Below are 55718 nucleotides of genomic sequence, written 5' to 3' on the forward strand. Positions count from 1 at the left end.
TCGGCCGCGACCTTGTTGAAGATTTCGAGCTGGTGGGCGATGCCGTCCGCGCCGAGGCGCTCGGAATCGGCGTCGGAGAAGTGCGTCATCAGCGAGATCTCGTCCACCTGCGGCAGCGCGTTGAGCCGCGTCCAGGCGGCGCGGAAGGCCTGCGGCGTGAAGCCCAGCCGGTTCATGCCGCTGTTCAGCTTCAGGAACACGCGGTGCGGCTCGTGCGTCTTGTGCATGGCCAGCCAGTCGATCTGCTGTTCGCAGTGGACCGCGTGCCACAGCTTCAGGCGCGAGCAGAGTTCCAGGTCGCGGGTCTCGAAGCAGCCTTCCAGCAGCAGGATCGGGCCGCGCCAGCCGAGCGCGCGGATGCGCTGCGCCTCGTCGAGGTCGATCAGCGCGAAGCCGTCGGCCCCGCGCAGGCCCTCGTAGACGTTCTCGATGCCGTGGCCGTAGGCGTTGGCCTTGACGACGGCCCAGGCCTTCGCATCGGGGGCGCGGCGGCGTGCGACGCCGAGGTTATGGGTCAGAGCGGCGACGTGGATCAGGGCTTCGATGGGACGTGGCATGGGTCAGGATTGTGGCACTGCACCAATCGCCATCGGGACTCTCACGGGTCGGGCGGCCGAGTCTCGCCAAAGGGGTGCATGCTATAAACCCGCCGCAGTGCCGGCCCCTTGGCGCGGTTGTTCCTTGCGCCACAGTTCGAATCGGGTTCATGAAAAAAGGCTTCTTTACCATCATGTCGGCGCAGTTCTTCAGCTCGCTGGCTGATCAGGCGCTGTTGGTTGGAGCCATCGAACTGCTGAAGAGCACGCATGCGCCCGCCTGGCAGGTGCCGGCGCTGGGGCCGATGTTCGCGCTGTTCTATGTGATGCTCGCGCCCTTCGTCGGCGCCTTTGCCGACGCGGTGCCCAAGGGCAAGGTCATGTTCTATTCGAACCTGATCAAGATCGTGGGCTGTCTGATGATGCTGTTCGGTGCGCATCCGCTGATGTCCTACGCGATCGTGGGCCTGGGCGCGGCGGCCTATTCGCCGGCCAAGTACGGCATCCTCACCGAGCTGCTGCCGCCCTCGCAGCTGGTCAAGGCCAATGGCTGGATCGAGGGCCTGACGATCGCCTCCATCATCCTCGGCATCCTGCTGGGCGGCCAGCTGGTCGGCCCGCACATCGCGCCGGTGCTGCTGGGCTTCGACTTCCCGTTCATCGACACCGGCATCGACACGCCGCCCGAGGCCGCGATCGCGAGCCTGGTGGTGCTGTACGTGGTGGCCGCCATCTTCAGTCTCTACATCCCGCGCACCGAGACGCCGCTGCAGCCGCTGCTGCACAGCCCGGCTGCGCTGGTGCGCGACTTCGCCGCCTGCAACTCGCGCCTGTGGAAGGACAAGCTGGGGCAGATCTCGCTGTCGACGACGACGCTGTTCTGGGGCGTTTCCGGCAATATGCGCATCATCGTGTTCCCGTGGGCGCTGGCCGCGCTGGGCTACACGACGACGCAGGCCTCCAACCTGGCCGGCGTGGTGGCCCTGGGCACGGCGATCGGCGCGGTGATGGCCTCGTCCTACATGCGGCTGGACCGCGCCACCAAGGTGATCCCGCTGGGCATCGTGATGGGCGTGCTGATCGTCGGCCTGAACGTGATGCACAACGTCTGGATCGCCGCGCCCTTCTTGGTGCTGCTGGGCCTGGTCGGCGGCTACCTGGTGGTGCCGATGAATGCGCTGCTGCAGCACCGCGGCCACAACCTGATGGGCGCCGGCCGCTCGATCGCCGTGCAGAACTTCAATGAGCAGGCCTGCATCCTCGGCCTGGGTGCGCTCTACACGGTGATGACGCGGGCGGGCCTGTCGGCCTACATCTGCATCGCCGTCTTCGGCTCCGTCGTGGCCGTCACGATGTGGCTGATCCGCCAGTGGCACCTCAGCAACTGCGTGAAGCACAAGGACGAGGTCGACCGTCTTCTCGCGCTGGCCGGCAGCGACGTGCTGCAGCACTGACGAGCCCCTCGCCCAGCCGAACCACGCTGAACGCGGGCTCGGCTGGTCGGTCCCCCGAGGGGACGGCGATGCTTGGGGCGTCGAGCCCCAAGCACATCGCCAGGTGGGCCGGCTTGGGAGCGGCCCGGCGCTCGGCCCGAAATGCAGATCAGTCGCGGTCGTTGAAGGCCGTGATGTTCGCCACCTGAAAAACGCCCGCGAGCGATTGCAGCTCGCTGCGGTGCAGGGCCGCCAGCCGCTGCAGCGCCTGCTCGCCGGCCTTCGTGAGACTCACGAACACCTGCCGCCGGTCCTGCTCGTTCGGCGTGCGCGTCACCAGGCCCGCCGCCTCGCAGCGCGTCACCAGCGCGACGACGCCGTGCTGCTGCGTCTGCAGCCGCGCGGCCAGCTCGCCGATGGTGGCCTGTTCGCGTCCCGGATAGCCCTTCAGGTGCAGCAGCAGCTGGTACTGCTGCGGCGTCAGCCCCTCGGCCTGGGCGGCGTCCTCGCTGAAGCGCAGGAAGCGGCGCAGCTGGTGGCGGAACTCCGACAGCGCCTCGAAATCGGCCTTGCTCAGCGGGGCTTGCTTGCTCTTCGTCATGGCGCCATTGTCGCCAGCTGAAAATACATCACGTCATGATGTAATCGAGGCCATGCCTCTCCAGATCCAAGCCAATCGTGACTACGCCGTCGACCGACGCCTGCTGCTGACCGCGGGCCTGGCGGTGCCCATCGGCTTGCTGGGCACCGCCGCGGCCTGGCTGCTGCTGACCCTGATCCACTTCTTCACCAACCTGTTCTTCTTCCAGACCCTGTCGGTCGTGGACCGCTCGCCGGCCCTGAACACGCTGGGTGCCTGGGTCATCGCCGTGCCGGTGCTGGGCGGGCTGATCGTGGGCCTCATCGCGCGTTTCGGCTCCGAGAAGATCCGCGGCCACGGCATTCCGGAGGCGATCGAGGCGATCCTGTTCGGCCAGAGCCGCATGTCGGCCAAGGTGGCGGTGCTGAAGCCGCTGTCCTCGGGCCTGGTGATCGGCTCCGGCGGGCCCTTCGGTGCCGAGGGCCCGATCATCATGACCGGCGGCGCGCTCGGCTCGTTGCTGGCGCAGCGCTTCCATCTGTCCGCCTCGGAGCGCAAGACGCTGCTGGTGGCCGGTGCCACTGCGGGCATGACGGCCGTGTTCGGCACGCCGGTGGCGGCCGTGCTGCTGGCGGTGGAGCTGCTGCTGTTCGAGTTGCGGCCGCGCAGCCTGCTGCCGGTGGCCGTGGCCTGCGCAGTGGCCGGCTTCACGCGGCCTCTGCTGCTGGATGCGGGGCGGCTCTTCCCGCTGCACACGATGGACCTCGGCTGGCAGGCGCTGCCCGGCTGCGTGCTGGCCGGTGCGCTGGCGGGCTTGCTGTCGGCCGGGCTGTCGCGGGCGCTCTACGCGGTGGAGGACCTGTTCCACGAACTGCCGCTGCACTGGATGTGGTGGCCGGCGCTGGGCGGGCTGGTCGTTGGCATCGGCGGCTGGCTGCAGCCGCGCGCCCTGGGCGTCGGCTACGACGTCATCGGCGACCTGCTGAACCAGCGCCTGCTCGTCGAGGCGGCGCTGGCGCTGCTGGCCGTGAAGGCGCTGATCTGGGTCGTCGCGCTCGGTTCCGGCACCTCGGGCGGCGTGCTGGCGCCGCTGCTGATGATGGGCGCGGGCCTGGGCACCGTGCTGGCCGGCCTGCTGCCGGGTCAGGGCGTGTGGCCGCTGGTCTGCATGGCCGCCACCCTGGCCGGCGTGCTCGGCGCGCCGCTGACGGCCACCGTCTTCGCCTACGGCCTCACCGGCGACGGCGCCGCGCTGCTGCCGCTCCTGCTGGCCTGCACCGTCGCGCACGGCCTGTCGGCGCTGGTGATGCCGCGCTCGATCATGACCGAGCGCATCGCCCGCCGCGGTCGCCACGTGCACCGCGAGTACGGCGTCGATCCGCAGGAGCGGCTGCGTGTCGGCGAGGTGATGACGGCCGCGCCGCAGACCATCCCCGCCGACCGGCCGCTGGCCGAGGTGGCCGAACGCTGGTTCGGCGCCACGCAAAAGCACCGCGCCTACCCGGTCGTCGACGAGCGGGGCGGCTTCCTCGGCATGCTGGACCGCGAACGCCTGCTCACCGCTGCCGGCGCCGTGATCCCGCCGGACGCGGGCGAACTGGTACGCGAAGGCGAAACCGGCCTGACCTTGGCCTCCGAGACCTGCCGCGCCGCCGCCCGCCGCATGGCCGCCACCGGCCTGGAACGGCTACCGGTGGTCGAAGACCTGCAAACCCGCCGCCTCGTCGGCATCCTCAGCCGCAGCGACCTGCTGAAGGCGGTGCAGGCTCAGCATGCGGAGGAGAGCCTCTCGCCCTGACCGACCTTAGCGATGCCGCCCCACCGGCACCGGCGGATTGAGCACCTTCTGGATGTGCTCCGACCAGGCGCGGGCGATCTTGAAGCTGCCGCTGTGGTTCAGGTGGATCTCGTTGTGCCAGTCGCCGCTGCTGCCGCTGGAGCCGGGGGCGGCGGGGGCCAGCGGGACGGAGGTCGAGTCGAACACGTGCAGGCCGGGGAACTGCTGGGTGTCGGCGGCCATGCTCTTTAGCAGCTGCGCCAGGTGGAAGACCATCAGCCGGCTGATCGCGGCCCAGTCGGCGCCGGGCAGGGCGTAGGCCTTCAGCGCCGGGTACAGCCAGGGGCCGCGGGCGCCGAGCTCCAGGTCCTCGGAGCCGGCCGGGCGCGGCATCGGCACGGCGTAGCAGTGCATGAAGACCGGCTTGCCGGCGGAGGGGCCCTGGTCGCGCAAGGTCAGCAGGTGGCGGACGTTGGTGCGCAGATATTCGGCATAGGTGGCCCAGCCCGGCTCGGAGAAGTAGCGGGCGACGCCGGCCGAGGGCGGGCCCCACTCGGTCTGGCGGCGCAGCAGGCGCAGGTGCAGCGGCACCTCGTTGCCGGCGCCGTCGTGGGCTGGCGTCTTGGCGGCGTCGATCAGGTCGTTGCCGCCGACCGACAGCAAGATGCCGCTCCAGACGGGGGAGTCCGGCGCGCTCAGCAGGCGCACGAAATCGGGGGCGGACTCGAGGTCCACCATGTGGGCCAGTGCATCGCCGGTGCCGGCGCAGTTGACCGCGCAGGCGGGGTCGGGGAAGACCAGCTCCTGCAGCAGGTTGGCATGGGCGTCCAGCTTGGACTTGGCGTTCGAGAACCAGGAATCGCCCTGTGCCAGCAGGCGCCAGCGGTAGGCGCCCAGGTCGGGCGCGCGGCTGGAGGAGCCCAGGTCTCCCGGGGTGAAGCAGGCCAAGTGATCCAAGAGAGACGCTCCCATTCAGTTGACGAACGAACGACCGGCTGCGTTGGCCTGCGTGCTATAACCCCGCGGCCCGCGCCCTGCCTTATAGCCGAAAGCGGCCTCTGCAGTGTGCGTGCTTCCGGTTTATGCCCGACATGTTGCGGACGGCCAACCCGGGCCGGCAATCCTTCTCAGCCATCCTTCTGTCACTGCCGCCGCAGGCAGGCCGCGTGCCTGCCCGGCTCTTCGCCCGATGCCCGTTCTCGCCCTGATGTTCAACGCCCTGGTCTGGGGCCTGTCGTGGTGGCCGTTCCGCCAGTTCCAGGCCGCCGGCCTGCATCCGTTGTGGACCACGGTGGCGCTGTACCTGCTGTCGCTGGCGGTCATCGTCTTCAGCAATCCGAAGGCCTGGGGCGAGTTCCTGCGCACGCCCTCGCTGTGGGTCATCATGGCCGCGGCCGGCTGCACCAACACCGCGTTCAACTGGGGCGTGGCCGTCGGCGACGTGGTGCGCGTCGTGCTGCTGTTCTACGTGGCGCCGCTGTGGACGGTGCTGCTCGCGCGCCTGGTGCTCAAGGAGCGCATGACGCCGCTGGCCGCGCTGCGGATGGTGCTGGCGCTGGGCGGCGCGGCCTGCGTGCTGATGCCGGAGGAGGGCGGTTTCCCGCTGCCGTCCAGCCTGCCGGACTGGCTGGGCCTGGCGGGAGGCTTCTGCTTCGCGCTGAACAACGTGATGCTGCGCCGCGAGGCGGCCCGCGGCGCCCATGCGCGGGCGCTGGCGATGTTCCTGGGCGGTGTCGTCGTGGCCGGTGCCGCGGCCTGCGGCATGGCCAGTGAGGCGGCCGGCGCGTTGATCGGCTGGCCCACGCTGCCGGGCGCCGTGTGGCTCCTGCCGCTGGGCGCCATGGCGCTGCTGTTCCTGGCCTCCAACCTGTGCCTGCAGTACGGCGCGGCGCGTTTGCCGGCCAACGTCTCGTCCATCGTGATGCTGACCGAGGTGCCGGCGGCGGCGCTGTCGGCCGTCTGGCTGGGCGGGGGCGTGCTCGATACCAAGACCGCCGTCGGCGGTGCCTGCATCCTCGCCGCGGCCCTGCTCGCCGCAGCGGAGCGCAGGACAACGGCTACCATCGCCGCACCCGAACAACAGGAGGCAAGGGCATGACCAGCAGCGTGTACGACTTCCAGGCCCTCTCGATCACCGGCCAGCCGGCCGACCTGGCCAGCCAGCGCGGCAAGGTGATGCTGATCGTCAACACCGCCAGCGCCTGCGGCTTCACCCCGCAATTCGCCGGGCTGGAGGAACTGTGGAAGGACTACGCCGACAAGGGCCTGGTCGTGATCGGCTTCCCCAGCAACGAGTTCGGCGGCCAGGATCCGGGCAGCAACGACGAGATCGCCTCCTTCTGCCAGCTGAACTACGGCGTCAGCTTCCCGATGATGGAGAAGATCAAGGTCAACGGCGCCAACGCCCATCCGCTCTACAAGTGGCTCAAGGGCGAGAAGCCCGGCATCCTCGGCACCGAGGCGATCAAGTGGAACTTCACCAAGTTCCTGGTCGGCCGCGACGGCCAGGTGCTCAAGCGCTACGCCCCGAACGACGCGCCGAAGAACATCCGCGCGGACATCGAAAAGGCGCTCAGCGCCGCGGCGCCGGCCTGATCCACAGCCGCCCGTAGCTGCTGCGCAGCCGGCCCTCGGCCACCGCCTGGCGCAGCAGCTGGTTGACCGTCTGCCGCGACAGGTTCGCCAGCGCCGCCAGCTCGGCCTGGGTCGCGGCCACCGGCTGCCAGCCCTCGGCATCGGGGTCGCCGGCCGCACGGCGATGGGCCAACTGCCCCAGCGCCAGGCTGAATCGCTCCGCCGCGCTGCGATGGCGAGCCGCTTCCAGCAGCCGCATCGTGCTGTCAAAGCGCAGCGCGAACTCGCGCATCAGCGCGCGGGCGAAGCCGGGCAGCTCGTCCATCAGCAGGCGATAGGCCGGCTCGCCGATCGCCAGCACCTGGCTGGGCGCCCTCGCCAGCGCTTCGTAGCTCGAAGGCTGGCCGGTGACGAAGGCCGCCAAGCCGAAGATGCGCGGCGGGGACACGTGGTCGAGCGAAGAAACCTGGCCGTCGTGCCCGATGAAACGGGTCTCGATTTCGCCGGCCACCACCGCGTAGACGGCCGCCGTCGGCTGCCCCTGCGCGAACAGCGTGCGGCCGCGCGCCAGGCGCCGCAGAGGCACCAGCGATGCGGCGCGTTGCAACAGCGCATCGCTCGGCTGCAGCTCGGGAAAGTTCGCGGCCAGCATCGCCCGCAGCGGCTCGGTCATCGGTGGTCCTCAAATGTCGGATGCTCGACATTCTGGCGGTACGAAGCGGCTTAGGCTTGCAGCCATGAACGACATCGCCTCCGCCTTCCGCCGCTTCGCCGACATCGACGGTACCCAGGATCCGCTCTACGTCGCGATTTGCCGCACGGTAGCGGACTCGCCGGCGCTGTTGGCGCTGATGGACGAGGCGCCGCCGACGCAGCGCAAGCCCAATCTGCTGCTGGCCGCACTGCACGATCGGGTGCTGGCCGGCGCCGACCATCCGCTGCGCGACTACTACCCGAGCGCCGGCGGCACGCGGATGCCCGATGCGGAGCTGCCCGCGCTGCTGGCCGATTTCGCCGCCGTGGAGAGCGCGGTGCTCGTCGAACACCTGCGCCACGGCAGCACGCAGACCAACGAGACCGGCCGCTGCGCCGTGCTGTGGCTGGCGCTGCAGCAGATTGCTCGCATCGGCGGTAGGCAAGACCTGGCCCTGCTGGACTTCGGTTGCAGTGCGGGGCTGAACCTGGCCGTCGACCAGTACCGTTATGACTACGGCAGCTTCCAGTGCGGCGCGGCCGGCGCGCCGGTGGCGATCGCCTGCCGCTGGCTCGGCGATGCGCCGCCGCCGGCCGAAGGGGACTGGCGCCTCGCGGCGCGGCGCGGCATCGATCCCGCGCCGATCGATGTGAACGATGAGGCCGCCGTCCGCTGGCTGCGCGCCTGCCTGTGGCCGCACGACCGCGAACGCGCCGCCCGGCTGGATGCCGCCGTGGCGCTGGCCCGCCGCGGGCATTTCGACGTCCGCCGCGCCGACGACTGCATCGCGCAGATCGAACCCTGGCTCGACAGCCTGCCGCCGGGCGTGCAGCCGGTACTGTTCAACAGCTGGGTGCTGTACTACTTCGACGCCGCATCGCTGGTACGGCTGCGCGCCGTTGTCGGGCGGCTGGCGCGGGAGCGGGGCCTGGTTTGGCTCGGCGCCGAAGGGCCCGGCGTGCGTCCGTCAGGCCTCGCGTTGCCGCCGCTGGCACCTGGGGCCGAGGCGTCGACACTGTGGACGCTGGAGATGCAGGACCGCGAACCGACGGCGCTGGCCTGGTCGCACCCGCACGGGCGCTGGGTGCAGTGGGTGGCGTGAGGCCTCAGTTGGCGGACGGCGGCCGCACCGTCAGCTGATTCACCACCGCTTCCACGTCGTCCAGCCCCTTCACCAGCCGCTCCAGCTCTACCGCCTCGGTAGCCGTCGACACACAACCCCGCAGCGTCACCCAGCGCCGCTGGCCCAGTGCCCAGAAGCGCGTTGTCTTCGCGAAGCGGCCATCCGCGTCGACGGCGATCTTCACGCGCGGAATGATCTCGCGGTCGTACAGATAGGCGTTGGGCAGGCGGCAACGGCCGTCGCGGTAGCAGCTGCCGCCGCGCTCGCTGCGGCCGTGCGCCTCGGCGCGCATCTCGGCCTCGGTGATCTCGGGGCCGGGTGGGGTGGGGCAGGCGGGCAGGCCATCGGTGATCTGCTGGAAGGGGTCGTTGAAGTAGTTCTGCCGGGCCGGTGGATCTTCTGCCAGGGCCAGGACCGGCGCCGCCAGCAGCGCCGCGACGGTGAACTCAAGCAGACGCATCGCCGCGCGTCCCGAAGCGCTCGGCCGAGCGGGCGCGTGCCTTCGCTGCCTCGATCTCCCGATCGCGCGGCTCCGCCGTGGTCACCAATTCAGCGATCAGCGTGCGCGCCGAAGCCGCGATCTCGGCCACCGCGCGGTCGAAAGCGGCCTCGTTGGCCTTGGACGGCAGGTTGAACCCGCTCAGCTTGCGCACGAACTGCAGCGCGGCGTCGCGGATCTCCAGCTCGGTGGCCGGCGGCTCGAAGTTGAAGAGCGTCCGAATGTTCCTGCACATAATTGCGATTCCCCGTTTGGAGTTCCCGCCATGTTTGCACACGTCGACGCCTACGCAGGCGACCCCATCCTGAGCCTCAACGAAGCCTTCGGCAAGGATCCGCGGCCGGGCAAGATCAATCTGTCGATCGGCATCTATTTCGACAACGAGGGCCGCATCCCGATGCTGGACTCGGTGCGCAAGGCGGAGCTGGCGGTGGTGGCCGACGCGGGTGCGCGGCCCTACCTGCCGATGGAGGGCGCGGCCAACTTTCGCAGCGCCGTGCAGGCCCTGCTGTTCGGCAAGGACCACGCGGCGCAGGACCGCACGGTGACGATCCAGAGCGTGGGTTCCAGCGGCGGGCTGAAGGTCGGCGCGGACTTCATCAAGCGCTACTTCCCCGACAGCGCGATCTACGTCAGCGATCCGACCTGGGACAACCACAAGGCCGTCTTCGAGGGCTCCGGCATCGAGGTGCGGACCTACCCGTACTACGACCCGGCCACCGGCGGCGTGCGCTTCGCCGAGATGCTGGATGCCATCGCCAAGCTGCCGGCCAAGAGCGTCGTGCTGCTGCACGCCTGCTGCCACAACCCGACAGGCGTCGACCTGACCCGCGCGCAGTGGGAGCAGCTGATTCCGGTGCTGAAGGCCAAGGAACTGATTCCCTTCCTGGACCTGGCCTATCAGGGCTACGGCGACGGCATCGAGGAAGACGCCTTCGCCGTCCGTGCGATGGCCGCGTCCGGCCTGTCCTTCTTTGTCGCCAACAGCTTCTCCAAGAGCATGAGCCTGTACGGCGAACGCTGCGGTGCGCTGAGCGTCGTCTGCCCGGATGCCGCGCAGGCCGCCAACGTGTTGGGCCAGCTGAAGTTCACGATCCGCCGCAACTACTCGAACCCGCCGCTGCACGGCGGCCAGCTGGTCGCCAAGGTGCTGAGCGACCCGGCGCTGCGCGCCCAGTGGGAAGGCGAAGTGACGGCGATGCGCAGCCGCATCCAGCAGATGCGCAAGAGCCTGCACGAGGTGCTGGCGGCCAAGCTGCCCGGCCGCAACTTCGACTATTTCCTGACCCAGCGCGGCATGTTCAGCTACACCGGCCTCAGCGCCGCGCAGGTGGACCGCCTGAAGGACGAGTTCGCCGTCTACCTGGTGCGCTCGGGCCGCATGTGCGTGGCCGGGCTGAACACCCACAACGTCGAGGCCACCGCCAAGGCAATGGCGGCCGTCCTCAACGCCTGACCCCCGGGGTCTCCGGGCTGCCGAATCGGGTCCCTCGGGAGAGGGACACACATTCGGCAGGGTTATGGCCTCCGCCGCCGCTTTCATTGGCTCCTCCCTGGGCTTCCCTCGTACCCTCGCGGGCAACAAGGAAGGTAGAGCCCGGGATCGATGAAGCATTGTGTGGTGATTGGCGGCGGCGTCGTCGGGCTGACGACGGCCTGGGCCCTGGCCGAACGCGGCATGCAGGTCACGGTGGTCGAGCGGGAACCCGCCGTGGCCACCGGTGCCAGCCGTGCGAATGGCGGCCAGCTGAGCTACCGCTACGTCTCGCCGCTGGCTGACGAAGGCGTGCCGCTGAAGGCGCTGCGCTGGCTGCTCGATCCGGACGGCCCGCTGCGCTTCAAGCCCGAAGCCAGCGCCCACCAGTGGCAGTGGATGTGGGCCTTCCTGCGCGCCTGCCGCAGTTCGATCAATCGTCGCACCACCGCGCGGTTGCTGGAGCTGGGTGCCTACAGCCAGCAGAGCTTCGGCGCGCTGGCCGAGGCGGCGCGCCTCGCTCCCGAGGAGATCGAGCTGCGCAGCCCCGGCAAGCTGGTCGTCTACCGCAAGCCGGCCGAGTTCGAGCGCACCGCTGCCCGGCTGAGGAAGGTCGCCCAGGGCGGCCCGGAGCGCGCGCTGTCGCACGACGAGTGCGTGGCCCTGGAGCCGGCGCTGGAGTCCACCGAGGCGACGCTCGCCGGCGGCATCTTCACCGAGGGTGAGGCGGTGGCCGACTGCTACAAGCTCTGCGTGCAGCTCGCCGACCGACTCACGGCGCACGGCAATTTCCGCGGCTTCGTGCAGGCCGACGTGCTGGGTTTCGTCGAGCGCGGCGGTGCCGCGGTGGCGCTGAAGACCCATACCGGCGACGAGATCCCCGCCGACGAATTCATCGTGGCCGCCGGGCTGCAGAGCCGCGCGCTGATGCGCACGGCCGGCCTGTCGCTGCCGCTTTATCCGCTCAAGGGCTACAGCCTGACGGCGCCGATCGACGCCGGCCACAAGCCGCCCGTCGTCAGCGTCACCGATTTCGAGAAGAAGATCCTCTACGCCCGCATCGGCGGCGACCTGCGCGTGGCCGCGATCGTCGACCTGGTCGGCGAGGACATGAGCCTGAACCCCGAGCGCATCGCCTCGCTGCAGCGCGCCTGCCGCGCCACCTTCCCGCAGGCCGCCGACTACGACCGTGCCGCGGTCTGGACCGGCCTGCGCCCGGCCACGCCCACCGGCGCGCCGATCCTGGGTGCCGCCAACACGCTGCGCAATCTGTGGCTCAACGTCGGCCACGGCGCCTTGGGCTTCACCTTCTCGTTCGGCTGCGCCAACATCGTGGCCGAGCTGGTCGCCGGGCGCAGCAGCCCGGTGGCGCTGGACGGTCTTCAACTGGCCTAGCGCCTCACCCGTGAACGCCATGCACCGCAACGCCCGGCTGGCCGAAGCGCTGCTTGCAGCGGTGCGCGAGCAGCGCTTCGAGCTGACGCCGGACGGCCTGCTCGGCGGCGCGCCGGTGGGCCAGCATCCGAGCATCGACCTGGCCGTTGCTGCCTTTCCGGCCGATGGTGCGGCGCCGCTGTTCGCCAACGTGCTGTTCTCGCGCGAGCATCCGCAGGGCCTGGTCGCCGCGATCGGCGTGCGCGCCGGTGCCGTCGAGAACGTCCGCTATCTGGCCGACCGGCAGGACGCGGACGGCAACTCGCTCGCCTGGCGCCCCGGCACCAACTGGCAGCAGGTCGACTGGCAACCGCTGGCCGGCAGCGGGCCGGACCGCTTCGTCGCGCCTTATCCGGCCTCCTTGCTGAAGCTGATGGTGCTGGTCGCCGTCGCGCGGCTGGTGGACCAGGGCCGCAGCGCCTGGGAAGCGCCGCTGGCCTTCGAGGGCCGCACGCGATCGGTCGGCGACTGGGCGATGGACATGATCGCCATCAGCTGCAACGACGCGACCTCGGCCTTGGTGACGCTGCTGCATGCCAGCGGTGCCGTGGCTGCCGACGAGGTCCACCGCCTGTTCGAATCGCGGGGCCTGACGACGCTGCGCTTCGCGAACACCCGACCCGACGGCGGCTGGCGCAATGCCGACGGCGCCGGCGTCGGCAACATCCAGATGACTGCCTGGGACACCGTGCGCCTGCTCTGGCTGCTGGACCCGGACGCACCGCCCGCGCCCTGGCTGCAGGCCGGCATGCCGCCGCTGCTGGGCGCGAGCCGGGCCCACGTGCTCGCCTGCCTGCGCGGCCAGAAGCTGCACCACGTGCTGTCCAGCCGCTCGCTGCTCGACGCGCCGGGCTGGGTCGAAGGCATCCCGGGCGAACTCGAGTTCGCGCACAAGACCGGCAGCACCGAGAACTACGCGTCGGACGCCGGCATCGTGCGCGGCGTCACGCCGGGCACGCGCCGCCACTACCTGATCGCGGTGACCAGCAACCTCGGCAGCCGCTATGCGCCGCCGGCCGAAGGCTGCGTCACGACCTGGCGGATGCCCGCGCTGGGCGCCGCGGTCGACGCATTGATGGCTGCCATGTTGGAATGACGACGATGACTTCTCTTGCTGCCCTGAAGCCCGGCGCCACCTTGGGCGTGATCGCCCCCGCCGGCCCGCCCAAGCCCGGCCAGCTGGAACTGGTGCCCGCACTGCTGGCCGCGCACGGCTTCGTCGCCAAGATCTTCCCCGGCTGCGCCGGCCCGGCGCAGTTCGACTATCTGGCGGCCAGCGACGCCCAGCGCCTGGCCGACCTGCACGCCGCCTTCGCCGACCCTGAGGTCGACGCGGTGCTGTGCCTGCGCGGCGGCTACGGCTGCGGCCGCCTGCTGGCGGGCATCGACACCGCGCTGCTGCGCGCGCATCCGAAGCTGCTGATCGGCTACAGCGACATCACGGCGCTGCACGGCCTGCTCGACACCCTGGGCCTGCCGGGCCTGCACGCGCCGATGCCCACCTCCGACCTGCTCCATCCCGAGGCCGGGCCGGACGCCGAGCGCCTGTTCGGCCTGCTGCGCAGCGGCCTGCGCGCCGGTGACGCGATCGCGGCACCGCCGCTGGAACCGCATCCGCTGAGCCGTGGCGATGCCGCGGAAGGCCGGCTGATCGGTGGCAACCTGGCCGTCTTCGCCTCGCTGGTCGGCACGCCCTGGCTGCCCGACGCCCGCGGCGCGATCCTGTTCCTGGAAGACATCAGCGAGGAGCCCTACCGTGTCGACCGCATGCTGGGCCAGCTGCGCCACGCGGGCGTGCTGGACGCGGCGGCCGGCTTCCTGATCGGCAGCTTCAGCGACGCCGCCGCGCCCGACGCCCAGCTGATCGACTACCTGGGCGGGCTCGGCAAGCCGATCCTGGCCGGCTGGCCCAGCGGCCACTGCCGGCCCAACGTGCCGCTGCCGATGGGGCTGCGGGTGCGGATGGACGTGACGGGCCGCAGCCTGAGCGTTCTCTAGACCGACAGCTCGTAGACCTCGGCCGCCGCCCGGTCGGCGCGGCTGTGGCCGCCCAGCGCCTTGTCCCATTCGGTGCCGAGCGCCGCGCCGCGCTGGGGCGTCAGGCCGCCGATCAGCGAGCTGGTTTCCTCGGTGCTGGCATCGAACTCGGCGATCTGCTCGCGGCTCTCGTTGAACAGGCGGGCGAGCTGCCCGCCGCCGCCTGCGTCGATCAGCACCAGCCAGCGTGCCGGCTTCTGCCGGTTCGCCGAGTGATGCTTGCCGGGCGACTCGATGCCGAAACCTTCGCTCATGGTGCTGCTCCTTGCGTGGCTTGGCAGCAGCCTATCACCCGTTCATGAGGCGGGCCAGGGATCGGCCCAGGCGGGCAGGCGCTCCAGGCTGTCGAGCCAGCGGACGATGTTGGCGTAGGGCGCCATCGGCATCTCCGATTCGCGCCAGTAGCGGGCCATCGAGGCGAGCTGGAAGTCGGCGATCGTCAGCCGGCCGCAGGCGGGGTGGCTGCGGTCCTGCAGGTGCGCATCCAGCACGCGGGCGAACTTGTCGAAGTCCGCGACGCTGTCCTTCAGCGGCGCGCGATCGGGCGTGCCGAAGCCGAAGGTCGACTTGACCACGTGCTCGAAGTAGAACGGCGCGACCGCCGGCGACCAGTGGTGATCGGCCCAGGAGATCCAGCGCAGCACCTCGACCTGTTCGCGCGGATGCAGCGCCGGCCACATGTCGGAGCCGACCTTCAGGCACAGGTGGGCCATGATCGCCGCCGATTCCCAGATCACCTGCCCACCATCGACCAGCGTCGGCGCCTTGCAGTTCGGGTTCAGCGCCGCGTAGTCCGCCGTGCGCAGCCCGCCGCCCATCAGGTCCAGCTCGACGAAGTCTGCGTCGATCGCCAGGTGCCGGGCCAGCGCCAACACGCGGCGTGGCGCCTGCGCGCGGATCCAGTAGATCGTTGGTTTGTTCTCGCTCATGGTGTTCCTCGGTTTGCCTGGAACGACGAGCGGCAAGCCACTGTTTCGACATCTCTGCCCCGGAGAATCACGCAGATGAAATAACTCGTTACCTCATTACACTTTTTGGTTCTGATGGACAGCCCGCGCCGCAACCCGATGGACGATGACGACGACCCGGACCGGACCGTCGTCAGTACGTCCTTGCCGACGCGGATCATCCCGGCGCGCCGGCCGCCGCCCGAGCCGGCGTACCGGGACGAAGGTCCGGACACCGAGATGCTGCCGCCGGCCACGCCGGCTTTCCTGCACCGGCCCGCGCCGGAGGTCGTTACCGCGCCGCCCGCGCGCCGCCCGGCACTGCCGGCGGGTGCGGCCTCGCTGGCGCTGCGGCCCGGCTTCCTGCTGCACGAGTACCGCATCGACTCGGTGCTGGGCAAGGGCGGTTTCGGCATCACCTACCTGGCGACCGACATCAACCTGAACACGCGCGTCGCGATCAAGGAGTACCTGCCGGAGGAGATCGCGTTCCGCAAGTCGGGCCAGACGGTGTCGGCCCACTCGACACGCCACCAGGACCGCTACAAGGCGGGCCTGGACAGCTTCCTGGTCGAGGGACGCACGCTGGCCAGCTTCCGGCATCCGAACATCGTCCGCGTGGCGCGCTTCTTCGAGGCGCACCAGACCGCCTACATGGTGCTGGAGTACGAGCGCGGCCTGCCGCTGAAGACCTGGTGGCCCAAGCACCAGCTGCCCGAGAAGGAGCTGGTGCTGCTGCTGCAGCCGCTGCTGGATGGGCTGTCGGTCGTCCACGCCACGGGCTTCCTGCACCGCGACATCAAGCCCGACAACATCCAGGTGCGCCGCGGCGATGGCAGCCTCGTGCTGCTGGACTTCGGCTCGGCGCGCCAGGCGGTGGGCAGCGGCGCGGCCAGCGACGACGTGGCCGTCACGCCCGGCTACGCGCCGATCGAGCAGTACCAGGACGGCGACCAGGGCGCCTGGACCGACGTCTATGCGATGGGCGCCACGCTGTACTGGATGCTCACCGCCAAGAAGCCGCCCGACGCGATGGACCGGCTGGTGGACGACACGCTGCTCCCGATACGCGAGGCGGCCGTGGAGCCCGGCCGCTGGTCTGCCACCTTCCTGGACGCGATCGACTGGGCGCTCAAGCTGGAGCCGGCCGAGCGCCCGCAGAGCGTGGACCAATGGCGCGAGAAGCTGTTCGCCGCGCACGCGGCCAGCCTGGGCGTGCAGGAGGCGCTGCGCGCCGGCGATGCGGGCGAGCGCCGCACGCTGCGGCAGGCCCTGCAGCGCATCGTCTCGCCCGGCAGCTGGCCGCTGGCGCTGAAGCTGAGCCTGGCGGGCGTGGCGGCGGCGCTGCTGCCGATGATCAGCACCGGCTACTACAACCTGCAGAACAGCCTGGACATGGTCTCCGGCGGCGAGTTGCGCAACCTGGAGCTGCTGGCCCACAGCACGGCCGGCCGCATGGCCCAGCTGATCGGCGACAGCCAGCACCTGGCCAGCGCGCTGGGCGCGGACGGCGACTTCGTCGCCTTCCTCGAAGGCCGGCCGGGCCACGACGTGGACGAGATCCGCGGCAAGATGCAGACGCTGGTGAGCTCGAACCCCGACATCCACCTGATGATGCTGATGGACCGCACGGGCACCGCCGTGGTGTCCAGCGATCCGGAGGTGATGGGCAAGAACTTCGCGTTCCGCGAGTACTTCAAGACCGCGATGACGGGCAAGCCCTACACCAGCGGCATCATCGTCGGCTCGGTGGCCGGGGCCAGCGGCATGTTCTACGCCAACCCGGTGCTCGACGACAAGCAGCAGGCGATCGGCGCCGTGGTGCTGCGCATCCGTGGCTCCTCCTTCGACAAGATCCTGAAGGACGTGCAGGGCAACTCCAGCCTGCAGCCCTTCCTGGTCGACGGCGATGGCGTCGTCATCGGCCACGCCGACCCGAAGGCCCTGTACGCCAGCCTCGTGCCGCTGGCGCCGGCCAAGCTGGCCGAGATCAAGGCCGACCAACGCTTCCGCCGCGACACGATCGCCAGCCTCGACATGCCACCGCTCGCCACGGCGCTGGTCGGCGCCACCGCGCCGGGCAACCTGGCCTACCACTCCACGCTCACGAAGGCCGACGAGGTGGCCGGCTATGCCCCGGTGCGCAGCGACACGCGCAACCGCTGGGTCGTCGCCGTCAGCGAGCCGCGCAGCAGCTTCGAGGCGCCGCTGAACGCGCTGTTCTGGCGCCAGTTGCTGAGCGTCGGGTTGGTGGGCCTGCTGTTCCTGGGCCTGGCCCTGCTGTTCGCCCGGAACATCGTGCGGCCGGTGAAGGCGCTCACCCGGGCCGTCGACGCGTTGAAGGCCGGCGACTACAAGAACGCCACCGTGAAGGTCGAGAGCCGCGACGAGATCGGCCAGCTCAGCCGAACCTTCAACGTGCTGATCGACGTCTTGCGGCAGCGCGAACGCGAACGCAAGAAATCACCATGAGCCGGTCCACGCCCGTGTGGGCCGCTTTCGATGCCCAGGCGGAGCGGCTGGACCAGCGCTTCGCCGGCAGCTTCACGCGCCACAGCTTCGACTACCTGCAGCCGGTGCGGCTGCAGAAGCAGGTGCCCGCGCGGCTGCGCCGGCCCTATGCGACGGCGGTGTCGTACACGGCCTGGGGTGCGGCGGACGCGCCGCTGCTCGTCTGCCTGGGCGGCGTCGCCAACACGGCGATGCGCTTCAGCTTCCTGGCGGCCGACCTCAGCGCGGACTTCCGCGTCGTGTGCATGGACTGGCTCGGGCGCGGGCAGTCCGGCTGGCTGGCCGACGAGAGCGAGTACACCGGCGCCACCTATCTCGAACAGCTGCGGCAACTGCTGGCGCACCTGCAGCCGCGCGGCCCGGTGCACCTGCTCGGCTCGTCGATGGGCGGCTCGATCGCGATGGCGCTGGCGGCGCGTTCGCCCTCGATCGTCGCGCGGCTGGTGCTCAACGACGTCGGGCCGGCCATGCCCGCGGCGCGCCGCCGCCGCCGCGCCGACACGCTGGCGCGGCACTACGTGTTCCGCTCGCCCGAGGACATCCACCGCCGCGTCGGCGCCTCGCAGAAGAACGACGGGCCGGTCAGCGACGAGATCCGCCACTTCCTCGCCTGGCACCAGACCCGCTGGTCGGAGGAGAACGCCGGCCGCGTCTACCGCCACGATCCGCGCGCGATGACCGCCTATCGCAGCCAGGTCATCGCCCAGGCCCGCCATGACCAATGGAAGGACTGGACCGGCGTGCGCTGCCCGGTGCTGCTGGTGCACGGCCTGCAGTCCGACGCGCTGCTGGCGCCCACGATTGCCCGCATGCGCCGGGCGCTGCACCCGCGCGCGGCGCTGGCCGTCGCGCACGTGCCCGAGACCGGCCACACGCCGCTGCTGTCGGACCGCAACCAGACCCACTGCATCGGCGGCTGGCTGCGGGGTCAGGTCTTGTGCGAGGAACTCTCCGTCCCGCTCGCCTACCCGCGGGAAGCCTGGCGCTGATCCAGCGCTGATCGAGCACTCAACGGGCGTGGCGTTCCGCGCCGTCCATTGGGGAATTCCTGATCCGTCGTGTTTCCGGCAGGTTTCCCAGGCATTTCTGCTTTGCATAACTTGACGTTATGCAACAGAACTAACAAGTTACTTCATCGGTATATGACCGGTCGATGACGATGCGCTCCCACGTCCATTTGTCGGAAACCGTTGATGATTTTCAAGCGCACTCCTGTCGCGACCGCCGTATCGGTCAGCCTCTTGTTGTCGATCAGCCTGCAGGCCCGCGCCCAGGAAGAGAAGCCCTCCGCGGCTCTGGAAACAGTGACCGTCACCGGCATCCGCGCTTCGACCGAGAAGGCGCTGAGCATGAAGCGCGAAGCCTCCGCCAACGTGGACGTGATCACCGCGGTGGACGTGGGCAAGATGCCCGACAAGAACCTGGCCGACTCGCTGCAGCGCGTCGTCGGCGTGGCGGTACGCACCGACTACGACGAGGCCGAGAAGGTCTCGATGCGCGGCACCAACCCCGACATGACGCTGATCCTGTTCAATGGCCACTCGGTCAGCGGCGGCGACTGGTACCTGGCCGACCAGGCGTCCAGCAGCCGCTCGACCAGCCTGAGCCTGATGCCCTCGTCGGTGCTGAACGCGGCCACCGTCTACAAGACCTCGCAGGCCGACATCGTCGACGGCGGCCTGGCCGGCACCGTCAACGTGACGACGCGTCGCCCGCTGAAGGAGGCGAAGAAGTTCGGCGGCCTGCTGAGCGTCGGCGGCGTCTATGCCGACCTGCCGGCCAAGACCAGCCCGCAGCTCAACGGCAGCGTGAACTGGAAGAACGAGAGCAACACCTTCGGCGTGATCGGCCAGCTGTTCGCCGAGAAGCGCTACGTGCGCCGCGACTCGGTCTCGCGCGCGGCCTACTCGTCCAGCTCCGGCTGGGACGTGATCGACACCGCCGCGATGAAGGGCATCACCGACGCGTCGCTGGCCGGCACGGGCTACAAGGCCTCCGACCTGCAGGGCGTGCGCCTGCCCGGCAGCATGGCGCTGGAGTACGTGGAAGGCGTGCGTGACCGCAAGGGCGGCATGCTGGCGCTGGAGGCCCAGCCGACCGACCGGCTGAACCTCGGCCTGACCGGCTTCTACTCGCGCATGAACGCCAACAACTTCGGCCGCGCCACCTATTCGGCGATCCAGCAGATGCTGCGCGGCCAGAGCTATTCGGTGCAGCAGGGCACGCTGACCAACACGAACGTCTACGCGCAGATCAAGAACCCGGTGATCGTCGACGAGACGACGATCTACGGCGACCACCTGAAGGTGCTCAAGAGCGCGGACATCGTCTTCCCGGACGGCTCCGCGCCCCAGTACCTCGGCAACTCCGAGGGCTACTACCGCAGCGGCGCCCGTTCCAGCAGCGGCTTCCTGGACCTGGACGCCACGATGGAGTTCAGCGACCGCCTGAAGGTCAAGGGCCTGATCAGCACGACGCGCGGCGTGGGCCATACCGAGGCCGACCGCGGCCTCACCTACGACCGCTACGGCCAGGGCGTCTCGTACGCGCTCAATGGCGTGAACGTGGCGCCCGACTTCCACTACATCAACGCCGGCAACCCGAGCTCGCCCACGCTGGATGCCAACGGCGCCGGCTACAAGCTCGATGCGCGCAGTGGCGTGAACTCGTACAACACGGTGGACGCCGAGCACAGCGTTGCGCTCGACGGCGAATTCCGCCAGGACAGCGGCCCGTTCAGCACCTTGCAGTTCGGCCTGCGCCAGGCCGATCACAGCCGCGAGTTCCGCCGCGCGATCAAGGCCTTCAAGTCGGGCACCTTCAGCGGCCCGGATCCTTCGCTGGCCGTGGCCTACCCGGGCAACTTCGGTCAGGCCCTGGGCGGCAACTTCGAGAGCGCGGGCTTCTACTTCCCGAAGGAAGTACTGACCGATTACTTCAACAGCCAGGTGAAGGATGTGGGCTCGGCCTACGAGCGCTTCGTCAGCTCCGAGATCGACGTGCGCGAGCGCCAGCGCGCCGTCTACATGATGCAGAACTTCGAGACGGCCGATAACCGCATCAGCGGCAACATCGGCTTCCGCCTCGTGCGCACCGAGGTCGATTCGCTGATCCCCACACCGGTCTCCACCAAGATCTGCCCGCGCATCGAGCCGGGCCAGCCGGCCACCGCCTGCCCGGGCTACCCCGGCGTGATCAACACCGCCGGCGACGCCCAGCCCTACTACGACGGCGTGCCCTTCAATCCCGCCACCGGCAGCGTCTACTACAAGAAGGCCACGCACAAGAACTTCGACAACATCCTGCCGAGCTTCAACCTGCGCATGGAAGTGGCCAAGGACGTGATCGGCCGCGTCGGCCTCTCCGAGACCATCGGCCGGCAGAACTACAACCTCTACGGCGCCACCTTCGGCACGCCGACCTGCGACGGCTCCGGCAACTGCTCGGTCACCGGCCCGAACCCCGACCTGAAGCCCCTGACCGCGCGCAACCTCGACCTGTCAGTGGCCTGGTTCTTCGCGCGCCGCTCGATGGTGTCGGTGAGCCTGTTCGATTCGCTGATCGACGGCTATGCCAAGACCGGTGCGATCAAGCAGGGCGTCACCGTCGACCTGATCGACCCGACCACCGGCGCGACCAAGACCTACTTCGTCAACACATCCACCCAGCAGAAGGCGCGCATCCGCGGCGTCGAGCTGGCCTATGAGCAGCCGATCGGCGGTGGCTTCGGCTTCCAGTCGAACGCGAGCGTCGCCGAAACCCGCGTGGCCGACGGCCGGCCGATGACCGGCGCCTCGAAGTTCTCCGCCAACCTGGGCGGCTACTTCGAGAACGACATCTTCAGCGTGCGCTTGGTCTACAACTACCGCGGCAAGTACGTGTCCAGCACGACGGCCCCGTCGCCGACGACCAACAGCCAGGGCAACACGACGATCAACGGCGTCGTGATGCCGGTCGCGCCGACGATGGCCGCCCCGGTCTCCAACGTCGCGCTCTCGGCCAACTACAACATCACGCCTGACCTGCAGATCGCCTTCAGCGCCACCAACCTGACCAACCCGACCCGCGCGCAGTACCGTTACAGCGAGGAAGAGCAGCAGAAGCTCGACGCCAGCGGCCGCCAGTACTACCTGGAGGCGCGCTACAAGTTCTGACCCGCTGTGGAAGGAGCGAGCCCCGCGGCGCCCGGCGCCGGCGGGGCTTTTTCATGTGCGGCCGGCATGCGGATTGCCACGGGGCTCTCGGTCGTCATCACCCCGGGATCTCCGCAATGCGCCACATCGCTCTCGTGCTTCTCGCCGGTCTTGCCTGCAGCGCCAGCCAGGCGCAGATGGCGCCGCCGGGCGTCAAGGACATGATCGTCACCGGCGGACTCAACGCCGGCAAGACGCACCGCGTGGCCGAGCACTGCGGCGCCTCCGCCGACACGCTGAAGGCCTACAAGGCCCGCTTCGATGCCGATACCAAGGGCGGCGCGGAGCTCTACGCGAGCCTGGACGTCGACATCGAAAAGGTGTTCCTGCAGGGCCGCAAGGACGGCGATGCGTTCTACGACACGGTCAAGTCCAGCCCCAATCGCGACACCATCTGCTCGCAGACCTTGGCGCTGGTGAAGAGCCAGGCGGGGAAGTAAAAAGCCCGCCGGCTGTGACACCGGCGGGTCGGAAGGCTTGAAGCCGTGAGGCTCTGGGCCGAATAAGAGCGTTCAGGTCATCAGAAGCTGTAGCGCGCGGACACCTGCAGCGTGCGGCCGCGCGGGTCGGCCACCCGAGGGTCGTAGCCGGCGCCGATCACGTAGTCGGGGTCGTGCCAGGTGAACGGCGGCTGGCGGTCGAGCATGTTGACCAAGCCACCAGTCAGGGTCACGTTTTTGATGCCGGTGTAGGTCGTGAACAGATTGAAGGTCGTGTAGCTGGCGATGCGGCGATGGACCGGCGTGCCGGCCGGGTTGGTGCCAACGTAGGGCGTGCGATCTTCGTCGTTGTAGCCGGACGAGTAGTTCACCGACAGCGTCGTCGACCAGTCGTTCAGCGAGAAGGTGGACGAGATGTTCGTCCTCCACTTCTGGTACAGCGTGTCGGTCTTCCATTGGTCCACGTACTGGACCATCGGCTGGCCGTTGATCAGCGCCTCCTTGTCGCTGATCATCTTGGTCGCCGTGCCGGTCGTGACCAGCTTTCCGCCGAGCAGCTTGGCGTTGTGCGTCAGCGTGAAGTCGATGCCCTTGGTGTCCGAACTGCCCGCGTTGATCCAGCCGGCCTGGATGGACGTCAGGTTGCCCTGGTCGTCGCGGATGAAGTTGCTGGCGAAGACGTCGTAGTTCTGCAGTTCCTGCGTGTAGGTCAGCAGGTGGATACGGTCCTTCATGTGGATCTCCCAGTAGTCCGCCGAGGCTGTCAGCGAATCAAGCGGGGAGAACACGACGCCCAGCGAGGCCTGGTGCGATTTCTCGGGTTTCAGGTTCGGATTGCCACCGCTGTTCACGACCAGGTTCGTGATCTGGCAAGCCGGGTTGGTGGGGTCGGCCGCGGGGTTCGGACACTTGAGCGGGTCGGCGAAGGAACTGGTGCCCGAGGACGCCAGTTCGACCGAGGCCAGGTGCAGCTGCTGCGGCGTCGGTGCTCGGAAGCCGGTGCTGGCCGAGCCGCGGAACAGCAGGTCCTTCATCGGGGTGAACTTGAAGGCGAGCTTCGGATTGGTGGTGCCGCCGATTTCCTGGTAGTGGTCATAGCGCAGCGCCAGCTGCAGCTCCAGCATCTTGGTCACCGGCAGGATCAGCTCGCCATAGACGGCGCCGATTTTGCGCGAGGAATTCGGCGCGGAGCCGTTGCCGGTACAGCCCATCACCGAATTGGCGAGCTCCAGGTTGGCCAGCGAGAAGCTGGAAACGCAGTTGTAGCCCTGCGTGCCGGAGAAGTCGTAGGACTCCTTGCGGGCCTCGACGCCGACCGCGAAATCCGCTTCGCCGGCTGGCAGCGTGAAGGCCTTGCCGGAGATGGAGGCCAGGCCAGTGTCCACCGTGGTCTTGCCGCTCTGCAGGCGGCCGTGCACTTGGCTGTCGGCGATGGCGGCCTGGGCCTCGGGGCTCTGGCTCTGGCCAGGCATCAGGAAGGGGTTGTAGATGCCGCTGGCCAGTAGCGCGATCAGCTTGTTGGTGTCGGCAAAGCCGTTCAGCATGTCGGTGTGGCCGCCGGCCTCGCCATGGCTGATCGAAGCCTTGTAGTCGTAGTCGTTCCAGGTGCCGTCCACACCCAGCGTGAGGCGCTGGTTGGTAGAAACGTTGTCGACCGTGCGATAGCCCCAGTCATTCATGCGCAGCCGGTAGGCGATCGGCTTGGTCGGGTCGAACTGCGCCGCACCGTACTGGGCCAGCAGGTTCTGGTAGTACGGGCCGCTGACCGGATAGTTGCCGAGCGACGTGCCGTTCGTGTTCGGAATGCCGCCGTACTTGGCGAAGGCCGCTTGTGCGGCAGCGGCAGCCGAGCCAGCAGCCGTGAGGGCTGCGGAGGTCGGGCCCGAGGTGGTGGAGAACTGGTAGGGCGTGTACTCGCCGTGGTTGGAGACGCGCGAGCCCACATACTCGACGAAGCCGGTGGCATCCTTGCCCAGGGCCACGGTGCCGCGCAGCACGGCGCTGAGGTCCTTCTGCGGCGCCTGCATCATGTACTGGCGGGCGTAGTCCGTGCCGCAGCGGTAAGTGCTATTGGCGGCGCTGTAGCCCAGGCCCGGGATGATCGTGATGTTGGGCACCTGGCCGACGCCGAAGGGCACCGAGTTGCAGCCAGCACCACTGAGCGCCATGCCGTTCAGCACGGTGTACTGGGTCGCGCCACCGCCGGCGATGGTGGTGCCGGTGGTGGACAGGGCGGTGCCGGTGGCGCCGATGATGTTGGCGTAGCCGGGCGAGCTGGTCGTGTCGGGCACGGCGAAGGCGCTCGGGTTGTAGCCGGTGGCCCAGCTGCGATCGATGCCGCGCAGCGCGGCATTGTTGTCGCCGCTGATGCTGCCCATGATGTTGAAGCCTTCCTTGTCCAGGCTGCCGAAGCCGCCGGCCACGCTGAGCTTGCGCTGGATGCCGGCGCTGTTGATCGTCGGCACGGACGAGGTGCCGGAGATCGAGAAGCCCTGGTAGTCCTTCTTCAGGATGAAGTTGATGACGCCGCCGATCGCGTCGGTGCCGTAGATCGCCGAGGCGCCGTCCTTCAGGATTTCAACGCGCTCGATCATCTCGAACGGGATCGCGTTCAGGTCGACCGAGCCGCCGGAGAGACCCTGGTTCGACAGGCGCCGGCCGTCCAGCAGGATCAATGTGCCGGTCGCGCCAAGGCCGCGCAGGTTGGCGTAGTTCCCGCCACCACCCAGGCGGTCACCCTCGGTGCTGAACACCGTGTTGCTGGAGACCGTGCTGCCGGCCGATGCCGCGTTGGCGCCGATCTGGCGCAGCAAGGCATCGGTGGAGGTGATGCCCATGTTGCGCATCTGCGTGGCGGTGACGACCTCCAGCGGCAGCGCGCCTTCGTCCTTCACCCGCTTGATCGAGGAGCCGGTCACTTCGACGCGCTCGATCTTCTCGGCGGACGCGTTGGTGTTGTTGTTATCACCCTGCTGCGCGAGGGCAGCCACGGCGAGTTGCGAGCATAGGCCGACCAGCGCGAGGCTTCGCGCGAGCTTGTTCAATTTCACGGGTCACTCCTTCAACGACGTCCTTCCCGTCAGCCAGCCGGACGGCTGGGTTTCGCGGGCTTTTTCTGAATCACTGAGATTCATGATCGGACAGGAGCCGCGGACGGCGCCAGAGGGAAGGGACGTATTTGTGGCGCGTATCGCAATGAATCCTTATTGCGCGCCCATAGCTCGGAGTAATGACAAGGCTAAAAAAGCCTTGTTTATTGCTATCAAGTAAACGAGTGTTGAGTTAATGAAAAAACCCGCCGGGCCGAAGCCGGGCGGGTCGCTTGAAACGGCGACGATTACCAGAACTTGTAATCGGCTCCGATGACGTAGGAACGGCCGCGCGGATCGGCCACGCGCGGTTCCCAGCTGCTGCCGGAGCCGGTGTTGGTGTCGTAGCTGTTGGCGAACGGCGGGTCCTTGTCGAACAGGTTCTTGATCGCGAAGTTCAGCGTCAGGTCCTTGATGCCGGCGTAGGAAACGCCCAGCGTGTGCAGGATGTAAGGCTTGACCTTGGGGTTCCAGGCCGGCACCGAAGCGTTGCCGTTGGCCACGCCCGGCGGCACGTAGCCGACATAGCCGCCGACGTACTGCTGGCGCAGCGAGGTCACCCAGTCGCCGTAGGCGTAGTTGATGAAGGCCACGTGCTTCCAGCGGATGCCGAGGTCGCTGGAGCGGGTGAACTGCCCGACCTCACTGGGGCCGAAGGGCGAGTTCGTCGTCAGCCGCGACTTCTTCTCCAGCAGGTAGGAGCCGTCGAGGCCGGCGCTCAGCGTGCCGCCGCCGACCTTGCCCGAGCCGCGCAGCGTCAGCTCGAGGCCGCGGGTGCGGGTCTCGCCGGCGTTGATCCAGCTCAGGTCGACGGACTTCAGCGAATCGTCCGGGTTGCGGATGAAGCGATCGCTGAACAGCGCGTAGTTGGCGAAGAAGGTCGACTGGGTGAAGGCCTGGATGGTGCCGTCACGCCGGATGTCCCACAGGTCTAGGCTGGCGCTGTAGCCGGGCATCGGCTCGAAGACGAAGCCGATGTTGGCCATCTTCGACTTCTCGGGCCCGAGGTTCGGCACGCCGCCGAACAGCGTCGTGAAAGTGATGGCCTGGCAGCCCGGCGCACTGCTCACGACGAGCGAGGGGCAGGTCTTGGGATCGGCCACGCCGGCGCCGGTGGCGGGGGATTCGGTTACGCCGTTGAACAGCTGGTTGAAGGTCGGCACGCGGAAGCCGGTGCTGTAGGAGCCGCGGAAGATCAGCGACTCCAGCGGGGCGAAGCGCAGCGACACCTTCGGGTTGGTCGTGCTGCCGAAGCCGGTGTAGTCGTCGTAGCGCACCGACAGGTTCAGCTCCAGGCTCTTCGTGACCGGCAGGATCACTTCGCCGAACACCGCCTTCACGTTGCGCTTCACGCCGCTCAGCGCATTGATGTTGTCGAAGGCGGCGTTGAAGATCCAGGTGTTGATGTCGTTGGTGTTGACGGTGCTGTTGCCGTCGAACTTGTACTTCTCCTGGCGGAAGTCGACGCCCAAAGCGCCCAGCGCGTCGCCGGCCGGCATCTTGAACAGCGGGCCGCTGAAGGTCGCGTCGGCCTCGGTCGTCGTGTACTTGCCGCCGTAGAGCTTGGTGCCTTCGGCCGAGATGTCCTTCAGGCCCTGGATCGCCGCGGCGGATTGCTGCTCGCCGGCCAGCAGGAAGGGGTTCAGGGTGCCGCTGTTGATCAGGTTCGCCAGGCCGACATAGTTCTGGTAGCCGGAGCCCAGCGTCGAGTTGGACTTGCTCCAGGCCTGCGAGACGCCGACCTTGTAGTCCCAGTCCTTGATGAAGTTCATCGGCCCGTCCATGCCGACCAGCAGGCGGCCGGTGTCGGTGATGGTGTTGTATTCGCGGTTGCCGCATTCCATGCAGCGCCAGCGGAAGGTCATCGGCAGGCCGCGGTTGGCTTCCAGCTCGGGGAAAGCGCCCACCAGCGCGTTGAACACGCGGTCGTAGCCGGCGCCCGTGCTCGGGTAGGCGAGGTTGCGGAAGGGGCTCGCCACCGTGCTGCCGTTGGGCAGCGTGACCGTCGAGGTGGCGGAGCCGCTGCTGATCTGGTTGGGCGAGAAGATCTTGTGCGAGTCCGAGCGACCCAGCAGCACCTCGGCGCTCAGCATGTGCTCGCCCAGCTTCAGCATGCCGCGCGTGACCAGGTTGGTGTTCTTGACCGGCTGCTGGATCACCGCGGCCTTGCCGGTGTCCCAGGCGCAGCCGAACTGGTTGGCCGGCGAGGCGGCGGCCGAGTTCCACAGCTTCTCGGCGTAGGGGCCCATGCCGGGTTGCGAATCGCAGCCGGCGGCGCCGGGCAGGTCCAGCGTGTTCACGCTGTTCAGCGTGGCGCCCTGGTACAGCGGGCCGACGTAGTTGTTGGCCTGGCCGGGGCGGGTCAGCACGTTCTTGATCGTGCCGCCGGAGGCGGTCGTCGAGGCCAGGAACAGCGTCGCGAAGGGCGTGCCGCGCGTGTCGGGCGAGAGTCCGCGGTCCGGCTGGAAGCTGTTGACGAAGTCGCGCTGCGAGCCGTCCAGGCGCTTGTTGTCGGTGACGGACAGGGTGGCCAGCAGGTTGAAGCCGTTGGTGTCCAGGTCGCCGACGCCGCCGGTGACCGAGGCGCGGTAGATGTTGCCGCCGCCGTGCTCGGTGGCGTCCGCGGTGGCGCTGACCTGCAGGCCCTTGTAGTTCTTGCGCAGGATGAAGTTGATGACGCCGCCGACGGCGTCGGTGCCGTAGGTGGACGAGGCGCCGTCCTTCAGCACCTCGATGCGCTCGACGGCGGCCATCGGGATCTGGTTCAGGTCGACCACGCCGCCGTTCAGGCCGTGGGCCGCGACGCGGCGGCCGTTCAGCAGGATCAAGGTGGCGTTGGCGCCCTGGCCGCGCAGGTTGGCCGAGGTCGAGCCATTGTTGCCGCGCGACTGGCCGGACACCACGTCGGCATTGCTGGCCAGGTTGTCCAGGCCGTTGCCGTTGCTGGTCAGGGTGGCGATCAGTTGCTCGGCCGAGACGATGCCTTGCCGATCGAGGTCCTTGCGCGAGATGACCTGCACCGGCAGCGCGCCCTCGCTCTGGATGCGCTTGATGCTCGAGCCGGTGATCTCCACGCGCTCCAGCTTCTGCGAGACATCGTCCTGGGCCGCGGCGAGGCCCGATGTGACCAGGCCCAGCAGGGCCAGGGTGCGTGCGAGCGTCTTCAGTTCCATCATGTTCCCCTTCAACGTCAATGCAGACATCAAGCGCGCTTCTTGTGAAACACGTCTTTGCGTAGCTTTGCATGATGAACAAGAGGAGACATGAAGCGCCAGAGGGGCAGTCCCCGAGTGTTGCTTCCGGCGCCATGAATGATTCTCTGGGCTGCATAACTTCCCGGAATGCGCGCATTCCGCGCTAGGCGTCCGCACGAACATTTCGTTATGTCCGGGGTCGGCGCGGCCCGATAAAGTCGGTCGCTTTGTCCACACGCTTCTTGAGCCCGCCCGACACATGCAATTGATCACCGAAGCCCAGGTCCGTGCCACCCTCAAGCTGCCCGAGGCCGTGGCCGCGCTGCACGAGGCCTTTCTCCAGCACGGCCGTGGCCAGGGCGCGATGCTGGCGCGCGGGCGGGCCGCCGTGCAGCATGAGGACAAGGCGCTGATCGTCAGTGCGATGGGCGCGGCGCTGCCGGGCAGCGACGTGCTGGGCACCAAGGTCTACTCCAGCATCAACGGCCAGTTCCAGTTCGTCATCACGCTGTTCTCGGCCACCACCGGGCTGCCGCTGGCCACGCTGGAAGCCAATGAGCTGACCCGGCTGCGCACGGCCGCTGCCACCGCCGTGGCCACCGACGCGCTGGCCGGGGCGGACGCCAAGGTACTGGCCATCTTCGGTGCCGGCACCCAGGCCAAGGCGCATGCCGAGGCGCTGCTGCCGCTGCGCGGCTTCGAGCGCGTGCTGGTCTGCGCGCGCAGCGGCGGCGCCGCCCTGGCCGCCGAGCTGAGCACGGCGCACGGCATCCCGGCCGAAGCCGTCGACGCCGCCACGGCCGCCGCGGCGGGCGACGTCATCGTCACCTGCACCCGTGCGATGGAGCCCTTGTTCGACGGCAAGCTCGTCAAGCCCGGCGCCTTCGTCGCCGCGGTCGGCTCCAGCAAGCCGGTGGCGCGCGAGCTGGACGATGCGCTGCTGTCGCGCGCGGCGCTGATCGCCGTCGAATGGCTGCCCGCCGCCGAGGGCGAGGCCGGCGAATTCAAGCGCGCCGCGCCCGGCGTGATCCAGCCCGAGCGCGTGGCCGAGCTGGGCGCGCTGCTGAACAAGCCGCGGTTGCGCGCCGCGAGCGACATCACCGTCTACAAGAGCGTGGGCATCGGCCTGGAAGACGTGGCGCTGGCCCAGCTCGTGTTCCAGCGCCTGCAGGAGGCCGCATGAAAGCCGCGGTCACCGTTGCGCTGGCCTTGTCGCTGAGTGCCTGTGCCTCCTGGCAGCCGGCGCCGGCCGTGCCGGACGAGGTCAAGCAGGCGATGACTCAGGCCGGCCTGCCGCTGAGCGCGCTGGGCGTCGTCGCCTATCCGATCGGCGACGCGGCCCATGCGCTGCGGCTCAACGAGCAGCAGCCGATGCGCCCGGCCTCGACGATGAAGCTGGTGACCGGCGCCGTCGCGCTGGACAAGCTCGGCACCAACTGGCGCGGCCGCACCGATCTGCTCGTCGATGCCGCGGCCTTCGCGGCCCTGTCGCCGAAGGACGGCGTGCTGGCCGGCCCGCTGTACCTGCGCGGTGGTGCCGACACCGACCTCGACTGGGGCGAACTCGTGCAACTGCTGCGCGACCTGCGCGAGCGCGGCGTGCGTGAGATCCAGGGCGGCCTGGTCGTGGACCGCACGCTGTTCCGCCCGGCGCGGCTGGACCTGGGCGTGCCGCCCTTCGACGACACGCCCGAGTCCTACTACAACGCCATCCCCGACGCGCTGAACCTCAACGGCAACCTGCTTACCTACGCGCTGAAGTCCGATGCGAAGACCGGCGCCGTCGAGGCCTGGACCTCGCCCGCCTGGCCCGGCATCACCGTCGACGCCAGCGCGATGACGCCCAGCGACGCCGCCTGCAAGGACTGGGAGCGCGGCTGGCAGAGCCCGCTGGTGCTGCCGCTGCCGCCCGCGCAGGCCGCGGCGCAGACGCAGCACGTCGTGCTGCAGGGCAGCTTCCCGCGGGGTTGCGAGCGGCAGGAAGAGTTCACCAACCTGGTCGACCGCCAGTGGCTGGCTGCGCAGGCGGTGCGCCAGATCTGGGGCGAACTGGGCGGCAAGCTGGGCGGCAGCCCCGCGACCGACCGCGAAGGCGCCACGCCGGCCGACGCCAAGCTGCTCGCCACGCACCAGGGCCACCCGCTGGCCGAAGTGATGCGCGGCATGATGAAGCGCAGCGACAACGCGCTGACCCGACTGACCTACCTGCGCTTTGGCGCTGACGCCGCCGCAGCCGACGAGCCGACGCTGGCCGCGTCCGAACGCGTCGTGCGCGACTGGTTCGCCGCGCATGGCATCGATGCCACGGGCCTGGTGCTGGAGAACGGCTCCGGCCTGTCGCGGCTGGAGCGCATCAAGCCCGCGCAGCTGGCCGCGCTGCTGCAGGCCGCGCACGACGGCCCCCAAGGCCCCGAGCTGCTGGCCATGCTGCCGGTGGCCGGCGTCGACGGCACCTTGCGTCGCCGCATGAAGGGCACGCCCGCCGAGGGCCGCGCGCGGATGAAGACCGGCACGCTGCACGACACCTTCGCCCTGGCCGGCTACGTGCCCGACGCGCACGGCCGGCTGTGGATCGTCGTCGGCATGATCAACGACGAGAACGGCGACAAGGGCAAGCCGGCACTGGATGCTCTGGCAGCCTGGGTGGCGCGCCAGTAAGTAGCTAGTAACTGCTGGGTTACTCCAGCGGGAGCAGTGCCCAAGTCAGGCCTGCCAGCGCGGCCAGCCACAGCGCGATGATGGCGGCCGCGCCGGTGCGGCTGCGCGGCTTGCCGTGGCCGGCCTGCAGCCAGGCGTCAGCCTTGGCGCGGCATTCCTGCATCAAGGCCGGCGGTATCAGGCGGATCGCCAGCCAGATCAGCGCGGGCAGCAGCAGCGCGTCGTCGACGAAGCCGAGTATTGGGATGAAGTCGGGGATCAGGTCGATCGGGCTCAGCGCGTAGGCGACGACTGTGGCGCAGAGCAGGCGTGGGAGCCATGGCGTGCGGGGGTCGCGGGCGGCGAACCACAGGGCGATGCCTTCGCGTTTGAGCTTGCGGGCCCAGTCGATGACGCGTGTCTTGAGCTGCATGCTTGCAGGTGTAAGCGATGTGGGTGTGACTGCCAAGACATGGTCGTTGCCGCTGCGGCTGTTGATGTCTTTTGCCACGGTGCCGGGACTCGCCCCGGCGGGCGACTCACTTTCTTGGGCGCCCAAGAAAGTAAGCAAAGAAACCGCCCCTACTGTCTTCGCCCTCCGCTGCGCTGCGGGTGCCCTGCGGTGCTCGCGACTTGGGCCCCGCGCCGAACTCACTTCGCTACGCTCCGTTCAGACATGCGGCGCGAGTCAGTTCACGATGTTCGCTTCGCTCACGGTCCCAAGCCGCTGTGCTCCTCGGCGAAGCCACAAGGGGCCAGCCTGATCGGCTCGCTGCGCATCGCCTCCAAGGGCGCCGCAAGCGGCGCTCATCAAGGCGATGCGTAGCGAGCCGTATCGAGTTCCCCTTCTGCGCCGCCGAGAAGCGCAGAAGTCCGGGGCGCGCGCGCAGCGCGCTTCATAGACATGCTTCGCGCCGTCTGTTTGAGCGGAGCGTAGCGCAGCGAGTTTGGCGCGGCCCCGGGTTTCGAGCATCGCAGGGAACCCGACCGAAGAGAGGGCGGCGCAGTAGGGGCGGTTTCTTTGGTTCCTTTCTTGGGCGCCCAAGAAAGGGACTCGCCCGCCGGGGCGAGTCCCGGCATCGTGGCGCAAGACAACCCTAGCCACAACGGCAAAACCTCAGCGCTCCAGCGAGCCCTTCAGCCCCTGCTTCTCAAGAAACGCCCGCATCGCCTCGATCGACCGGATCATCTGCTCACGATTGAACCCGTGCCCCGCCCCGGGAATCAGCAGCAACTCATTCGGCACACCAGCACGGGTCAGGGCCTCATGCAGACGAATCGACTGCTCGACCGGCACCGTCGCATCCGCCTCGCCATGAAAGCTGATCACCGGCGGCGTGTCCGCTCGCACGTTGTCGATCGGCGAGATCTCGTGCGCCAGCGCCTCGCGTTCAGCATCCGGCATTGAACCGAACCATTCGACGGCATAAGGCTTCTCGTGCGACCCGTGCAGCAGGTCCGCCACGTCGCTGATACCGAACCAGTTGACGATGGCGGCCACCTTGGGCACGGCCACGGCGCCGCGGGTCCAGCGCTGTGATTCGTCGGCTGGGCAGCCGCGGTCGAAGCGGTTGCCGGCGGGCAGCATGCCGGCGATCAGGGCCAGGTGGCCGCCGGCGGAACCGCCGGCCAGCACGATGCGGCGCGGGTCGATGTGCAGTTCCTCGGCGCGGCGGCCGAGATAGGCCAGCGCGCAGCGCACGTCTTCCACCGCGGCCGGTGCGGGCGCCGTCGGGCCCATGCGGTACTCGACGTTGGCGGCCGCCCAGCCCATCTGCAGGAAGGGCATCAGGCGCAGGTTCGCCACTTCGCGCGCGCCGCTGACCCAGCCGCCGCCGTGGAGGTAGACGACCAGCGGCACCGGGTGCTTCACGCGGTCGAAGGGCAGGTAGAGGTCGAGCTTCAGCTCCTGCCCGCTGGCGCGCTGGTAGGTGAGGCCGGGCCACATCGAGATGTCGGTGCCGCTGGCATCGACGAAGGAGTCGGTGGCATGGCTCGCCATCGCGGCCAGGCCGAAAAGCAGGGCCGCAGCAAGCTTCTTCATGCCAGCGTGGCAGGCTGCAGCAGGCGGATCGTGCGGGCGTCGGCGTCCACTTCCGCCGGCGCGCCGACGGGCACGGTCAGCTTCAGCTTGACGTGGCCGAACATCGCGCCGCGGTAGACCGGCACGTTCAGCGGCAGGAAATAGTCGTTCAGGATTTCTTCGAGCGTCAGGTTGCCGTAGCCGTCGCCCGGCTCGCACTTGGTGAACTGGCCGATGACGACGCCGGCGAGCTGGTCGAAGGCGCCGGCCAGACGCAAGGTGGAGAGCATGCGCTCCACGCGGTAGAGGTACTCGTTGATTTCCTCGATGAAGAGGATCGCGCCGCGGCAGTCGGGGAAATAGTCGCTGCCGGCCAGCGAGCTCAGCACGCTGAGGTTGCCGCCGACCAGCACGCCGCGGGCCTTGCCGCCGCGCAGCGTGACCGTGCGCTCGCCGCGGGCTACCAGGTTGTCGCCTCGCGAGGGCTCGGGGTTGCGCAAGGTGGCGGCCTCGCCGCGCATCACGACGGCCTGGAAGTTCTCGACCGAGTAGCCGTTCCACTCGCTCTCGCCCACCGGGGCGTGGAAGGTGACGAGGCCGGTCTGGCGCTGGATCGCGTTGAGCAGGCAGGTGATGTCGGAGAAGCCGCCGAAGTATTTCGGGTTGCGGCGGATCGTCGCGTAGTCGAGCTTGTCGACGATGCGGTTGCAGCCGGAGCCGCCGGTCATCGCGAAGATGCCGGCGATGGCGGGGTCGGCGAACATCGCGTTCAGGTCGCCGGCGCGCTCGGCATCGGCGCCGCCGAACTTGCCCCAGCGCGAGCGCAGGTGACGGCCCTCGCGCACCTGGAAGCCCAGCGCCTTCAAGGTGTCGATCGCGTAGTCGAAGTCGTCGCTCATCCAGCTGGCATTGGCCGGGCTGACCAGGCCCACGGTATCGCCGGGCTTCAGCGCGCGGGGCAGCAACGTGGGCATGCGCTGGGTTTGGGCGTTAGCGTTGGCGGCGGAGGCGACCGAGCTTGCGGCGGCCAGGCCACTGAATGCGAGCGATTGGGCGAGCGATTGGGCGAATTGGCGACGGGGCAGGGTCATGCGCTGAAGCGGAAAGTTAGAGGACGCGCGGCAGGTCTCGACGAACCGCTACGCGGTCGCCGAAATCGAAATGCCACCACTCGGTGCTGATGCCGTGGAAGCCGGCCTGCCGCATCGCGGCGCGCAGCCAGCCGCGCTCGGCGAGGTGTGAGGCCTGCAGCTGGCCCTGGGCCAGCAGCTCGACCTCGTACTCCGGGTGCGAGCCCAGGGCCATCTCGTCGAAGCCGGTGCCCATGTCGACCTCGCGGCCCTCGGGGTCGATCACGGTGAGGTCCACGGCCATGCCGAACGAGTGGATCGAGCCGCGCTCGGGGTTGGCGAGGTACATCGTCAATGGCGTGCCGGCCAGTTCGTTCCACAGCATCTCCTGGACGCGCTGCGGGCGCAGCGCGTCGAGCACGCGCAGCGTGAAGCCGGGCCGGTGCGCGGCCAGCCAGGCGGCGGCGTTTTCCAGCGCATCAGCGGCCTCGCGGCGCAGCCAGGCGCAGTCCAGGCCGCCGTAGACGTCGCGGCCGACGAAGTTGTCGGGCGTGGCGTAGCGCAGGTCCACGCTGACGCCGGGAATGCTCAGCAGGGAGCGGAAATCGGCATGCCGCGGCACGTCCTCGCAACTGATCATCGGGGTCGTCATTGCTTCGTCAGGCGGCTTCTTGTTCTTCGAGGCTGACGAGCTTGTCGCGTGCCGCCTCGCCCAGGTACTTCACGAGGCGCCGCGCGGTCTGCGCCAGCGGCGCGCTGGCGGCGGTCAGCAGGTAGAGCTGCACCGGAACCTGCGGCGCCAGCGGACGCAGCTTCACGCGCGTGCGGTCGGCCGAGGCGGCGGTGAACGGGTCGACGACCGTCATGCCCACGCCGGCCTCGACCAGCGCGCGGGCGAGCTGGTAGGTCTGCACGGTGATGCGGCATTGCAGCGGCGTGCCCTGGGCCTCGCTGGCGTTGTGCACGACGTTGGCCAGCGGATCGTCGCCGGCCAGGCCCACGAGCTCGGTCGAGATCTCGCTGATCGTCAGCGGGCCGCTGCCCTGCGCCTCGGGGCCGCCGATCGGGCAGACGGCCATCATCTGGCCGGTGGCCAGCGTCTCCGCCTTGATGCCGGGGTGGCGCGGATCCTGCAGCGAGAGTGCCATGTCCGCCTCGCCGAGCAGCAGCGCGGCGACGATCTCGCGCGTGTGATTGGTCGCCAGCGAGCAGCGGCTCAAGGGGAAGGCGCGGCACCACTGCGTCATCGCGGCCGGCACGACGCCAGCGGCCAGCGTCGGCGTGGCGACGAGCCGCACCTCTTCCGATTCGCCGCTGCGCAGGCTGGCGGCCAGGCGCCGGATGCCGACCAGGTCGCGGTTCAGCTTGTCGATCTCGACGAACAGGCGCTGCGCCTCCGGCGTCGGATAGAGCTTGCCGCGCACGCGGTCGAACAGCGGCATGCCCAGCTGCAGCTCGCAGTGCTGCAGCACCTTGGTCACGGCCGGCTGCGAGATGTGCAGCAGCTGCGCGGCACCGCTGATGGTGCCGGCCTGCATGATGGCGTGGAAGACTTCGATGTGGCGTAAGCGCATGACGGCCTTAGCTACCTTCTATAGACGTTTTCAAAATCGACGGAACCGTTCGGGGCCATGATGAAGCCCATAACGTCGTCCCTCAGCGGAATGTAGACGGTCGAGTGGGCCATCGTGATCCAGGGGCGTTCGCGCTTGAAGATCTCCTGCGCCTGCACGTAGAGCGCCAGGCGGCGGGGCACGTCGGTGGTGGCGCGGGCCTCGTCGATCAGCTTCTCGAAGTCCTTGTTGCAGAACTTCACGCCCGTGACGTTGGCGGCGCAGCTCAGGTTGGGCGTGAGGAATTCGTCCGCATCGCCGGTCTCGCCCGACCAGCCGCTCATGTAGACGCTGTGCTCGCCGCGGTTGGCCCGCTTCAGGTACTCGCCCCACTCGTAGGTCTTGATGTTGGCCTTGACGCCGATCTTGGCCCAGTCCTGCTGGATCAGCTGCGCCATCAGCTGGCCGTTCGGGTTGGTGGGCCGTGCCACCGGCAGCGCCCAGAGGTCGATCTCCATGCCGTTCGGGAAGCCGGCCTTGGCCAGCAGTTCCCTGGCGCGGGCCGGGTTGTACTCGTTCTTCAGCGCCGTGTCGTAGCCGGGGATGGCAGGCGGGAAGGCGCTGACGGCCTGGGTCGCGTCGCCGCGCGGGAACAACGCCTTGAAGATCGCGTTGCGGTCGATCGCGATGTCCAGCGCCACGCGCACGTCCCGGTTGTCCGTCGGCGGCTTGCGCATGTTGAAGGACAGGTAGGAGATGTTCAGCGCCTGGATCTTCTCGATCCGGATGCCCTTGCGGCCGTCCAGCGAGGCGACGTCGACGTCGCGCAGCGCGGACGTGACCTGGCATTCGCCGGCCATCAGCTTCTGCACGCGCACATTGGGCTCGCGGCTGATGCTGAAGATCAGGTTCTGTGTGCGCTGCGGCTCGCCCCAGTAGTCGGGGTTGGCCGTCATGCGGATCACGTCGTCCTTGGCGTAGGACTTGAAGCGGTAGGGCCCGGTGCCGACCGGCTTGTTGTTGATCTCGCTGGCCTTGCCGTCGCGCAGCAGCTGGGCGGCGTACTCGGCCGACTGGATGCCGGTCCAGGCCATCGCGAAGTTGGCGATGAAGGGCACGTTGGCCTCCTTCAACCGGAAGCGCACCGTGTAGTCATCCACCCGGTCGATGCCGGCGAGCAGCTTGGCCAGGCCGATGTTCTGCGGGAACACGAAGGTGGCCGGGAAGGCCTTGTTGAACGCCGTGTTCGGATCGATGAAGCGCTGGAACGTGAACAACACGTCGTCGGCGTTGAACTCGCGCGTCGGTGTGAAGTAGGGCGTCGTGTGGAACTTCACCCCATTGCGCAGCGTGAAGGTGATCGTCTTCGCATCGGGCGAGACGGTCCACGACGTGGCCAGCTTGGGCACCAGCTCGGTCGAGCCGCGCTTGAAGTCCAGCAGGCCCTGGAACATCTGGTGCGAGACGGTGTTGGTGCTGGCGCTGTCCCACATGCCGGGGTCGAAGCCCTCCGGGCTGGCGTCGGCGCAGTAGACGAGGGCCTTGGGCTTGGCGGCCTGGGCTTCTCCCGTGAACCCCAGCAGCGAGGCCGCGGCCAGCACGAGCAGGGAGAGCGAGGTCGACAAGGGCAATTTCATCGGACGGCAACGACTGGGCAGGAAGCCCGGATTTTCAAGGGCCGCCCCGCTGCGGCAACTGAGAACACCGGCACGGCCTATAACTTTTGATTATGTCCGTCGGGAAGCCTCTTGCGGCCTCTTTACCGAAAGGCCGGGCTTGCCGCCGGGTATCCTTGCGCCACCTTTTGACTCCGCTCGCTTGGAGCGTTATTGCCATGAACCGTTCGTTCCATCTGGGTCTCGTCCTGGCCGGTGCTGCGGCGCTCGCGACAGGCAGCCTGCCGGCGCTCGCGGCCAGTTCCGCCGCCTCGTCGGCCTCCGACAGCGCTTCGGACTCGGTCGGCGCCAGCTCCAAGTCGATCACGCAGTCGAGCAACAGTTCCTCCGGCGACCGCAAGACGGCGGCGGGCGACTACAAGGTCATCGAGATGGCCGAGGCCGAGGGCCAGCCGGGCATGCTGAGGCTCCGGCTGCAGGCCGCCGCGGACGAGACCAACGAGTTCTTCCTGACCTTGCCGCGCCAGGCGGCGCTGAACGGCCACGTGGCCACCGGCGACATCGTGCGCGCGAACGAGCGTCCGTATGGGCTGGAGTTCGCGGCGGCGGCTGACAACAAGGCCTTCTTCCTGGTCGTCGACGACGACTGGCACAAGGAACTGCAGAGCCGGCCCGTGACGCTGTGACACCGGCGCGCACTGCCGCATTGACTGCGGCGGTGCTGGCCCTGCTGCTGGCTGCCGGCGGCGCGCGGGCCGATTCCCTGCGTTTCTGCGATGTGCAGAAGGAGCCGAACGCCACCGAGCAGGACGCGCTGCTGCGCTTCAGCGCCCTCGTCAAGGACGAACTGGCGGCCTCGGGGCAAGACCTGGCCCTGGTGTCGCGCTCCGGCTTGAACCTGCAGCGCATCGGCCAGCGCTATTCGCACGCCGGCATCAGCCTGAAGGCGAGCGCCAACGGCCCCTGGTCGGTGCGCCAGCTGTACTACGCCTGCGACGAGAAGAAGCCGCGCATCTTCGACCAGGGCATGGCCGGCTTCGTGCTGGGCACCAGCGACGTGGCGCAGGCCTACGTCTCGCTGGTGTTCCTGCCGGCCGAGGCGGGCGCTGAGCTGGAAGCCGCCGCCCTTGATGACCGCCGCGCGCTGGCCCTGCTCGGCGCGAACTACAGCGCCAATGCCTATCCGTTCAGCCTCGCGTTCCAGAACTGCAACCAGTGGGTCGCGGAGATGCTGGCCATGGCCTGGGGCGCCGCGGGCGACCGTGCCGATGCACAACAGTGGCTGCAGGCCCAGCACTACGAGCCGACGAACATCCAGCTCGGCCCGCTGATGCTGCTGGGCCTGTTCGTTCCCTGGGTGCACAGCGGCGACCATCCGCCGGCCGATACCGGCGCCGGCCGCTACCGCGTCAGCATGCCGGCCTCGCTGGAGGCCTTCGCGCGCGAACGGGTGCCGGGGGCGACGCGGGTCGAGCTGTGCCGCAGCGGCGCGCGCATCGTCATTCACCGCGGCTGGACGCCGATCGCCGAGGGCTGCGTCGCCGCCGAGGGCGACACCGAGCTGGCGCTCTGACCGGCGCCGCGCCGCCCCGGTGACTCAGTAGATCCCGGTCAGGTAGTACACCGCGATCACGAAGAAGACGGCCAGCGTCTTGATGCAGGTGACGGTGAAGATGTCGCGGTAGGACGTGCGGTGCGTCAGGCCGGTGACTGTCAGCAGCGTGATCACGGCGCCGTTGTGCGGCAGCGTGTCCATGCCGCCGCTGGCCATCGCGGCGACGCGGTGCAGCACATCCATCGGGATGCCGGCGGCATTGGCCGCGGTGATGAACTGCTCGGACATCGCGGCCAGCGCGATGCTCATGCCGCCTGAGGCCGATCCGGTGATGCCGGCCAGCGCGGTGACGCTGACGGCCTCGTTGACCAGCGGGTTGGGGATCGCCTGCAGGCCCTTCTGGATCACCAGGAAGCCCGGCAGCGCGGCGATCACCGCGCCGAAGCCGTACTCGGAGGCGGTGTTCATCGCGGCCAGCAGCGAGCCGGCGACGGCGGCCTTGGAACCCTCGGCGAACCTGCGTGCCACCGGCCGGAAGGCGAACACCAGCACTGCCAGGATGCCCAGCAGCAGCGCGCCCTCCACGGCCCAGATCGCCTGGATCGACGCCACCGGCGTGACCAGCGGCTTGGCCATCGCCAGCTGCACCTCGTAGCTGGTGCCGTAGTAGGCCGGGACCAGCGTCAGCAGCAGCTTGTTCATCACGCCGACCAGCACCAGCGGCAGCAGGGCGATCAGCGGGTGCGCCAGCTGCTCGTCCGCCATCGGCTCCGGTTCCTGGGTATGGCCGGTGCCGTAGCCCTCGCCGGCGGCAGCGGCCGAGCGGCGGCGCCATTCGAGGTAGGCCATGCCCAGCAGCAGGATGAAGATCGAGCCGATCAGGCCCATCCAGGGCGCGGCCCAGGTGGTGGTCTTGAAGAAGGTCGTCGGGATGATGTTCTGGATCTGCGGCGTGCCGGGCAGCGAGTCCATCGTGAACGTGAAGGCGCCCAGCGCGATCGTGCCGGGGATCAGGCGCTTGGGGATGTTGCCCTGGCGGAACATCTCGGCAGCGAAGGGGTAGACGGCGAACACGACGACGAACAGCGACACGCCGCCGTAGGTCAGCAGCGCGCAGACGAGCACGATGGACAGCATCGCCCGCTCGCGGCCGACGAGGCGGATCACCGCGGCCACGATGGACTTGGAGAAGCCCGACAGCTCGATCACCTTGCCGAACACCGCGCCGAGCAGGAAGACCGGGAAGTACAGCTTCACGAAGCCGACCATCTTGTCCATGAAGAGGCCGGTGAACAGGGCCGGCACGGCGGCCGGGTCGGTGACGAGCACCGCCAGCAGCGCGCAGACCGGCGCGAACAGGATGACGCTGTAGCCGCGGTAAGCGACCAGCATCAGGAGGGCGAGCGCCGCGAGGGCGATGAGAAAGCTCATGGGCTTCTTGTCTCCGCAGGAGGGATGGTTGTTGGAGGAATGGGCCGCAGCGGTGCAGGGAACGTGCCAGCGTCCGCCGGGGGCGTGACCTGCCGATGCAAGCGTGTGGAGGAGAAAAGTGTCTGGACAGGCAGTCAGCCTGTCTGGCCGCCCGGACTCCTCGCCAGCTTTTCGTACAGCGTGGCGCGCGAGATGCCGAGCAGTTGCGCGGCCTTCGAGCGATTGCCCCCGGCGGCGGCCAGCGCCGCCTGGATCGCGTCGCGCTCGGCCTCCACCACCGCATCGGCCAGCAGATGGCCGGCGGCGGGAGCGGCCGTCGCCGCCGTGGGCAGCAGCGGGCGGAAGTCGGCGGCGTCGAGCCGGCGCTCCTCGCTGAGCATCACCGCCTTCTCCAGCACGTTGCGCAGTTCGCGGATATTGCCGGGCCATCCGTGGCCGGCCAGCGCCGCCAGGCCCTGCTCGGTGATCTCGCGCTGCGGCAGGCCGCTGCGCTCGCTGATCTGCGCGAGGAACAGTTCCACCAGCGCCGCCAGATCCTGCAGCCGGTCGCGCAGCGGCGGCAGCGCGATCGACAGCACGTTGAGCCGGTAGTACAGGTCGGCGCGGAAGCGGCCCTGGCGCACCTGGGCCTCGAGATCCACGCTGGTGGCGGCGATCACGCGCACGTCCACCCGCAGCAGTCGGTTCGAACCCAGCGGCTCGATCTCCTGCTCCTGCAGCACGCGCAGCAGCTTGGCCTGCACGTTCAGCGGCATGTCGCCGACCTCGTCGAGGAACAGCGTGCCGCCGTCGGCCAGCTTGAACTTGCCGTCGCGCCCGCGGCGGTCGGCGCCGGTGTAGGCGCCCGGCGCGGCGCCGAAGAACTCCGCCTCCAACAGCGATTCGGGCACGGCGGCGATGTTCAGCGCCACGAAGGGCTTCAGGTTGCGCGGCGAGGCCGCGTGGATCGCATGGGCCAGCAGCTCCTTGCCGGTGCCGGTCTCGCCCAGCAGCAGGACCGTCGCGTCGAGCTGGGCCGCGCGCCGCGCCTGGCGCTTCAGCTCCACGCAGGCCGGGCTCGCGCCGACGACGCTGGCGAAGGTGTAGCGTGCATGCCGGCCCTCGGCGACGTGGCGGCGCGCGCTCTCCAGCTCCTGGTGCAAGTGCTCGAACTTGGCCACCAGCGGCTTCAGGTAGTGCACCCGGTCGTAGACGACGAAGCCGACCGCGCCGACGACCGCGCCGGCCGTATCGGTCAGCGGCATGCGCGTGACGACCAGCTGCTCGGCGCCGAATTCCATGATGTCCAGCAACACGGGCTCGCCGGTCTGCACGACCTGGCGCATCAGGCTGTTCGGGATGATCTGCTCGATCTCGCGCCCGATCGCCTCGGCCGTCGTCGCCAGGCCCAGCTTGCGCGCGTACTTCTCGTTGATCCAGGCGACGCGAGCCTGGGCATCGACGGCGATCGCGCCTTCGCCCATCGACTCCATCTGCTGGAACAGCGTGCGCAGCACAGCGCGGCGGATCTCGCCGCTGGCGCCGAACTGGTGGTCACCGAGCTTCAGGGAGGGGTCTTGTCCGGTCATCTGTCGGTCGCCTTGCAGGCCGGCGCTTCGCGCGCGGGGCCGCATTGTCGCCGCAGGCTCAGACCTCGTGGCAGGCCACCTTGCGCCCATCCACCTCGCGCAGCACCGGCACCTCCGCGCTGCAGCGCGCCACCGCCAGCGGGCAACGCTTGTGGAACGAGCAGCCGCTCGGCGGGTTCAGCGGGCTGGGCAGTTCGCCGTGGATCTTGATGCGCTCGCGCCGGTCCTCGGCCTTGAGCGCCGGCGTCGCGCTCATCAGCGCGCGGGTGTAGGGGTGCAGCGGGCGGGCGAAGATGGTCTTCTTGTCGCCGTATTCCACGGCCGCGCCGAGGTACATCACCATCAGCTCGTCGGCCACGTGCTCGACGACGCTGAGGTTGTGCGAGATGAACACATAGCCGGTGCCGAACTCCTGCTGCAGGTCCATGAACAGGTTCAGGATCTGCGCCTGGATGGAGACGTCCAGCGCCGACACCGGCTCGTCGGCGACGACGATCTTCGGGTTCAGGATCATCGCCCGCGCGATCGCGATGCGCTGGCGCTGGCCACCCGAGAACATGTGCGGGTAGCGGCGCAGGTGCTCGGGCCGCAGGCCCACCTTGGCGACCAGCGCTGCGATGCGCTCGCGGCGCTCGGCCTTGCTGAGCTGCGTGTCGTTGATCAGCAGCGGCTCGTCCAGCGTCGCCTCGATGCTCTTGCGTGGGTTCAGCGAGGCAAAAGGGTTCTGGAACACCATCTGCACCTGGCGGCGCAGCAGTTTCAGCCGGGCCTTGTCGGCACCGGCCGCATCGTCGCCGGAAAGCCGCAGCGCGCCGGAGGTCGGGGCCTCGATCAAGGTCAGCTGGCGCGCCAGCGTCGACTTGCCGCAGCCCGATTCGCCGACGACGGCCAGCGTCTTCTTCGCGTCCAAGGTGAAGGACACGCCGTTCAGCGCCTTGACGGTGGCCTTGGGCTTCATGAAGCCACGGCTGACGCTGTAGTGCCGCGTCAGGTCGACCGCTTCGAGCAGGTGCTTCTCGCTCATGCCTCACCCCGCGGGAAATAGCAGCGCACGCCCTGCTCCAGCGCCGGCCGCTTGTCGCGGCAGACCGGCTGCACATAGGGGCAGCGCGGCGACAGCAGGCAGCCGCTCGGCCGGTCGTGCGCGCCGGGCACGATGCCGGGCAGGGCCGACAGGCGGGCCGCGCCCTTGTTGTGCTCGGGGATCGCGGCGAGCAGCGCCTCGGTGTACGGATGGCGCGGGTTCTCGAAGAGGCCCGGCACGCTGCCGATCTCGACGACCTGGCCCGCATACATCACGGCCACGCGCTGCGCCATCTCGGCGACCACGGCCAGGTCGTGCGTGATCATCACCAGGCCCATGCCCTGCTCGCGCTGCAGGCGCAGCAGCAGGTCCATGATCTGCGCCTGGATGGTTACGTCGAGCGCCGTCGTCGGTTCGTCGGCAATCAGCAGCTTGGGGTTGCAGGCGATGCCCATCGCGATCATCACGCGCTGGTTCATGCCGCCGGAGAGCTGGTGCGGGTAGGCGTGGAGGCGGTTCTTCGCGTCGGGAATCTCGACCAGCTCCAGCAACTCGACTACGCGCTTCTCGGCCGCCGCGCCCTTCAGGCCCAGGTGCGCCTTCAGTACCTCGGCGATCTGGTAGCCGACGGTGTAGCTCGGGTTCAGACTCGTCAGCGCGTCCTGGAACACCATCGCCATGTCGCGGCCGATCAAGGTGCGGCGCTGCTTCGGGCTCAGCTTCAGCAGGTCCTGGCCCTGGAACTCCAGCGCGTCGGCGGTGACCTTGCCGGGCGCATCGATCAGGCCCATCAGCGCCATCATCGTCACCGACTTGCCGGAGCCCGATTCGCCAACGATGCCCAGCAGCTCGCCGGGCTCGACGTGCAGGTCCACGCCGTCGACTGCCGGGAAGCGGCCGAACTGCACGCGCAGGTTCTTGATCTTGAGCAGCGACATCAGGACACCCGCTTGAGTTTGGGGTCCAGCGCATCGCGCAGGCCGTCGCCCATCAGGTTGATGGACAGCACGCTGACGAGGATCGTCAGGCCCGGCAGGGTCACGACCCAGGGCGCGCGGACGATGTAGTCGCGCGCTGCCGAGAGCATCGTGCCCCACTCGGGCGTCGGCGCCTGCACGCCCAGGCCCAGGAAGCCCAGGCCGGCGGTCTCGAGGATGGCGGACGAGAAGCTCAGTGTGGCGTTGACGATCAGCGGTGCCATGCAATTGGGCAGCACGCAGACGAACATCAGCCGGAAGATGCCGGCGCCGGCGACGCGGCTGGCAGTGACGTAGTCGCGGTGGATCTCGGCCAGCGCGGCCGCGCGCGTCAGCCGCGTGTAGCCGGGCAGGGCGCCGATGGCGATGGCGATCACCGTGTTGACAAGACCTGGCCCCAGCACGGTGATCACGCAGATCGCCAGCAGCAGGCCCGGCAGCGCCAGCATGATGTCCATCACCCGCATGATCACCGGCGACAGCGTGTGCTGGTAGAAGGCCGCGAGCAGCCCCAGCAGCACGCCGGGCAGCAGCGAGAGGAACACCGAGGCCAGGCCGATGCCCAGCGAGATGCGGCCGCCGTGCAGCAGGCGCGAGAGCATGTCGCGGCCCAGCTCGTCGGTGCCGAGCATGAACTGCCAGCTGCCCTGGGCGTGCCAGACCGGCGGCATCAGCATGTGGGCGCGGTATTGCTCGACCGGGTCGTAGGGCGCGATCAGCGGCGAGAGGATAGCGGCCAGCGCGATCAGGCCGAACACGACCAACGCAGCCAGCGCGCCACGGTTGGCGGAGAAGCCCTGCCAGAACTCGCGGGCGGGCGTGGGGTAGTCAGGGGCCGCCATCAGTGCTGGGAACGGATTCGGGGATTCACGACGCCGTAGAGCAGGTCCACGACGAGGTTGACGCCGATGAAGGTCAGCGCCGAGATCAGGATGCCGGCCTGCACGACCGGATAGTCGCGCCGGGCGATCGAGTCGATCAGCCACTTGCCGATGCCGGGCCAGGAGAAGATCGTCTCGGTCAGCACCGCGCCGGCCAGCAGGCTGCCGGTCTGCATGCCGATCACGGTGATGACCGGGATCAGCGCGTTGCGCAGCGCATGGACGACGACGACGCGGCGCGGGTCCAGGCCCTTGGCGCGGGCGGTGCGGATGTAGTCCTCGCGCAGCACTTCCAGCATCGAGGAGCGCGTCATCCGCGCCACCACGGCCATCGTGCTGGTGCCCAGCACCAGGCCCGGCAGCAGCAGGTGCAGGCAGGTGGAGGCGAAGGCGCCTTCCTCGCCGCTGAGCAGCGAGTCGATCAGCATGAAGCCGGTGGCCTGCGGGATGTCGTACTCGATCGCGATGCGGCCCGAGACCGGCGTCCAGCCGAGATTGACCGAGAAGGCCATGATCAGGATCAGGCCCCACCAGAACACCGGCATCGAGTAGCCGACGGTGGCCACGCCCATCACGCCCTGGTCCAACAGCGAACCGCGCTTGAGGCCGGCGACGACGCCCAGCGTCAGCCCCAGCGTGACCGCCAGCAGCAGCGCGGCGAAGGCCAGCTCCACGGTGGCCGGGAACAGCACGGCGAACTCGCGCGACACCGGCTCGCGGCTCACCAGCGATTGGCCGAGGTCGCCGTGCGCCAGCTTGGCCAGGTAGTCGAAGTACTGCACGTGCAGCGGCTGGTCCAGGCCCATGCGGTGGACCAGCGCGGCGTGGGCTTCGGGGTCGAGCCGGCGCTCGCCCATCATCACCTCGATCGGGTCGCCGGGCACCAGCCGGATCAGGCCGAAGGCGACCAGCGTGATGCCGAGGATCGTCGGTATCAGCGTGGCGAGCTTCTTGAGCAGGAAGGTCAGCACGGAATCGCGGTTCCGTGGCTCAGGGCTTGGTCGCAGGCGGCGTGGCCAGCAGCATGCCGCCCTTCGTCGTCGCCACGTCGATCAGCGCGGCCGTCTCGGCGTCGAGCACGCCGCTGTAGTCGGCCGGGCGGTACTTCATCTGGAAGGTCGAGATGACGTCGGTCGTCAGCCGGTCCATCTCGCCGGTGCGCGCGATGTTGTAGCCGAAGCGGCCCAGCCGGTCTTGCAGCCAGGCCACGTCGGGCAGGGCGTTCTCGTAGGTCACCTTCTTGATCGCGACCTGCGTGGCGTCGGGCCAGGGGATCAGGCCCGCGTCGGCGAACTGCTTCCACGGGAAGGCCGGACCCGGATCCTGCTTGCGGCCGGGCGCGATGTCGTTGTGGCCGATGATGTGTTCGGGCTTGACCTTCTGGCGCTGGGCGATGTCGCGCACCAGCTTCAGCACTTCGTCGATCTGCGCCTGTGGGAAGGGGGCGTAGACGCGGCCCATCGGTGTGTCCTTCCAGCCCGCGTTGACGATCTCGATGCCGATCGAGGCCGAGTTCAGGTTCTGGTTGCCCGCCCAGTAGCTGGCGCCCGCATGCCAGGCGCGCCGGTTCTCGTCGACGAGCTGGTAGATCCCTGCCGGCTCATCGCGCACCAGGTAGTGGGCGCTGACCTGGCCACCGGTCGTCAGCACCTTGAGCGACTTCTCCCAGTCCAGCACCGTGTAGTGCAGGACGATGAACTGCGTGCGGCTGTCTTCGTTTTGCGACGCGTAGCTGTGATCGATCACCGGTTTCTGCAGGTACGCAGGCCCGGTGGCGCAGGCACTCAGCAGCAGGGCGATGGCGGTACCGAGAATGGCTTTTTTCATGGGACGGTCGGGGCGAATTTCGCGTTGCGGCAGCGTAGGCGGCAGGGCAGGGAGCGGCAAATGCCGATGCGGGCGCGGGGCATAACCTTTGAGTATGACTTGAGTTTGCGGGCGAACTGGTCGCCTTGCCTCCAAGAAGAAGAACAAGGGCGGATAGGGGGATGCTGGCTTGAGGGCAGCAGAGTTAGGCGCGATTCAACGACAGATTCAGCAACAGCAGGAACAGGCCTCGCCGCTTCGGCAATACGAGCAACAGGTGCGACAGCACGGTGTGGACCCGGCATCCCAGCCGGCCCCGCTGGACACGACGATGTTCAGCTCGTCGCCGCTGCAGGACCTCCGCGCGCAAATCCGCAACGAACTGATCTACGACCCGAAACCGCTGGTGCCCCAGGTGGAGTCGGTCTCGGCCGTGCACACGCCGCCCTGGTCGCGCGGCACGCACCAGATGCTGACGGAGCCCGGGCTCAGCCTCAGCGTGGACCTGGGCCCGCTGCTGTGGATCCACGCCGAGCGCGGCGCGCCCGGGCAGGTCGGACTGCTGCTGAACGAGGTGGCTTGAGCGCCCCGCTCGTTGACGATTTATGCATGAATCGGTGCCTGGATCGCCAAAGAAACCGTGTTCGTTTGCGTTTCGTTAACAACCCATTGAAGTTCTGCCGGTTTTTCTGCGTTGCAGCAAAACCTAAAGTTCATTCCATGGACGAAGCGGAGACAAGCAAACGCCGAATCCAACCACCACTGAAAGGATTCATCATGAACACGCTCAACAAGTTCCTCGCCGCTGCTGCTACCGCCACCGTCCTGCTGAGCGGCAACGCCGCCTTCGCCGCCGACACCGCCCCGACCCGCGCCCAAGTGGTTGCCGAACTGGCCCAGGCCCGCGCCGACGGCTCGATCGCCGCCTTCAACAGCGACGACAGCGAGCACTTCCTGCAAAAGGCGTCCACCGCCAAGGCCAGCGCCGTGCAAGCCGCGACCTTGCCCAAGACCCGCGCCCAGGTGATCGCCGAGCTGCGCGCTTCGCAACAAGACGGAACCTTGGCCCTGATGCACAGCGAGTTCCCCAGCGACCAGGCCCGTCTCGCACAAATCCAGGCTCAAAAGGCTGCTGCCACGGCGATGGCCGAGTGAGCAAGGGCTGACTTAGCCGGCAAGACCGGCAGGTCCCGACGGGGTGACGCCATGCGTTACCCCGTTTTGCATTCGCTCGTGGAATGCAATAAATGCGGGTTGCGAATGCATGTTTATTTATGTTTCGCGAATGACCCTTTGAGCTTTTGCCCGTTTTTCCGCGGCGCAGCAAAACCTAAAGTTCATTCCATGGACGAAGCGAGACAAGCCGGATCCAACAAACCACTGAAAGGATTCACCATGAACACGCTGAACAAGTTCCTCGCCGCTGCCGCCACCGCCACCGTGCTGCTGAGCAGCAACGCCGCCTTCGCCGACACCAGCCGCGCTGAAGTCGTCGCCCAACTGGCCCAAGCCCGTGCCGACGGTTCGATCGCCTCGCTGAACAGCGACGACAGCGAACACTTCCTGAAGGCGCCGGTCGCCGCCACGACGGCCAAGGCTGCCGCCCCGGCCGCTACCGTTGCCGCGAACGCCAACCTGCCGAAGACCCGCGCCCAGGTGATCGCCGAGCTGCGCGCTTCGCAACAAGACGGCACGCTGGCCCTGATGCACAGCGAATTCGCCGGTGACCATATGCGCCTGGCCGTGATGCAAGCCCAGAAGGCTGCTGCCACCGCGATGGCCGAATAAGCAGTCCGCAAGAAGACCGAAGCGAACGGGCGACGCGCAAGCGTCGCCCGTTTGCGTTGGGGGGTAGATGTCCGAAAACGGCCGGCGAGGCGCAGCGCCCGATGGGAAGATCAGCGCTCGATCCCCACCGCCAGGACCCGCCGATGCCGACCCAATCCACCCTCGCCACCACCTTCCGCTCGCTGCACCAGAGCGGCCTTCTTCTGCTGCCGAACTGCTGGGACGCCGGCAGCGCCCGCCTCATGGCGGCCCAGGGCGCCCCGGCGCTGGCCACCAGCAGCGCGGCCGTCGCCTGGGCGCTTGGCTATGGCGATGGTGATCAGCTGCCCGTGGCGCAACTGACGGCCTGCCTCGCCCTGATCACTCGTCGACTCGAAGTGCCGCTGACGGCCGACATCGAGGGCGGCTATTCGGACGACCCGGCCGCCGTCGGCGCGACGGTCGCGGCCGTCATCGACACCGGCGTCGTCGGCATCAACCTCGAAGACGGCCGCTCCCCGCCGGCCCTGCTGGCCCGCAAGATCGAGGCGGCCCGTACCGCGGCCGAACGAGCCGGCGTGCCGCTGTTCATCAACGCCCGCTGCGACGTGTTCCTGAAGGGCTTGGTCGCGCCCGAGCAGCGTGTCGCCGAAACGCTCGCCCGCGCCGAGCTGTACCGCTCAGCTGGCGCGGACGGCCTGTTCGCCGCCGGTGCCCGCGAGGCCGCGGACATCGCCGCGCTGGTGGCCGGCACGCCGCTGCCGCTGAACATCCTGGCCCTGCCCGGCGTGCCGAAGGCGGACGAACTGACGCGCCTGGGCGTGCGCCGCCTGACCTCGGGCTCCGGCATCGCCGAATCGGTCTACGCCCGCATCACGACGCTGACGCGCGGCTTCCTCGCTGAAGGCGACGGTGCGGCGCTGTCCGCCGATGCGCTCGCCTACGGCGAACTCAACACCTTGATGGGTTAGGCAATCTTCCAGGCCGAACGCGGCCCTTCGCGTCCGACGCGATCCAGTGCGGACGCGACGATCGCGTCCAGCCCCGCGGCCGCGATGCTCAGCTCCGTGCCAGTGCGGAATTCCCAGCGCTCGCCATAGCGCAGCCACACCGCATGCTGCAGTGCCGGGCTGCCGCCGACGTGCAGCGCGAGCCGACCCTCGGTGTCCGCGCTGCCCAGATAGATGTTGGCCGCCGGCAGCGCATCGTCCGACCCCGCCAGCCAGGGCGTGGCCGGTACCAGCGCCGGTTCGGCATAGACGCCGGCCTTCAGCGCATCGCTCAGGCCGCGGCGGTTCTGCGACAGCGCCACCATGCTGAAGTGCACGTGCCCCGTCTGCGGCGCGATCTCGCGCTGCAGCTGGATCTGGCCGACGATCTCGTCCACCGGCCAGCTCTTCGGGTCGCTGTCCTTGGTGATCCGGCTCGTGTAGAGGCCCGCCCAGATGTGGCGGCCCTGCGGGTTCTGTGCGCGCCAGTACTGCAGCAGCGGGCCGAAGGCCTGGCCCGCCATCGTGCGCGACCAGTAGAGCTGCGGCACCAGGTAGTCCATCCAGCCCTGGGCCAGCCACAGCTCGACGTCGGCGTAGAGCTTGTCGTACTGGCTGTAGCCGCTGATGCCCGCCGGCCGCAGCGCCGGCTTGCCGATGCCGAAGGGGCTGACGCCGAAGCGCACCCAGGGCTTGGCCGCCTTGACCGTCTCGTGGATGCGCTGCACCAGCTGGCTGACGTTCTGGCGCCGCCAGTCGGCGCGGGCCAGCTTGCCGCCGGAGCCGCCGCCCGCCGGGCCGCCCCCAAGGGCGGCGACTCCCCCTCGGGGGGCGCCCTGCGTACCCGCAGGGCTGGGGGCTCCATTTAAGTAGCGCTGCCACGAGGGCTCGTCCGGGAAATCGATCTCCGTCTTCGAGTCCTTGCTCTCGGTGACCGGGTAGGGATAGAAGTAGTCGTCGATGTGGATGCCGTCGACGTCGTAGCGCCGCAGCACGTCCTGGAACACGGCGATCGTGTGGTCGCCGGCCTCGGCCTCGCCGGGGTCCAGCCAGAGCTGGTCGCCGTAGCTCTTCACCCAGGCGGGATGCGTGCGGCTGACGTGGCCCTCGGCCGCGGGCGAGGCGGCGCTGCTCTGCCGCGCGCGGAAGGGGTTGAACCAGGCGTGCAGCTCCAGGCCGCGCTTGTGCGCCTCGCTGATCCACAGGGCCAGCGGGTCGTAGTAGGGCGAGGGCGCCTGGCCCTGCGTGCCGCTGAGGTACTCGCTCCAGGGTTCCAGCGGGCTGTCGTACAGCGCGTCGGCGGCGGTGCGCACCTGGAAGATGATCGCGTTCAGCTTCAGCGCCACGGCCTGATCCAGGATCGCGCGCATCTCCGCCTGCTGCTCGGCGGTGGAGAGGCCCTTGCGGCTCGGCCAGTCGATGTTGGCGACCGTCGCCACCCAGGCGGCGCGGAACTCGCGTGGCGCGGCCGGTGGCAGCGTGGCCAGCTCGGGCGCGGCCTGCAGGCGCGGGCCGGACGCGCGACCCGGCAGGTTGGAGCAGGCGCTCAGGGCCAGCGCGGAAGACAGCAGGGTGCGGCGGGACAACAAGCTCATCGGATCAGACTTTCACGAACCAGCGTTTCTTCCACATGACCCAGGCGATCGCGTACATCACCCCCACGAAGCCGATCGCGAAGACCAGCGAGGCATTGACCGGCGCCAGACTCGAAGCATGGATCGGCTCGAACAGCATGCCCTTCAGCGTCAGTCCCGAATCGAACTTCACCAGGATCAGGATCCGGCCGATCAGCCCCGACAGCGCAAAGATGAACAGCGCATTCATGCCGAACACGACGAAGGGCTTCATCCAGCGCGCCACCCGTTCGCGCGCCAGTGGCAGCGGCATCGCGTCCAGCAGCCAGTAGAAGACGCCGAAGACGATGCAGCCCCAGCCGGCCATGAAGACCGCGTACGACGGGGTCCACAGGTTCTTGTTGATCGGCATCAGCCAGGCGTCGCCGATCTGGCCCAGCCACAGCAGCGCGAGGCCCGCGACCAGCAGCCAGGTGGCCTTCTCGTTGGGCTGCCGGTTCTTCGCCGCGAGCCAGTGGCCCACCAGAACGCCGAAGAGCTGGCTGGCCACCGCCGGCAGCGTGGACATCAGGCCTTCCGGGTCCCAGGTCTTCGCCTGCACCCACAGGTGGCCGCCCAGCAGCGAGCGGTCGATGAAGGCGCCCAGGTCCTCGCCCTTGGCGAGCGATCCGGTGTGCAGCACGCCGGCGGCGTCGGGCACGGACGCGTTCAGCATCGCCACGGCGTAGACGGCCAGCAGGCCGACGATCCAGCCGATCTGCTGGCGCCAGCTGAAATACAGCACCAGCGGCGCGGTCAGGATCGTGCACAGGCCCAGGCGCTGCAGCACGCCGGGGATGCGCACGGTGCTGAAGTTGAAATGCGGGAACAGGTTCAGCAGGAGGCCGATGACGACGATCGTCAGCCCGCGGCGGATCGTCTGCATCAGCAGCGCCTGCTTGTTGTCACCCAGTGCCGCACGGCGGCCCAGGCTCATCGTCATCGAGATCCCGCTGATGAAGACGAAGAAGGGGAAGATCCAGTCGGTGAAGGTCCAGCCGTTCCAGGCCGCGTGGTCCAGCGGGGCGTAGAGGTGTTCCCAGTCGCCGGGGTTGTTGACCAGCAGCATCGCCGCCACGGTGAAGCCGCGGAAGGCGTCGAGCGAGAGCAGGCGCGTCGTCGTTTTTGTCATTCTTTCCTGCCGAAGCCCTCGGGGATCCGGATCAGCGCGGCCATCGCGAACGAAGGGATCGTCGCCACCAGCACCCAGCCGAAGAAGGCCGTGTAGCCCAGTTGCTGCTGCAGCCAGCCGCTCCACATGCCCGGCAGCATCATGCCCAGGGCCATGAAGCCGGTGCAGATCGCGTAGTGCGCCGTCTTGTGCTCACCCTGCGACACCAGGATCATGTACATCATGTAGGCCGTGAAGCCCAGGCCATAACCGAACTGCTCGACGGCCAGCGCCGCGCTGATCAGCACCAGGCTCGCCGGCTTGAACCAGGCCATCGCCAGGAACACCGCATTGGGCACGTGCATCGCGAAGATCAGCGGCCACAGCACCCGCTTGAGGCCCATGCGCGAGACGATCCAACCGCCCAGCAGGCCGCCCAAGGTCAACGCGATCAGGCCCACGGTGCCGTAGGCGATGCCCACGTCCTTGGTGTGCAGCGCCAGGCCCCCGGCGTTCGCGTCGTCCAGCAGGAAGGGCGTGGCCAGCTTCAGCAACTGCGCCTCGGGGAAGCGGTACAGCAGCAGGAAGCCGAGGACGACGAGGATGCGCGGCTTGGCGAAGAAGAGCTTGAAGATGCGCAGGAATTCGGCCGGCGTCATGCGGCCCTGCTCGGCGCGGCGATCACCGGCCGGGCGCGGCAGCATGAACTGGTGCCAGACGGCCGCGGCCAGGAACAGGCCGCAGAGCACGAAGAACACGATCACCCAGGCCGTCTTCATGTCGCCCAGCCGCTCCTGCAGCAGGCCGGCGAGGTAGACCAGCACGCCCTGGCCGGCGATGTTGGCGAAGCGGTAGAAGGTGGATCGCACACCGACGAAGGCGGCCTGCTGATGCGTCTCCAGCGCCAGCATGTAGAAGCCGTCGGCCGCGATGTCGTGCGAGGCCGAGGCGAAGGCCATCAGCCACAGCACCGCCAGCGTCATGCGGAAAACCATTGGCCCGGGAATCGTCAGCGCCACCAGCGCCAGCGCTGCGCCGACGACGAACTGCAACACCACCGTCCAGCCGCGCTTGGTGCCCACCATCTCCACCAGCGGCGACCACAGCGGCTTGATCACCCAGGGCAGGTAGAGCCAGCTGGTGTAGAGCGCAATGTCGGCGTTCGAGATGCCGAAGTTCTTGTACATGATGACCGACAGGGTCATCACGACGACATATGGGATCCCCTGGGCGAAATAGAGCGTCGGGACCCAGGCCCACGGTGACCGGACGGTCATGCCGCCTTCAGCGCGCGGCGGATGCTGCCGTCGGCGGCTTCGAGCTGGGCCCGCGCCTCGTCGACGCCGACGCCGTTCTTCAGTGCCACCACGGCCACCTTCACATGGTGGTCGCACTGCGCCAGCACCGCCTTCGCGGCTTCTTCGCTCGCGCCGCTGGCGCGCACGGTCAGGGCCAGCGCGCGGCGCACCAGCTTCGCGTTGGTCGGCTTGAGGTCGACCATCAGGTTGCCGTAGACCTTGTTCAGCCGGACCATCAGCGCGCTGGAGAAGGTGTTCAGCGCCATCTTCTGTGCGCTGCCGGCCTTCAGCCGCGTGCTGCCGGAGATCACCTCGGGCCCGGTGTCCAGCGTGATGCCGATCTCGGCCTGGGCGGTCACCGGCGCATCCGGGTTGTTGGCGAAACCGATCGTCAGCGCGCCGGCCGCGCGCGCGGCGGCGATGGCACCCAGCACATAGGGCGTGCCGCCCGATGCGGCCAGCGCCAGCACGACGTCGTTCGCCGTGGGCTGCAGCGCCGCCAAGTCGGCACTACCCTGGGCGGTGTCGTCCTCCGCACCTTCGACGGCGACGAACATCGCCGACTGCCCGCCGGCCAGGATCGCCACGGCCCGCTCGCGCGGCCAGGAGAAGGTGGGGTAGAGCTCCACGCTGTCGAGCACGCCCAGGCGGCCCGAGGTGCCGGCGCCCGCGTACAGCAGGCGCCCGCCCGCCTTGATCCGCGGCAGTGCGCGCTCGACCGCCTCGGCCAGCCGGGGTGCTGCCGCCTGCACGGCCTTCACCGCCTCGAACTGGTCGTCGACGAAGGCGTTGACGAGGTCCGGCGTGTCGTAGAGATCGAGGTCGGGGTGGCGGGTGCTGGGGGTTTCGGTCTTGAGCATGGTGGGCAGGGACTCTAGTGGGGGCATCGGGGTGTCGCCAATGCCGTCGTCCATTGTCCCCATAACCGGAGGTAATCAAAATATTGCGGGCGGCTTGTAAGGTCCGCTGGCCGGCCGACGACACAGCGGTGCAAGCCCCCTGCGGTCTGCAAGTACACCTTCAACCTACTGGAGTCATCCACCATGCAAGTCAAGTCCGCCCTGACCATCGCTGCCACCGCTGCCGCCCTGTTCGCGACCGCTGGCATCGCCACCCCTGCTGCAGCCGCCGACGACGGCGCCGTCCACTGTGCCGGCATCAACAGCTGCAAGGGCACCTCCGATTGCAAGACCGCCAAGAACGACTGCAAGGGCCAGAACTCCTGCAAGGGCCAGGGCTGGGTCAGCAAGGCTTCCGCCGCCGAATGCACCAAGGCCGGCGGCACCGTCACGAAGTAAGAGGCATGCAGACGATCTCCGGCTTCGGCCTGGGCCTGCGGCCCGAGCACTACACGGCGCTGTCCGAGCCGATTGCGCCCGCGCTGCGGCCCGACTGGCTGGAGATCCTCAGCGAGAACTACATGGTCGCCGGCGGCCGGCCGCTGCATCACCTGGACCGGCTGCGTGCCGAGTACCCGATGGTGATGCACGGCGTCTCGCTGTCGATCGGCAGCAGCGATCCGCTGGACCTGCGCTACCTGCGCGAGCTGAAGGCGCTGGCCGATCGTGTGCAGCCTGCCTGGGTGTCCGACCACCTGTGCTGGACCGGCGTCGACCACCGCAACCTGCACGACCTGCTGCCGCTGCCGCTGACCGAGGCCGCGCTGCGCCACCTGCTGCCGCGCGTCGCCCAGGTGCAGGACATCCTGCAGCGCCCGCTGGTGCTGGAGAACGTGTCCAGCTATGTGCGCTTCACGGCCGACGAGATGGACGAGGCCGGCTTCATCGCCGAGCTGGCCCGCCGCTCGGGCTGCCAGCTCCTGCTGGACGTCAACAACGTCTACGTGTCCAGCCGCAACCACGGCTTCGACCCGCGCGCCTACATCGATCGCCTGCCCGCCGAGCGCATCGTGCAGATCCACCTGGCCGGGCACGAGGACCGCGGCGACATCGTCATCGACACTCACGACCACCCGATCTGCGATGCCGTCTGGCAGCTCTACGCCTACACCTTGAGGCGCATCGGCGAGCGGCCGACGATGATCGAGCGCGACGACCGCATCCCGCCGCTGCCCGAGCTGCTGGCCGAACTGGCCCAGGCGCGCGAGCTGTGGCGTGTCACTGCCCGGTTGGCCGCATGAGCGAGATGCTTTTCGAACAACAGCGCGAGTTGCAGGCGGCGATCTGCGGTGCGCCTGGCATGCCGGACACGGTGGGCCTCGCCGTCTACCGCGAGGCCTACACCGCCCGGTTGATCGCCGCGCT

General features: G+C 68.8%; 51 protein-coding genes (2 of these 51 running past the window's edge). 24 read left to right on the plus strand and 27 right to left on the minus strand.

Annotated features, from left to right (window positions below):
* Positions 1-557, minus strand: the 5' portion of a protein-coding gene (gene alr / locus SNE35_RS09945) for an alanine racemase (protein WP_320422740.1). The gene continues 553 nt to the left of window position 1, outside the view; the window shows 557 of its 1110 coding nt (coding positions 1-557); it begins with the start codon at positions 555-557; the stop codon falls past the left edge of the window.
* Positions 558-706: 149 nt separating this feature from the next.
* On the opposite strand from alr, the gene lplT reads away from it, so the two are divergent.
* Positions 707-1990, plus strand: a complete 1284-nt coding sequence (gene lplT / locus SNE35_RS09950; protein WP_320422741.1) for a lysophospholipid transporter LplT — start codon at positions 707-709, stop codon at positions 1988-1990.
* Positions 1991-2138: 148 nt separating this feature from the next.
* Here the strand turns inward: lplT and SNE35_RS09955 are convergent, their stop codons facing one another.
* Positions 2139-2570: a MarR family winged helix-turn-helix transcriptional regulator gene (locus tag SNE35_RS09955; protein WP_320422742.1), complete on the minus strand. Its 432-nt coding sequence runs from the start codon at positions 2568-2570 to the stop codon at positions 2139-2141.
* Between the two features lie 52 nt (positions 2571-2622).
* On the opposite strand from SNE35_RS09955, the gene SNE35_RS09960 reads away from it, so the two are divergent.
* The gene (locus SNE35_RS09960) at positions 2623-4347 is read left to right on the plus strand and encodes a chloride channel protein (protein ID WP_320422743.1); all 1725 of its coding nucleotides are present in this window, start codon (positions 2623-2625) and stop codon (positions 4345-4347) included.
* 6 nt (positions 4348-4353) lie between these two features.
* Here the strand turns inward: SNE35_RS09960 and SNE35_RS09965 are convergent, their stop codons facing one another.
* Positions 4354-5283, minus strand: a complete 930-nt coding sequence (locus tag SNE35_RS09965; protein ID WP_320422744.1) for a hypothetical protein — start codon at positions 5281-5283, stop codon at positions 4354-4356.
* 232 nt (positions 5284-5515) lie between these two features.
* On the opposite strand from SNE35_RS09965, the gene SNE35_RS09970 reads away from it, so the two are divergent.
* Positions 5516-6424, plus strand: coding sequence for a DMT family transporter (locus SNE35_RS09970; protein ID WP_320422745.1), 909 nt, complete (start codon positions 5516-5518; stop codon positions 6422-6424).
* A complete protein-coding gene (locus SNE35_RS09975; RefSeq protein WP_320422746.1) occupies positions 6421-6921 on the plus strand; it encodes a glutathione peroxidase in 501 nt (166 codons plus the stop codon). The genes SNE35_RS09970 and SNE35_RS09975 overlap by 4 nt, the downstream gene beginning before the upstream one ends.
* Here the strand turns inward: SNE35_RS09975 and SNE35_RS09980 are convergent.
* Complete coding sequence (locus SNE35_RS09980) at positions 6899-7573, minus strand: Crp/Fnr family transcriptional regulator (protein ID WP_320422747.1); 675 nt, start codon at positions 7571-7573, stop codon at positions 6899-6901. The two genes, SNE35_RS09975 and SNE35_RS09980, sit on opposite strands and share 23 nt — an antisense overlap.
* A gap of 64 nt (positions 7574-7637) precedes the next feature.
* On the opposite strand from SNE35_RS09980, the gene SNE35_RS09985 reads away from it, so the two are divergent.
* Positions 7638-8696: a DUF2332 domain-containing protein gene (locus SNE35_RS09985; protein WP_320422748.1), complete on the plus strand. Its 1059-nt coding sequence runs from the start codon at positions 7638-7640 to the stop codon at positions 8694-8696.
* 4 nt (positions 8697-8700) lie between these two features.
* On the opposite strand, the gene SNE35_RS09990 is transcribed toward SNE35_RS09985, so the two are convergent.
* On the minus strand, positions 8701-9177 hold the full coding sequence (locus SNE35_RS09990; RefSeq protein WP_320422749.1) for a BON domain-containing protein: 477 nt from the start codon (positions 9175-9177) through the stop codon (positions 8701-8703).
* A complete protein-coding gene (locus SNE35_RS09995; protein ID WP_320422750.1) occupies positions 9164-9451 on the minus strand; it encodes a DUF2277 domain-containing protein in 288 nt (95 codons plus the stop codon). Before SNE35_RS09995 ends, SNE35_RS09990 begins: the two co-directional genes overlap by 14 nt.
* A 30-nt stretch (positions 9452-9481) precedes the next feature.
* Here SNE35_RS09995 and SNE35_RS10000 point away from each other — a divergent pair, with 30 nt between their 5' ends.
* The 4 genes from SNE35_RS10000 to SNE35_RS10015 all read left to right on the plus strand — a co-directional run bounded on the left by SNE35_RS10000 (position 9482) and on the right by SNE35_RS10015 (position 14122).
* Complete coding sequence (locus SNE35_RS10000; RefSeq protein ID WP_320422751.1) at positions 9482-10672, plus strand: amino acid aminotransferase; 1191 nt, start codon at positions 9482-9484, stop codon at positions 10670-10672.
* 150 nt (positions 10673-10822) lie between these two features.
* The gene (locus SNE35_RS10005) at positions 10823-12085 is read left to right on the plus strand and encodes a D-amino acid dehydrogenase (protein WP_320422752.1); all 1263 of its coding nucleotides are present in this window, start codon (positions 10823-10825) and stop codon (positions 12083-12085) included.
* Between the two features lie 19 nt (positions 12086-12104).
* Positions 12105-13220, plus strand: coding sequence for a serine hydrolase (locus tag SNE35_RS10010; protein WP_320422753.1), 1116 nt, complete (start codon positions 12105-12107; stop codon positions 13218-13220).
* A 5-nt stretch (positions 13221-13225) separates the two neighbouring features.
* Positions 13226-14122 (plus strand): S66 peptidase family protein, encoded by an 897-nt coding sequence (locus SNE35_RS10015; protein ID WP_320422754.1) that lies wholly within the window; start codon positions 13226-13228, stop codon positions 14120-14122.
* On the opposite strand, the gene SNE35_RS10020 is transcribed toward SNE35_RS10015, so the two are convergent.
* Complete coding sequence (locus SNE35_RS10020) at positions 14119-14415, minus strand: hypothetical protein (protein WP_320422755.1); 297 nt, start codon at positions 14413-14415, stop codon at positions 14119-14121. The two genes, SNE35_RS10015 and SNE35_RS10020, sit on opposite strands and share 4 nt — an antisense overlap.
* A 42-nt stretch (positions 14416-14457) precedes the next feature.
* Positions 14458-15090 (minus strand): glutathione S-transferase family protein, encoded by a 633-nt coding sequence (locus SNE35_RS10025; RefSeq protein WP_320422756.1) that lies wholly within the window; start codon positions 15088-15090, stop codon positions 14458-14460.
* Positions 15091-15204: 114 nt separating this feature from the next.
* Between SNE35_RS10025 and SNE35_RS10030 the strand changes: the two genes are divergently transcribed.
* From SNE35_RS10030 to SNE35_RS10045, 4 genes are all read left to right on the plus strand, one after another.
* A complete protein-coding gene (locus tag SNE35_RS10030) occupies positions 15205-17580 on the plus strand; it encodes a protein kinase domain-containing protein (protein WP_320422757.1) in 2376 nt (791 codons plus the stop codon).
* Positions 17577-18608 (plus strand): alpha/beta fold hydrolase, encoded by a 1032-nt coding sequence (locus SNE35_RS10035; RefSeq protein WP_320422758.1) that lies wholly within the window; start codon positions 17577-17579, stop codon positions 18606-18608. The genes SNE35_RS10030 and SNE35_RS10035 overlap by 4 nt, the downstream gene beginning before the upstream one ends.
* Before the next feature lie 204 nt (positions 18609-18812).
* Complete coding sequence (locus tag SNE35_RS10040) at positions 18813-21773, plus strand: TonB-dependent receptor (RefSeq protein ID WP_320422759.1); 2961 nt, start codon at positions 18813-18815, stop codon at positions 21771-21773.
* A gap of 116 nt (positions 21774-21889) precedes the next feature.
* Positions 21890-22252: a hypothetical protein gene (locus tag SNE35_RS10045; RefSeq protein WP_320422760.1), complete on the plus strand. Its 363-nt coding sequence runs from the start codon at positions 21890-21892 to the stop codon at positions 22250-22252.
* 80 nt (positions 22253-22332) lie between these two features.
* On the opposite strand, the gene SNE35_RS10050 is transcribed toward SNE35_RS10045, so the two are convergent.
* The gene (locus SNE35_RS10050) at positions 22333-25302 is read right to left on the minus strand and encodes a TonB-dependent receptor domain-containing protein (RefSeq protein WP_320422761.1); all 2970 of its coding nucleotides are present in this window, start codon (positions 25300-25302) and stop codon (positions 22333-22335) included.
* Between the two features lie 287 nt (positions 25303-25589).
* Positions 25590-28544 carry a TonB-dependent receptor domain-containing protein gene (locus SNE35_RS10055; RefSeq protein ID WP_320422762.1) on the minus strand — a complete coding sequence of 985 codons (2955 nt, stop codon included), beginning with the start codon at positions 28542-28544 and terminating at the stop codon, positions 25590-25592.
* Between the two features lie 250 nt (positions 28545-28794).
* Between SNE35_RS10055 and SNE35_RS10060 the strand changes: the two genes are divergently transcribed.
* Both SNE35_RS10060 and dacB read left to right on the plus strand, forming a co-directional pair.
* On the plus strand, positions 28795-29718 hold the full coding sequence (locus SNE35_RS10060; protein WP_320422763.1) for an ornithine cyclodeaminase family protein: 924 nt from the start codon (positions 28795-28797) through the stop codon (positions 29716-29718).
* Positions 29715-31193 carry a D-alanyl-D-alanine carboxypeptidase/D-alanyl-D-alanine endopeptidase gene (gene dacB / locus SNE35_RS10065; protein ID WP_320422764.1) on the plus strand — a complete coding sequence of 493 codons (1479 nt, stop codon included), beginning with the start codon at positions 29715-29717 and terminating at the stop codon, positions 31191-31193. Before SNE35_RS10060 ends, dacB begins: the two co-directional genes overlap by 4 nt.
* 19 nt (positions 31194-31212) lie before the next feature.
* Here dacB and SNE35_RS10070 read toward each other — a convergent pair whose 3' ends face one another.
* The 6 genes from SNE35_RS10070 to SNE35_RS10095 all read right to left on the minus strand — a co-directional run bounded on the left by SNE35_RS10070 (position 31213) and on the right by SNE35_RS10095 (position 37455).
* Positions 31213-31605, minus strand: a complete 393-nt coding sequence (locus SNE35_RS10070) for a YkvA family protein (protein WP_320422765.1) — start codon at positions 31603-31605, stop codon at positions 31213-31215.
* Positions 31606-32289: 684 nt separating this feature from the next.
* The gene (locus SNE35_RS10075) at positions 32290-33216 is read right to left on the minus strand and encodes an alpha/beta hydrolase (RefSeq protein ID WP_320422766.1); all 927 of its coding nucleotides are present in this window, start codon (positions 33214-33216) and stop codon (positions 32290-32292) included.
* Positions 33213-34286, minus strand: coding sequence for a S66 peptidase family protein (locus tag SNE35_RS10080; protein ID WP_320422767.1), 1074 nt, complete (start codon positions 34284-34286; stop codon positions 33213-33215). The genes SNE35_RS10075 and SNE35_RS10080 overlap by 4 nt, the downstream gene beginning before the upstream one ends.
* Before the next feature lie 16 nt (positions 34287-34302).
* Positions 34303-34917: a M15 family metallopeptidase gene (locus SNE35_RS10085; protein ID WP_320422768.1), complete on the minus strand. Its 615-nt coding sequence runs from the start codon at positions 34915-34917 to the stop codon at positions 34303-34305.
* Between the two features lie 7 nt (positions 34918-34924).
* A complete protein-coding gene (locus SNE35_RS10090; RefSeq protein ID WP_320422769.1) occupies positions 34925-35839 on the minus strand; it encodes a LysR family transcriptional regulator in 915 nt (304 codons plus the stop codon).
* A gap of 11 nt (positions 35840-35850) precedes the next feature.
* The gene (locus SNE35_RS10095; protein WP_320422770.1) at positions 35851-37455 is read right to left on the minus strand and encodes an ABC transporter substrate-binding protein; all 1605 of its coding nucleotides are present in this window, start codon (positions 37453-37455) and stop codon (positions 35851-35853) included.
* A 197-nt stretch (positions 37456-37652) separates the two neighbouring features.
* On the opposite strand from SNE35_RS10095, the gene SNE35_RS10100 reads away from it, so the two are divergent.
* A complete protein-coding gene (locus tag SNE35_RS10100) occupies positions 37653-38120 on the plus strand; it encodes a hypothetical protein (protein WP_320422771.1) in 468 nt (155 codons plus the stop codon).
* Positions 38117-39007: a DUF2145 domain-containing protein gene (locus SNE35_RS10105; RefSeq protein WP_320422772.1), complete on the plus strand. Its 891-nt coding sequence runs from the start codon at positions 38117-38119 to the stop codon at positions 39005-39007. The genes SNE35_RS10100 and SNE35_RS10105 overlap by 4 nt, the downstream gene beginning before the upstream one ends.
* A gap of 24 nt (positions 39008-39031) precedes the next feature.
* Here SNE35_RS10105 and SNE35_RS10110 read toward each other — a convergent pair whose 3' ends face one another.
* From SNE35_RS10110 to SNE35_RS10140, 7 genes are all read right to left on the minus strand, one after another.
* Positions 39032-40420: a GntP family permease gene (locus SNE35_RS10110; protein ID WP_320422773.1), complete on the minus strand. Its 1389-nt coding sequence runs from the start codon at positions 40418-40420 to the stop codon at positions 39032-39034.
* A 134-nt stretch (positions 40421-40554) separates the two neighbouring features.
* The gene (locus SNE35_RS10115; RefSeq protein WP_320422774.1) at positions 40555-41988 is read right to left on the minus strand and encodes a sigma-54 interaction domain-containing protein; all 1434 of its coding nucleotides are present in this window, start codon (positions 41986-41988) and stop codon (positions 40555-40557) included.
* A 58-nt stretch (positions 41989-42046) separates the two neighbouring features.
* Entirely contained in the window at positions 42047-43012 is a 966-nt protein-coding gene (locus SNE35_RS10120; RefSeq protein WP_320422775.1) for a peptide ABC transporter ATP-binding protein, read from the minus strand.
* Positions 43009-43950: an ABC transporter ATP-binding protein gene (locus tag SNE35_RS10125; protein ID WP_320422776.1), complete on the minus strand. Its 942-nt coding sequence runs from the start codon at positions 43948-43950 to the stop codon at positions 43009-43011. The genes SNE35_RS10120 and SNE35_RS10125 overlap by 4 nt, the downstream gene beginning before the upstream one ends.
* Complete coding sequence (locus SNE35_RS10130) at positions 43950-44831, minus strand: ABC transporter permease subunit (protein ID WP_320422777.1); 882 nt, start codon at positions 44829-44831, stop codon at positions 43950-43952. The genes SNE35_RS10125 and SNE35_RS10130 overlap by 1 nt, the downstream gene beginning before the upstream one ends.
* Positions 44831-45841 (minus strand): ABC transporter permease, encoded by a 1011-nt coding sequence (locus SNE35_RS10135; protein WP_320422778.1) that lies wholly within the window; start codon positions 45839-45841, stop codon positions 44831-44833. Before SNE35_RS10135 ends, SNE35_RS10130 begins: the two co-directional genes overlap by 1 nt.
* 19 nt (positions 45842-45860) lie before the next feature.
* Positions 45861-46697 carry an N-acetylmuramoyl-L-alanine amidase gene (locus SNE35_RS10140; RefSeq protein ID WP_320422779.1) on the minus strand — a complete coding sequence of 279 codons (837 nt, stop codon included), beginning with the start codon at positions 46695-46697 and terminating at the stop codon, positions 45861-45863.
* Between the two features lie 256 nt (positions 46698-46953).
* Between SNE35_RS10140 and SNE35_RS10145 the strand changes: the two genes are divergently transcribed.
* The 4 genes from SNE35_RS10145 to SNE35_RS10160 all read left to right on the plus strand — a co-directional run bounded on the left by SNE35_RS10145 (position 46954) and on the right by SNE35_RS10160 (position 49414).
* A complete protein-coding gene (locus tag SNE35_RS10145) occupies positions 46954-47259 on the plus strand; it encodes a hypothetical protein (protein ID WP_320422780.1) in 306 nt (101 codons plus the stop codon).
* 194 nt (positions 47260-47453) lie between these two features.
* Entirely contained in the window at positions 47454-47831 is a 378-nt protein-coding gene (locus SNE35_RS10150) for a DUF4148 domain-containing protein (protein WP_320422781.1), read from the plus strand.
* A 240-nt stretch (positions 47832-48071) separates the two neighbouring features.
* Complete coding sequence (locus SNE35_RS10155; RefSeq protein ID WP_320422782.1) at positions 48072-48464, plus strand: DUF4148 domain-containing protein; 393 nt, start codon at positions 48072-48074, stop codon at positions 48462-48464.
* Between the two features lie 143 nt (positions 48465-48607).
* On the plus strand, positions 48608-49414 hold the full coding sequence (locus tag SNE35_RS10160; protein WP_320422783.1) for an isocitrate lyase/PEP mutase family protein: 807 nt from the start codon (positions 48608-48610) through the stop codon (positions 49412-49414).
* Here the strand turns inward: SNE35_RS10160 and SNE35_RS10165 are convergent.
* The 4 genes from SNE35_RS10165 to murQ are packed head-to-tail and all read right to left on the minus strand — an operon-like array spanning position 49411 to position 54314.
* The gene (locus tag SNE35_RS10165) at positions 49411-51027 is read right to left on the minus strand and encodes a glycoside hydrolase family 10-like protein (RefSeq protein WP_320422784.1); all 1617 of its coding nucleotides are present in this window, start codon (positions 51025-51027) and stop codon (positions 49411-49413) included. The genes SNE35_RS10160 and SNE35_RS10165 overlap by 4 nt on opposite strands.
* A 4-nt stretch (positions 51028-51031) precedes the next feature.
* Positions 51032-52177: an acyltransferase family protein gene (locus SNE35_RS10170; protein WP_320422785.1), complete on the minus strand. Its 1146-nt coding sequence runs from the start codon at positions 52175-52177 to the stop codon at positions 51032-51034.
* A complete protein-coding gene (locus SNE35_RS10175; protein WP_320422786.1) occupies positions 52174-53433 on the minus strand; it encodes an MFS transporter in 1260 nt (419 codons plus the stop codon). Before SNE35_RS10175 ends, SNE35_RS10170 begins: the two co-directional genes overlap by 4 nt.
* Positions 53430-54314, minus strand: coding sequence for an N-acetylmuramic acid 6-phosphate etherase (murQ, locus tag SNE35_RS10180; RefSeq protein WP_320422787.1), 885 nt, complete (start codon positions 54312-54314; stop codon positions 53430-53432). Before murQ ends, SNE35_RS10175 begins: the two co-directional genes overlap by 4 nt.
* A 183-nt stretch (positions 54315-54497) precedes the next feature.
* Here murQ and bufA2 point away from each other — a divergent pair, with 183 nt between their 5' ends.
* The 3 genes in view from bufA2 to SNE35_RS10195 are tightly spaced (at most 5 nt apart) and all read left to right on the plus strand, a layout consistent with a single transcriptional unit that may run on beyond the window.
* Complete coding sequence (gene bufA2, locus SNE35_RS10185; protein ID WP_320422788.1) at positions 54498-54752, plus strand: BufA2 family periplasmic bufferin-type metallophore; 255 nt, start codon at positions 54498-54500, stop codon at positions 54750-54752.
* A gap of 5 nt (positions 54753-54757) precedes the next feature.
* On the plus strand, positions 54758-55594 hold the full coding sequence (bufB, locus tag SNE35_RS10190) for an MNIO family bufferin maturase (RefSeq protein ID WP_320422789.1): 837 nt from the start codon (positions 54758-54760) through the stop codon (positions 55592-55594).
* Positions 55591-55718, plus strand: partial view of a DNA-binding domain-containing protein gene (locus SNE35_RS10195; RefSeq protein WP_320422790.1) — the 5' portion only. Its footprint extends 649 nt past the window's final position; only the first 128 of its 777 coding nucleotides appear in the window; it begins with the start codon at positions 55591-55593; its stop codon lies beyond the right edge, outside the window. The genes bufB and SNE35_RS10195 overlap by 4 nt, the downstream gene beginning before the upstream one ends.

This window comes from Roseateles agri (genome assembly GCF_034043675.1).
In the GTDB taxonomy this organism is placed as follows: Bacteria; Pseudomonadota; Gammaproteobacteria; order Burkholderiales; family Burkholderiaceae_C; genus KK5.

What these genes read in the sequence shown, in the direction of transcription:
- lplT (WP_320422741.1), top strand. Translation starts at nt 707, where the DNA reads ATGAAAAAAGGCTTCTTTACCATCATGTCGGCGCAGTTCTTCAGCTCG.
- SNE35_RS09955 (WP_320422742.1), bottom strand. Translation starts at nt 2,570, where the DNA reads ATGACGAAGAGCAAGCAAGCCCCGCTGAGCAAGGCCGATTTCGAGGCG.
- SNE35_RS09960 (WP_320422743.1), top strand. Translation starts at nt 2,623, where the DNA reads ATGCCTCTCCAGATCCAAGCCAATCGTGACTACGCCGTCGACCGACGC.
- SNE35_RS09970 (WP_320422745.1), top strand. Translation starts at nt 5,516, where the DNA reads ATGCCCGTTCTCGCCCTGATGTTCAACGCCCTGGTCTGGGGCCTGTCG.
- SNE35_RS09975 (WP_320422746.1), top strand. Translation starts at nt 6,421, where the DNA reads ATGACCAGCAGCGTGTACGACTTCCAGGCCCTCTCGATCACCGGCCAG.
- SNE35_RS09980 (WP_320422747.1), bottom strand. Translation starts at nt 7,573, where the DNA reads ATGACCGAGCCGCTGCGGGCGATGCTGGCCGCGAACTTTCCCGAGCTG.
- SNE35_RS09985 (WP_320422748.1), top strand. Translation starts at nt 7,638, where the DNA reads ATGAACGACATCGCCTCCGCCTTCCGCCGCTTCGCCGACATCGACGGT.
- SNE35_RS09990 (WP_320422749.1), bottom strand. Translation starts at nt 9,177, where the DNA reads ATGCGTCTGCTTGAGTTCACCGTCGCGGCGCTGCTGGCGGCGCCGGTC.
- SNE35_RS09995 (WP_320422750.1), bottom strand. Translation starts at nt 9,451, where the DNA reads ATGTGCAGGAACATTCGGACGCTCTTCAACTTCGAGCCGCCGGCCACC.
- SNE35_RS10000 (WP_320422751.1), top strand. Translation starts at nt 9,482, where the DNA reads ATGTTTGCACACGTCGACGCCTACGCAGGCGACCCCATCCTGAGCCTC.
- SNE35_RS10005 (WP_320422752.1), top strand. Translation starts at nt 10,823, where the DNA reads ATGAAGCATTGTGTGGTGATTGGCGGCGGCGTCGTCGGGCTGACGACG.
- SNE35_RS10010 (WP_320422753.1), top strand. Translation starts at nt 12,105, where the DNA reads ATGCACCGCAACGCCCGGCTGGCCGAAGCGCTGCTTGCAGCGGTGCGC.
- SNE35_RS10015 (WP_320422754.1), top strand. Translation starts at nt 13,226, where the DNA reads ATGACTTCTCTTGCTGCCCTGAAGCCCGGCGCCACCTTGGGCGTGATC.
- SNE35_RS10020 (WP_320422755.1), bottom strand. Translation starts at nt 14,415, where the DNA reads ATGAGCGAAGGTTTCGGCATCGAGTCGCCCGGCAAGCATCACTCGGCG.
- SNE35_RS10025 (WP_320422756.1), bottom strand. Translation starts at nt 15,090, where the DNA reads ATGAGCGAGAACAAACCAACGATCTACTGGATCCGCGCGCAGGCGCCA.
- SNE35_RS10030 (WP_320422757.1), top strand. Translation starts at nt 15,205, where the DNA reads ATGGACAGCCCGCGCCGCAACCCGATGGACGATGACGACGACCCGGAC.
- SNE35_RS10035 (WP_320422758.1), top strand. Translation starts at nt 17,577, where the DNA reads ATGAGCCGGTCCACGCCCGTGTGGGCCGCTTTCGATGCCCAGGCGGAG.
- SNE35_RS10040 (WP_320422759.1), top strand. Translation starts at nt 18,813, where the DNA reads ATGATTTTCAAGCGCACTCCTGTCGCGACCGCCGTATCGGTCAGCCTC.
- SNE35_RS10045 (WP_320422760.1), top strand. Translation starts at nt 21,890, where the DNA reads ATGCGCCACATCGCTCTCGTGCTTCTCGCCGGTCTTGCCTGCAGCGCC.
- SNE35_RS10055 (WP_320422762.1), bottom strand. Translation starts at nt 28,544, where the DNA reads ATGTCTGCATTGACGTTGAAGGGGAACATGATGGAACTGAAGACGCTC.
- SNE35_RS10060 (WP_320422763.1), top strand. Translation starts at nt 28,795, where the DNA reads ATGCAATTGATCACCGAAGCCCAGGTCCGTGCCACCCTCAAGCTGCCC.
- dacB (WP_320422764.1), top strand. Translation starts at nt 29,715, where the DNA reads ATGAAAGCCGCGGTCACCGTTGCGCTGGCCTTGTCGCTGAGTGCCTGT.
- SNE35_RS10070 (WP_320422765.1), bottom strand. Translation starts at nt 31,605, where the DNA reads ATGCAGCTCAAGACACGCGTCATCGACTGGGCCCGCAAGCTCAAACGC.
- SNE35_RS10075 (WP_320422766.1), bottom strand. Translation starts at nt 33,216, where the DNA reads ATGAAGAAGCTTGCTGCGGCCCTGCTTTTCGGCCTGGCCGCGATGGCG.
- SNE35_RS10080 (WP_320422767.1), bottom strand. Translation starts at nt 34,286, where the DNA reads ATGACCCTGCCCCGTCGCCAATTCGCCCAATCGCTCGCCCAATCGCTC.
- SNE35_RS10085 (WP_320422768.1), bottom strand. Translation starts at nt 34,917, where the DNA reads ATGACGACCCCGATGATCAGTTGCGAGGACGTGCCGCGGCATGCCGAT.
- SNE35_RS10090 (WP_320422769.1), bottom strand. Translation starts at nt 35,839, where the DNA reads ATGCGCTTACGCCACATCGAAGTCTTCCACGCCATCATGCAGGCCGGC.
- SNE35_RS10095 (WP_320422770.1), bottom strand. Translation starts at nt 37,455, where the DNA reads ATGAAATTGCCCTTGTCGACCTCGCTCTCCCTGCTCGTGCTGGCCGCG.
- SNE35_RS10100 (WP_320422771.1), top strand. Translation starts at nt 37,653, where the DNA reads ATGAACCGTTCGTTCCATCTGGGTCTCGTCCTGGCCGGTGCTGCGGCG.
- SNE35_RS10110 (WP_320422773.1), bottom strand. Translation starts at nt 40,420, where the DNA reads ATGAGCTTTCTCATCGCCCTCGCGGCGCTCGCCCTCCTGATGCTGGTC.
- SNE35_RS10115 (WP_320422774.1), bottom strand. Translation starts at nt 41,988, where the DNA reads ATGACCGGACAAGACCCCTCCCTGAAGCTCGGTGACCACCAGTTCGGC.
- SNE35_RS10120 (WP_320422775.1), bottom strand. Translation starts at nt 43,012, where the DNA reads ATGAGCGAGAAGCACCTGCTCGAAGCGGTCGACCTGACGCGGCACTAC.
- SNE35_RS10125 (WP_320422776.1), bottom strand. Translation starts at nt 43,950, where the DNA reads ATGTCGCTGCTCAAGATCAAGAACCTGCGCGTGCAGTTCGGCCGCTTC.
- SNE35_RS10130 (WP_320422777.1), bottom strand. Translation starts at nt 44,831, where the DNA reads ATGGCGGCCCCTGACTACCCCACGCCCGCCCGCGAGTTCTGGCAGGGC.
- SNE35_RS10140 (WP_320422779.1), bottom strand. Translation starts at nt 46,697, where the DNA reads ATGAAAAAAGCCATTCTCGGTACCGCCATCGCCCTGCTGCTGAGTGCC.
- SNE35_RS10150 (WP_320422781.1), top strand. Translation starts at nt 47,454, where the DNA reads ATGAACACGCTCAACAAGTTCCTCGCCGCTGCTGCTACCGCCACCGTC.
- SNE35_RS10155 (WP_320422782.1), top strand. Translation starts at nt 48,072, where the DNA reads ATGAACACGCTGAACAAGTTCCTCGCCGCTGCCGCCACCGCCACCGTG.
- SNE35_RS10160 (WP_320422783.1), top strand. Translation starts at nt 48,608, where the DNA reads ATGCCGACCCAATCCACCCTCGCCACCACCTTCCGCTCGCTGCACCAG.
- SNE35_RS10165 (WP_320422784.1), bottom strand. Translation starts at nt 51,027, where the DNA reads ATGAGCTTGTTGTCCCGCCGCACCCTGCTGTCTTCCGCGCTGGCCCTG.
- SNE35_RS10170 (WP_320422785.1), bottom strand. Translation starts at nt 52,177, where the DNA reads ATGACAAAAACGACGACGCGCCTGCTCTCGCTCGACGCCTTCCGCGGC.
- SNE35_RS10175 (WP_320422786.1), bottom strand. Translation starts at nt 53,433, where the DNA reads ATGACCGTCCGGTCACCGTGGGCCTGGGTCCCGACGCTCTATTTCGCC.
- murQ (WP_320422787.1), bottom strand. Translation starts at nt 54,314, where the DNA reads ATGCTCAAGACCGAAACCCCCAGCACCCGCCACCCCGACCTCGATCTC.
- bufA2 (WP_320422788.1), top strand. Translation starts at nt 54,498, where the DNA reads ATGCAAGTCAAGTCCGCCCTGACCATCGCTGCCACCGCTGCCGCCCTG.
- bufB (WP_320422789.1), top strand. Translation starts at nt 54,758, where the DNA reads ATGCAGACGATCTCCGGCTTCGGCCTGGGCCTGCGGCCCGAGCACTAC.